General features: G+C 61.8%; 59 protein-coding genes and 5 pseudogenes (1 of these 64 running past the window's edge). 34 read left to right on the forward strand and 30 right to left on the reverse strand.

The window, feature by feature from the left end; all coding sequences use genetic code 11:
• From GA0061105_RS33080 to GA0061105_RS23460, 3 genes and pseudogenes are all read right to left on the reverse strand, one after another.
• Nucleotides 1-209 (reverse strand): annotated as a pseudogene (locus GA0061105_RS33080) (IS110 family transposase); the annotation flags it as partial.
• Nucleotides 210-791: 582 nt separating this feature from the next.
• Nucleotides 792-1031 carry a hypothetical protein gene (locus tag GA0061105_RS23455; protein WP_245304404.1) on the reverse strand — a complete coding sequence of 80 codons (240 nt, stop codon included), beginning with the start codon at nt 1029-1031 and terminating at the stop codon, nt 792-794.
• A gap of 586 nt (nt 1032-1617) precedes the next feature.
• Complete coding sequence (locus GA0061105_RS23460) at nt 1618-1923, reverse strand: hypothetical protein (protein ID WP_092753209.1); 306 nt, start codon at nt 1921-1923, stop codon at nt 1618-1620.
• Nucleotides 1924-2086: 163 nt separating this feature from the next.
• Between GA0061105_RS23460 and GA0061105_RS32510 the strand changes: the two are divergent.
• Together GA0061105_RS32510 and GA0061105_RS23465 are read left to right on the forward strand one after the other, a co-directional pair.
• A pseudogene (locus GA0061105_RS32510) lies at nt 2087-2161 on the forward strand (oxidoreductase); the annotation flags it as partial.
• 319 nt (nt 2162-2480) lie between these two features.
• The gene (locus tag GA0061105_RS23465; protein WP_064692132.1) at nt 2481-2825 is read left to right on the forward strand and encodes an antibiotic biosynthesis monooxygenase family protein; all 345 of its coding nucleotides are present in this window, start codon (nt 2481-2483) and stop codon (nt 2823-2825) included.
• A gap of 55 nt (nt 2826-2880) precedes the next feature.
• Here GA0061105_RS23465 and GA0061105_RS23470 read toward each other — a convergent pair whose 3' ends face one another.
• The 5 genes from GA0061105_RS23470 to GA0061105_RS23490 all read right to left on the reverse strand — a co-directional run bounded on the left by GA0061105_RS23470 (nt 2881) and on the right by GA0061105_RS23490 (nt 6435).
• Entirely contained in the window at nt 2881-3693 is an 813-nt protein-coding gene (locus GA0061105_RS23470; protein ID WP_092753211.1) for an alpha/beta hydrolase, read from the reverse strand.
• Between the two features lie 335 nt (nt 3694-4028).
• The gene (locus tag GA0061105_RS23475; RefSeq protein ID WP_092753213.1) at nt 4029-4871 is read right to left on the reverse strand and encodes an isocitrate lyase/PEP mutase family protein; all 843 of its coding nucleotides are present in this window, start codon (nt 4869-4871) and stop codon (nt 4029-4031) included.
• 146 nt (nt 4872-5017) lie between these two features.
• Nucleotides 5018-5638: a glutathione S-transferase family protein gene (locus GA0061105_RS23480; RefSeq protein ID WP_208601696.1), complete on the reverse strand. Its 621-nt coding sequence runs from the start codon at nt 5636-5638 to the stop codon at nt 5018-5020.
• Nucleotides 5631-6110: an SRPBCC family protein gene (locus tag GA0061105_RS23485; RefSeq protein WP_092753214.1), complete on the reverse strand. Its 480-nt coding sequence runs from the start codon at nt 6108-6110 to the stop codon at nt 5631-5633. The genes GA0061105_RS23480 and GA0061105_RS23485 overlap by 8 nt, the downstream gene beginning before the upstream one ends.
• Nucleotides 6103-6435 (reverse strand): ArsR/SmtB family transcription factor, encoded by a 333-nt coding sequence (locus GA0061105_RS23490; protein WP_092753216.1) that lies wholly within the window; start codon nt 6433-6435, stop codon nt 6103-6105. The genes GA0061105_RS23485 and GA0061105_RS23490 overlap by 8 nt, the downstream gene beginning before the upstream one ends.
• 224 nt (nt 6436-6659) lie before the next feature.
• On the opposite strand from GA0061105_RS23490, the gene aac(3) reads away from it, so the two are divergent.
• From aac(3) to GA0061105_RS23505, 3 genes are all read left to right on the forward strand, one after another.
• Nucleotides 6660-7475 (forward strand): aminoglycoside 3-N-acetyltransferase, encoded by an 816-nt coding sequence (gene aac(3) / locus GA0061105_RS23495; RefSeq protein WP_092753218.1) that lies wholly within the window; start codon nt 6660-6662, stop codon nt 7473-7475.
• 107 nt (nt 7476-7582) lie between these two features.
• On the forward strand, nt 7583-7915 hold the full coding sequence (locus GA0061105_RS23500) for a hypothetical protein (RefSeq protein WP_064692136.1): 333 nt from the start codon (nt 7583-7585) through the stop codon (nt 7913-7915).
• A 140-nt stretch (nt 7916-8055) separates the two neighbouring features.
• Entirely contained in the window at nt 8056-8601 is a 546-nt protein-coding gene (locus GA0061105_RS23505) for a YidB family protein (protein WP_064692659.1), read from the forward strand.
• Nucleotides 8602-8889: 288 nt separating this feature from the next.
• On the opposite strand, the gene GA0061105_RS23510 is transcribed toward GA0061105_RS23505, so the two are convergent.
• On the reverse strand, nt 8890-9549 hold the full coding sequence (locus GA0061105_RS23510) for a dienelactone hydrolase family protein (protein ID WP_483434107.1): 660 nt from the start codon (nt 9547-9549) through the stop codon (nt 8890-8892).
• Between GA0061105_RS23510 and GA0061105_RS33445 the strand changes: the two genes are divergently transcribed.
• The 13 genes and pseudogenes from GA0061105_RS33445 to GA0061105_RS23565 all read left to right on the forward strand — a co-directional run bounded on the left by GA0061105_RS33445 (nt 9487) and on the right by GA0061105_RS23565 (nt 17950).
• Nucleotides 9487-9780 carry a hypothetical protein gene (locus tag GA0061105_RS33445; protein ID WP_245304414.1) on the forward strand — a complete coding sequence of 98 codons (294 nt, stop codon included), beginning with the start codon at nt 9487-9489 and terminating at the stop codon, nt 9778-9780. The two genes, GA0061105_RS23510 and GA0061105_RS33445, sit on opposite strands and share 63 nt — an antisense overlap.
• A gap of 1437 nt (nt 9781-11217) precedes the next feature.
• Complete coding sequence (locus tag GA0061105_RS23515) at nt 11218-11454, forward strand: spike base protein, RCAP_Rcc01079 family (RefSeq protein ID WP_092753222.1); 237 nt, start codon at nt 11218-11220, stop codon at nt 11452-11454.
• Between the two features lie 17 nt (nt 11455-11471).
• Nucleotides 11472-11942, forward strand: coding sequence for a terminase small subunit-like protein (locus GA0061105_RS23520; protein WP_092753224.1), 471 nt, complete (start codon nt 11472-11474; stop codon nt 11940-11942).
• A pseudogene (locus tag GA0061105_RS23525) lies at nt 11908-13260 on the forward strand (terminase); the annotation flags it as partial. The gene GA0061105_RS23520 and the pseudogene GA0061105_RS23525, both read left to right, overlap by 35 nt.
• Before the next feature lie 214 nt (nt 13261-13474).
• Nucleotides 13475-13663: a class I SAM-dependent methyltransferase gene (locus GA0061105_RS34185; protein WP_245304405.1), complete on the forward strand. Its 189-nt coding sequence runs from the start codon at nt 13475-13477 to the stop codon at nt 13661-13663.
• The gene (locus GA0061105_RS34190; RefSeq protein ID WP_245304407.1) at nt 13663-14073 is read left to right on the forward strand and encodes a hypothetical protein; all 411 of its coding nucleotides are present in this window, start codon (nt 13663-13665) and stop codon (nt 14071-14073) included. The genes GA0061105_RS34185 and GA0061105_RS34190 overlap by 1 nt, the downstream gene beginning before the upstream one ends.
• Before the next feature lie 115 nt (nt 14074-14188).
• Nucleotides 14189-14443, forward strand: coding sequence for a DUF7940 domain-containing protein (locus GA0061105_RS23535; protein WP_092753226.1), 255 nt, complete (start codon nt 14189-14191; stop codon nt 14441-14443).
• Nucleotides 14418-14881 (forward strand): annotated as a pseudogene (locus GA0061105_RS23540) (lysozyme). The gene GA0061105_RS23535 and the pseudogene GA0061105_RS23540 overlap by 26 nt, the downstream one beginning before the upstream one ends.
• Complete coding sequence (locus GA0061105_RS23545) at nt 14881-15243, forward strand: hypothetical protein (RefSeq protein WP_092753228.1); 363 nt, start codon at nt 14881-14883, stop codon at nt 15241-15243. The pseudogene GA0061105_RS23540 and the gene GA0061105_RS23545 overlap by 1 nt, the downstream one beginning before the upstream one ends.
• 4 nt (nt 15244-15247) lie before the next feature.
• On the forward strand, nt 15248-15475 hold the full coding sequence (locus GA0061105_RS23550) for a hypothetical protein (RefSeq protein ID WP_092753416.1): 228 nt from the start codon (nt 15248-15250) through the stop codon (nt 15473-15475).
• On the forward strand, nt 15472-17151 hold the full coding sequence (locus GA0061105_RS23555; protein WP_141130227.1) for a right-handed parallel beta-helix repeat-containing protein: 1680 nt from the start codon (nt 15472-15474) through the stop codon (nt 17149-17151). The genes GA0061105_RS23550 and GA0061105_RS23555 overlap by 4 nt, the downstream gene beginning before the upstream one ends.
• Before the next feature lie 4 nt (nt 17152-17155).
• Nucleotides 17156-17584 (forward strand): DUF1515 domain-containing protein, encoded by a 429-nt coding sequence (locus tag GA0061105_RS23560; RefSeq protein ID WP_092753232.1) that lies wholly within the window; start codon nt 17156-17158, stop codon nt 17582-17584.
• A gap of 180 nt (nt 17585-17764) precedes the next feature.
• Nucleotides 17765-17950 (forward strand): hypothetical protein, encoded by a 186-nt coding sequence (locus GA0061105_RS23565; protein WP_064692163.1) that lies wholly within the window; start codon nt 17765-17767, stop codon nt 17948-17950.
• A 157-nt stretch (nt 17951-18107) separates the two neighbouring features.
• Here the strand turns inward: GA0061105_RS23565 and GA0061105_RS23570 are convergent, their stop codons facing one another.
• Both GA0061105_RS23570 and GA0061105_RS23575 read right to left on the reverse strand, forming a co-directional pair.
• Complete coding sequence (locus GA0061105_RS23570) at nt 18108-18308, reverse strand: hypothetical protein (protein ID WP_064692164.1); 201 nt, start codon at nt 18306-18308, stop codon at nt 18108-18110.
• A gap of 558 nt (nt 18309-18866) precedes the next feature.
• Nucleotides 18867-20369, reverse strand: a complete 1503-nt coding sequence (locus GA0061105_RS23575) for a DegQ family serine endoprotease (RefSeq protein ID WP_092753234.1) — start codon at nt 20367-20369, stop codon at nt 18867-18869.
• A gap of 425 nt (nt 20370-20794) precedes the next feature.
• Here GA0061105_RS23575 and GA0061105_RS23580 point away from each other — a divergent pair, with 425 nt between their 5' ends.
• Both GA0061105_RS23580 and GA0061105_RS23585 read left to right on the forward strand, forming a co-directional pair.
• Nucleotides 20795-21832: a LacI family DNA-binding transcriptional regulator gene (locus GA0061105_RS23580; protein WP_064692167.1), complete on the forward strand. Its 1038-nt coding sequence runs from the start codon at nt 20795-20797 to the stop codon at nt 21830-21832.
• 95 nt (nt 21833-21927) lie between these two features.
• Nucleotides 21928-22848 carry a LysR family transcriptional regulator gene (locus tag GA0061105_RS23585; RefSeq protein WP_092753236.1) on the forward strand — a complete coding sequence of 307 codons (921 nt, stop codon included), beginning with the start codon at nt 21928-21930 and terminating at the stop codon, nt 22846-22848.
• Between the two features lie 412 nt (nt 22849-23260).
• Here GA0061105_RS23585 and GA0061105_RS23600 read toward each other — a convergent pair whose 3' ends face one another.
• The 5 genes from GA0061105_RS23600 to GA0061105_RS23620 form a co-directional block, all read right to left on the reverse strand.
• Nucleotides 23261-24214 (reverse strand): NmrA/HSCARG family protein, encoded by a 954-nt coding sequence (locus tag GA0061105_RS23600; RefSeq protein ID WP_092753238.1) that lies wholly within the window; start codon nt 24212-24214, stop codon nt 23261-23263.
• Between the two features lie 255 nt (nt 24215-24469).
• Nucleotides 24470-26350, reverse strand: coding sequence for a PBP1A family penicillin-binding protein (locus tag GA0061105_RS23605; protein WP_245304409.1), 1881 nt, complete (start codon nt 26348-26350; stop codon nt 24470-24472).
• Between the two features lie 670 nt (nt 26351-27020).
• The gene (gene cysN, locus GA0061105_RS23610) at nt 27021-28517 is read right to left on the reverse strand and encodes a sulfate adenylyltransferase subunit CysN (RefSeq protein ID WP_064692171.1); all 1497 of its coding nucleotides are present in this window, start codon (nt 28515-28517) and stop codon (nt 27021-27023) included.
• Nucleotide 28518: 1 nt separating this feature from the next.
• Nucleotides 28519-29472, reverse strand: a complete 954-nt coding sequence (cysD, locus tag GA0061105_RS23615; RefSeq protein ID WP_092753242.1) for a sulfate adenylyltransferase subunit CysD — start codon at nt 29470-29472, stop codon at nt 28519-28521.
• 132 nt (nt 29473-29604) lie between these two features.
• Nucleotides 29605-30345 carry a phosphoadenylyl-sulfate reductase gene (locus tag GA0061105_RS23620; RefSeq protein ID WP_092753244.1) on the reverse strand — a complete coding sequence of 247 codons (741 nt, stop codon included), beginning with the start codon at nt 30343-30345 and terminating at the stop codon, nt 29605-29607.
• Nucleotides 30346-30765: 420 nt separating this feature from the next.
• Between GA0061105_RS23620 and GA0061105_RS23625 the strand changes: the two genes are divergently transcribed.
• From GA0061105_RS23625 to GA0061105_RS23645, 5 genes are all read left to right on the forward strand, one after another.
• Nucleotides 30766-31212, forward strand: coding sequence for an RrF2 family transcriptional regulator (locus tag GA0061105_RS23625; RefSeq protein ID WP_092753246.1), 447 nt, complete (start codon nt 30766-30768; stop codon nt 31210-31212).
• A 113-nt stretch (nt 31213-31325) separates the two neighbouring features.
• On the forward strand, nt 31326-31712 hold the full coding sequence (locus GA0061105_RS23630; protein WP_092753248.1) for a DUF6152 family protein: 387 nt from the start codon (nt 31326-31328) through the stop codon (nt 31710-31712).
• A gap of 9 nt (nt 31713-31721) precedes the next feature.
• A complete protein-coding gene (locus GA0061105_RS23635) occupies nt 31722-32192 on the forward strand; it encodes a DUF6644 family protein (RefSeq protein ID WP_092753250.1) in 471 nt (156 codons plus the stop codon).
• 116 nt (nt 32193-32308) lie between these two features.
• A complete protein-coding gene (locus tag GA0061105_RS23640; RefSeq protein WP_092753252.1) occupies nt 32309-32590 on the forward strand; it encodes a YlcI/YnfO family protein in 282 nt (93 codons plus the stop codon).
• Nucleotides 32587-32886, forward strand: a complete 300-nt coding sequence (locus GA0061105_RS23645) for a type II toxin-antitoxin system RelE/ParE family toxin (protein WP_092753254.1) — start codon at nt 32587-32589, stop codon at nt 32884-32886. The genes GA0061105_RS23640 and GA0061105_RS23645 overlap by 4 nt, the downstream gene beginning before the upstream one ends.
• Here the strand turns inward: GA0061105_RS23645 and betA are convergent, their stop codons facing one another.
• The 3 genes from betA to betI all read right to left on the reverse strand — a co-directional run bounded on the left by betA (nt 32887) and on the right by betI (nt 36847).
• A complete protein-coding gene (betA, locus tag GA0061105_RS23650) occupies nt 32887-34536 on the reverse strand; it encodes a choline dehydrogenase (RefSeq protein ID WP_092753256.1) in 1650 nt (549 codons plus the stop codon).
• A gap of 210 nt (nt 34537-34746) precedes the next feature.
• Nucleotides 34747-36210 carry a betaine-aldehyde dehydrogenase gene (betB, locus tag GA0061105_RS23655; RefSeq protein ID WP_092753258.1) on the reverse strand — a complete coding sequence of 488 codons (1464 nt, stop codon included), beginning with the start codon at nt 36208-36210 and terminating at the stop codon, nt 34747-34749.
• A 1-nt stretch (nt 36211) separates the two neighbouring features.
• On the reverse strand, nt 36212-36847 hold the full coding sequence (betI, locus tag GA0061105_RS23660) for a transcriptional regulator BetI (protein ID WP_245294303.1): 636 nt from the start codon (nt 36845-36847) through the stop codon (nt 36212-36214).
• A gap of 173 nt (nt 36848-37020) precedes the next feature.
• Here betI and GA0061105_RS23665 point away from each other — a divergent pair, with 173 nt between their 5' ends.
• From GA0061105_RS23665 to GA0061105_RS23680, 4 genes and pseudogenes are all read left to right on the forward strand, one after another.
• The gene (locus tag GA0061105_RS23665; protein WP_064692180.1) at nt 37021-37569 is read left to right on the forward strand and encodes an HdeD family acid-resistance protein; all 549 of its coding nucleotides are present in this window, start codon (nt 37021-37023) and stop codon (nt 37567-37569) included.
• Between the two features lie 179 nt (nt 37570-37748).
• Complete coding sequence (locus GA0061105_RS23670) at nt 37749-37991, forward strand: ribbon-helix-helix domain-containing protein (RefSeq protein WP_064692181.1); 243 nt, start codon at nt 37749-37751, stop codon at nt 37989-37991.
• A 158-nt stretch (nt 37992-38149) separates the two neighbouring features.
• Nucleotides 38150-39968: pseudogene (locus tag GA0061105_RS23675) on the forward strand (GGDEF domain-containing protein).
• Between the two features lie 77 nt (nt 39969-40045).
• Nucleotides 40046-41044, forward strand: a complete 999-nt coding sequence (locus GA0061105_RS23680) for an NAD(P)H-quinone oxidoreductase (RefSeq protein ID WP_092753260.1) — start codon at nt 40046-40048, stop codon at nt 41042-41044.
• Nucleotides 41045-41126: 82 nt separating this feature from the next.
• Here the strand turns inward: GA0061105_RS23680 and GA0061105_RS23685 are convergent, their stop codons facing one another.
• Both GA0061105_RS23685 and GA0061105_RS32950 read right to left on the reverse strand, forming a co-directional pair.
• Nucleotides 41127-42380, reverse strand: coding sequence for an MFS transporter (locus GA0061105_RS23685; RefSeq protein WP_342587654.1), 1254 nt, complete (start codon nt 42378-42380; stop codon nt 41127-41129).
• A gap of 663 nt (nt 42381-43043) precedes the next feature.
• Nucleotides 43044-43352, reverse strand: coding sequence for a hypothetical protein (locus tag GA0061105_RS32950; protein WP_167358577.1), 309 nt, complete (start codon nt 43350-43352; stop codon nt 43044-43046).
• A 328-nt stretch (nt 43353-43680) separates the two neighbouring features.
• On the opposite strand from GA0061105_RS32950, the gene GA0061105_RS23700 reads away from it, so the two are divergent.
• Nucleotides 43681-44685: an asparaginase gene (locus GA0061105_RS23700; RefSeq protein ID WP_092753264.1), complete on the forward strand. Its 1005-nt coding sequence runs from the start codon at nt 43681-43683 to the stop codon at nt 44683-44685.
• Nucleotides 44686-44731: 46 nt separating this feature from the next.
• Here GA0061105_RS23700 and GA0061105_RS23705 read toward each other — a convergent pair whose 3' ends face one another.
• Nucleotides 44732-45487, reverse strand: a complete 756-nt coding sequence (locus GA0061105_RS23705) for a DeoR/GlpR family DNA-binding transcription regulator (protein WP_092753266.1) — start codon at nt 45485-45487, stop codon at nt 44732-44734.
• Between the two features lie 140 nt (nt 45488-45627).
• Here GA0061105_RS23705 and GA0061105_RS23710 point away from each other — a divergent pair, with 140 nt between their 5' ends.
• Nucleotides 45628-45984, forward strand: a complete 357-nt coding sequence (locus tag GA0061105_RS23710; protein ID WP_064692660.1) for a hypothetical protein — start codon at nt 45628-45630, stop codon at nt 45982-45984.
• 281 nt (nt 45985-46265) lie between these two features.
• A complete protein-coding gene (locus tag GA0061105_RS23715) occupies nt 46266-46886 on the forward strand; it encodes a glutathione S-transferase family protein (protein ID WP_092753268.1) in 621 nt (206 codons plus the stop codon).
• 198 nt (nt 46887-47084) lie between these two features.
• On the opposite strand, the gene GA0061105_RS23720 is transcribed toward GA0061105_RS23715, so the two are convergent.
• The 5 genes from GA0061105_RS23720 to GA0061105_RS23740 all read right to left on the reverse strand — a co-directional run bounded on the left by GA0061105_RS23720 (nt 47085) and on the right by GA0061105_RS23740 (nt 51478).
• Nucleotides 47085-47888, reverse strand: a complete 804-nt coding sequence (locus GA0061105_RS23720) for an ABC transporter permease (RefSeq protein WP_092753270.1) — start codon at nt 47886-47888, stop codon at nt 47085-47087.
• A gap of 2 nt (nt 47889-47890) precedes the next feature.
• Nucleotides 47891-48691 carry an ABC transporter permease gene (locus GA0061105_RS23725; protein WP_064692189.1) on the reverse strand — a complete coding sequence of 267 codons (801 nt, stop codon included), beginning with the start codon at nt 48689-48691 and terminating at the stop codon, nt 47891-47893.
• Nucleotides 48692-48734: 43 nt separating this feature from the next.
• Nucleotides 48735-49736, reverse strand: a complete 1002-nt coding sequence (locus GA0061105_RS23730; protein WP_092753272.1) for an ABC transporter ATP-binding protein — start codon at nt 49734-49736, stop codon at nt 48735-48737.
• Between the two features lie 106 nt (nt 49737-49842).
• Nucleotides 49843-50424 carry a DUF2087 domain-containing protein gene (locus GA0061105_RS23735; protein WP_092753274.1) on the reverse strand — a complete coding sequence of 194 codons (582 nt, stop codon included), beginning with the start codon at nt 50422-50424 and terminating at the stop codon, nt 49843-49845.
• A gap of 175 nt (nt 50425-50599) precedes the next feature.
• Nucleotides 50600-51478: an SDR family NAD(P)-dependent oxidoreductase gene (locus GA0061105_RS23740; protein WP_092753276.1), complete on the reverse strand. Its 879-nt coding sequence runs from the start codon at nt 51476-51478 to the stop codon at nt 50600-50602.
• A gap of 383 nt (nt 51479-51861) precedes the next feature.
• On the opposite strand from GA0061105_RS23740, the gene GA0061105_RS23745 reads away from it, so the two are divergent.
• Nucleotides 51862-52323, forward strand: coding sequence for a DUF2231 domain-containing protein (locus GA0061105_RS23745; RefSeq protein WP_064692661.1), 462 nt, complete (start codon nt 51862-51864; stop codon nt 52321-52323).
• 66 nt (nt 52324-52389) lie between these two features.
• Here GA0061105_RS23745 and soxR read toward each other — a convergent pair whose 3' ends face one another.
• The 3 genes from soxR to GA0061105_RS23760 form a co-directional block, all read right to left on the reverse strand.
• Nucleotides 52390-52848: a redox-sensitive transcriptional activator SoxR gene (soxR, locus tag GA0061105_RS23750; protein WP_092753278.1), complete on the reverse strand. Its 459-nt coding sequence runs from the start codon at nt 52846-52848 to the stop codon at nt 52390-52392.
• A gap of 165 nt (nt 52849-53013) precedes the next feature.
• Nucleotides 53014-53379 carry an MmcQ/YjbR family DNA-binding protein gene (locus GA0061105_RS23755; protein WP_064692662.1) on the reverse strand — a complete coding sequence of 122 codons (366 nt, stop codon included), beginning with the start codon at nt 53377-53379 and terminating at the stop codon, nt 53014-53016.
• Between the two features lie 105 nt (nt 53380-53484).
• A complete protein-coding gene (locus GA0061105_RS23760) occupies nt 53485-53685 on the reverse strand; it encodes a hypothetical protein (RefSeq protein ID WP_092753280.1) in 201 nt (66 codons plus the stop codon).
• A 182-nt stretch (nt 53686-53867) separates the two neighbouring features.
• Between GA0061105_RS23760 and GA0061105_RS23765 the strand changes: the two genes are divergently transcribed.
• Nucleotides 53868-54143: the 5' end (the start) of a LysR substrate-binding domain-containing protein gene (locus GA0061105_RS23765; protein ID WP_064692196.1), read on the forward strand. Its footprint extends 621 nt past the window's final position; the window shows 276 of its 897 coding nt (coding positions 1-276); the start codon lies at nt 53868-53870; its stop codon lies off the right edge, out of view.

Here is a 54143-nt window from a genome sequence, read left to right on the forward strand (position 1 = left end):
TGGCCGAGAGCGCGGATCTCGCGTGCCCAGTGATGGGACGAGGCGCATGCCTCCATTCCGACAACACAAGGCGGCAATTTGGCGAAGAAGCTGAGCACTTCCTCGCGGCGTAGCTTCTTTTGAAGGACAGGGCGGCCCTTTGCATCCGCCCCATGAACCTGAAAAACTCGTTTAGCCAGATCGAGCCCAATCGTCGTCACTGCGTTCATGGATGACATCTCCGAGTTGAAGCGATCATCGTGACCGCTCCTTCACTATGGCGCCGGAAGAGGGAGCCATCCACCTCATCAAGCCCAATTCCGTCGATCCGTTTGAGCAGCGCGGCTTATCTCAGCGCGACCTCATTTCCCTTCTATCGAGCGTTCTGCGGTAACCAGTCACGAGCGAGCTTGGAACCTCAAAGTTGGACAGCGATTTGATGTTGCAACTACTACACCTACTCCACGGATCAAGGCGAGGCGGGATACCGGCACGTGGATGTCGATCTGATGTTTAACGCGGCAAAAAGCAAAGTGTTAATCACGTTCTTTGGACAATTTTAAAGAACAACCTCACATTCGCTTTGCGATCTTCACTCGTGCGATCCACCGACGAATAGCCGCTCTGGGCCGACAGCGGACTTCAGTCGTGTGTTCGCACCGGGTGCTTCCACGGCATTGCCCGTCGATCCGCTCTGATTATCGCCGCCGCGATCAGCATCACCGTTAAGGCAGCAATATCGTCGGGAAGATTGGCGGCATCCAATGTGGCCGAAGTCTAGCAAAGCCACACCGAATGGAACTAATTGGGCTTCACTCGCCGTGGATACCAATTCCAACGGTGGCAGTGACGACGTAGACGCAGAAACCAACGGCTACTCCAGCAAAAACTCCAGCAGCCAAGCTTGCCCTCTTGGTGATGACGATGGCGGCAATAAGTGGTCCAAGCAACAATCCGAGAGCTTGCACAATACCGATCGCTCCATAGTTCATATTGTCGACTGACTGCTGGATAAGATGAATCCAGATAAATACGCCGCCGAAGACGATCAAGCCGGCACAGGCTCCCAAAATCCAGCCATGTCGTCTCCACACGTTCCGCAATTCCCAAAGAGCGGGAGGCAGCGCAGATGCCCACGGTATAAGGTCAGTGATTGTCCACATTGACGAAACTTCACATGAAGATGTTTCCAGTCTGTGAACCAGCGTTCGAAGACGTGGCCTGAGAACACTGTTCACCAATCTGCAATCCGCGTGATGTTTGTCGCTGAAATGCTCTCCCGTCCGCCTGCTGGATGTTTGCCTGCTGCTCGGCGCCTTCCCAATAGCGTGATCGCCATCGCCGAAGCGACATTCCGATGCCGACATCGTCTTGCTCGCATCGGACGCCCTTTCGTCGGCAGGCCGAGGCACTGATTTCCGCACGCTCGCTTGTGATCATCGGCCTAGAACGGTCCGCACTTCACACGCTCGATCGGCTGCGGCCGTGGATTCCAGGCTCAAGGCCTGGAATGACGGAGAGTGGGGGTGCGTCTCGACCGAACTCACCGCGCACACGGCGTGTGGCGCGTTGGGTGCGCGCAAGTCCTGGTTGGCGGAGGTCCGACGTGTAATGACGCTGGCGAGCTCAAGGCTAGCTTCATGAGCTTGCCCGATTGGCCTGCACGTAGGCCGAGATCGCCTCGGCCGTATGCAGGGAAGCGCGATGAACAGCGTCCTCAACAGGCCCGAGTGCCAAATCACTGGAAATTATTCCATCAAGATAGGCTGCAACGGTATCGAGAGCCGCGCCGTGGAGGATCATATTGGCGGCATGAAGAAGGTAACTATCATATTCATCGGCAGCGCCACTTCGCCAGGCTGAATTTCCAAGTTGACGGATGCCGATAGGATCCCAGCGATCCCATCCAATCTGACGCAGGGCGTGAATGTCGATCTTGTTCATGTCGCCACTTTTCCCGATAAATGACCCCGACACAAGCATGGGCGGGAAGCGTCTCCGATCTTTCGCTCCGCTCGAAACACCTCCATCCGTTTTGGCGCATCGTGGCGCTGCCCACCTCTGCAGGCCGCATTGAGGAAGACGAAAAAAATTCGCACGGTCGCTGACACCGCTCGGCCGAATCGGCCAGCCAAGAGATATCGCTGGCGTCGCGGACTTCCTCGCTTCCGATAACGCCCGCGGGACGTATCGGCAGAGATTCACCCCACCCTCCGTCATCCTCGGGCTCGACCCGAGGACCTACGCCGTCTCCTCGGCCGGTGGCCATGGATTCCAGGCTCAAGGCCTGGAATGACGGAGAGGGGGTGCGTCTCGGCCGAACTCCGGCGCCCCTGCACCCAATGGCGCCTTAGTTCTTGATCATATTGGTGTTGACGGTGACGTCCTTCACGGTTCCCGGGACGGCGGAGCGGCTGTACTCTGTGCCGGTATCGGGTTGCGGATTGACCGCACTGCGGATGGTTGCAAAGATCTCTGTATGTCCGCAACAAGGGTTTAGCATGTCTATCGCGACCTTGCCTGCACCACCCTATTACGTCGTCTGCTTCTCATCGCAACGAACGGAGATCGAGGACGGCTACGGTGACGTCGGCGCTGCGATGGTGGAACTGGCAAAGCAGCAGCCCGGATTTTTGGGTTTCGAAAGCGCTCGACGTGCTGACGGCTTCGGCATAATCAACTCTTATTGGAGGGACGAGGAAAGCATCCGGGCATGGAAAGCGGTCGTCGATCACCTCGAAGCGCAACGCCGGGGCAGGGCGGACTGGTATACGCGTTATGAGATCCGCGTTGCGCTCGTTGAAAGAGCTTATGGGTTCGAAGCCGAACCCGCCAAACCGCGATGATCTTTCGCCTGCAAATCGGGTTTCGTCGGGAAACCGCTTCCATCCATGACAGGATTCAAGGCCGATTTCCTTTCAGCGCTTCCACGAAACGGATCACGTCGCCCACCATGTCATCGGTGAAGATATCGTTGTGACCCGCGCGGTCATAGATCACCATCCGCTTGGGCTCGGGTGCGATCTCGTACAGCGCCTGCCCTGATGAAAGTGGGATACTGTCATCAAGCCGGCCGTGGAGGAACAACTTCGGTTGTGTGACCTTGCCTATGTTGAGGTCGGAGCGAAAGGGATCCTTGAGCAGAATTTCAGCCGGGAGGAACGGATAGCGCGCCTGCGCAACCGACAGAACCGACAGGTAGGGAGACACGAGGATGACGCCCGCGGCCGGCCTGTTCGCGGCCGTGTTCACGGCAACGCCGGTGCCAAGTGAGCGGCCGAGCACGACGATCTCGGTTCCGGCGTGTGCCGAAAGCCAGTCGTAGGCGGCGATGCCGTCCGTCAGCAGGCCCTGCTCGCTGGGTGAGCCGGTCGATCCGGGATAGCCGCGATAGGAAATCGCCAGCAATCCGATCCCGCGCGCGGCCAGCGCCTGTGCGAGAAACGGATAATTGTCGACCCGGTCACCATTTCCGAAAAAGAGAAGCACGCAGGGCTTGTCGCTGTCGCCCTGGCTGTAAAGTCCCCGAAGCACCTCGCCGTCGGGTGTCTTGACGTCGACCGACTCGCCCCAAGCTGCGTGCTGAGCAGCAGGTGTGGCGCCGGCTCCGGGATAAAGCAGGCTCCGCTGCGAAAAATAGACCAGCGCCACGATCGCCATGTAGGCCATGACCGCCATCAGCGGCAAGATCAGCAAGTACTTTGTGGTGCTCACAACAGAATATACCCGCAGGTTTGGCAATACCAAGAACGCTTTGCAGCAACCTCGGCCCTTTGCGGCGTGGCGTGCTCGGCACGGCGGCAGTATAGGCACAAAGTGTTGCTGTAGAGAAGAGGTCGAGAGACGACGATGTCGTCAGGAAAACTTCGGTGTTCCCACCATGCGAGCTGATGCCGTCCTGTTGATCGTCGATATGGCCTGTTCGCCGCATCTGAACCGGTCCGAGGGCGGTACGGTGACGAACCGCTCGCATGCGGCGGCGTGCTCACCGCCTATGTCACCTTTCCGCATTGGCGATCGGCGCATGCCTGAAGCGGTCATGCATCTGCTCATTGTCTGTCCTGGCGCTTTTCCTGTGACATCAACTGGCTGATCGCGGCAGCAGGGAGCGCATCGATGGCGTAACCGAAGGTGCCGGTCGATTTCACCTCTTCGGCTGCCCGTATCAGCGCCCCGAGGGCGGCCCGCGCAAACGATCCGCCGACACTCACCCTGCGCACGCCGGCGGCCGAGAGTTCTGCAACGGAGTAATAGGGTGGCCGCAGGCCCATGACGACGTTGACGGGCTTGTCGACGGCGCCGCACACCGTCCGGATCGCTTCGATATCGGGCAGGCCCGGTGCGTAAAGCACATCGGCTCCGGCAGCCGAAAATGCCTGCAATCGTCTAATGGTGTCGTCGAGATCGGGCCGGCCCCAGAGAAAGTTCTCCGCCCGCGCGGTCAAGAGGAAAGGCAGGCTCCGTGCAGCCTCCGCTGCGGCCTGGACGCGCTCTGCGGCATGAGACAGATCGTAGATCGGCCTGGCGCCATCTCCTGTCGCGTCCTCGATCGATCCGCCGACAAGCCCGACCTCACACGCCAGGCGGATCGTCTCGGCGCAGGTCTTCGGTTCAGCGCCAAAACCATCCTCCAGATCGGCAGAGACGGGCAGATCGGTCGCCTCCACGATTTCAGCGGCGTTGTCGAGAATTCCGCGGCGTCCGAGGCTGGCGGAGGAGTCGAGTTTGCCCTTGGAAAAGGCGTATCCCGCGCTGGTCGTTGCCAGGGCCTCAAATCCGAGGCTGGCCAGAAGACGCGCCGAACCGGCGTCCCAGGGGTTGGGGATGACGAAAGCGCTGTCCCGCTGATGCAGTGCCTTCAAATGCTCGAATTTTTCCTGTTGATCCGGCATCGCTCGTCTCCGCTCATGATAACGGAACTGAGATTAGCAGCCGGAAGCGACGCCGGCCATGCGCTCAGGATATCGGCCGCGGCGCTTTTTCTCTGAGATCTGATAAACGGCTTTCAAACCGAAAAAGGTTCTTCGCGCGTGCCCTCTCAGGCTGGGAAAGGGTTTCGCCACGCATCCAGTTCCTCAAGCCGTCCGTACCATTGTTGGATATGCCGGAACTCGGCGAGTGGTATGTCGGCAGCGGCGGCATAAGGAAGCGCAGCAGCCAAAGCGAAATCCGCGACGGTCAGTGTCTTCCCCACGGCGACGCTATTGGCGGCCAGATGGGCGTCGAGCACGCGGCCATGGAGCCGAAAGTTCGCCTTCGCATCTTCGATCACGCCCACATCAGGCTCTCCGCCGAACAACGGCTTGATCAACATTTCAAACCACAGCGTTGCCCCATGCCGGGTGAAATGGTTGGCATCCCAGCTCAACCAGCGCAGCACGTCGATCTGCCGGTGATCATGCGGCCAGAAATCCGATGCGACGGCGTCGGAGAGCCTGCACATGATGGCGTTCGCTTCCCATAAGGTTCCGGCATCATCCTGCAGCACCGGGACTTTGCCGTTCGGGTTCAGCGCCAGGAATTCTGCAGTGCGCTGCTCTCCGCTGGCGAGATCAACCCTGACGAACTCGACGTCTGCTTGAAGAAAACGAGCGGCGGCGCAGGCCTTCCGGGGATTGAGCGTCTCGCAATAATAGAGCTTCATCGCTGCCTTACGCATGGTTCCGCCCTTCGGATTCAGTCCCCAGAAAAAAGCCCAATCGCTCGAAACTTTGCGACCAACCGGTCTCATGACCCTCAAGTGAAGATGCGCTTGCAAATCCGCTCTGCCGGAATGTCATTTCCGTGCCTCCGTCGCTTTCCCTGAAGGTGATGGCGACGACCGTTTCAGGGCTGGTTTCGCCGCTTCCGCGCTCCCAGGCATGTGTGAAGACGAGCCTGTGCGGCGGCTCCACTTCCAGATATTTTCCGCCGACCCAATGCTCTTCTCCATCCGGTGCGATCAGGCAGGCCCGGTGTCTGCCGCCGGGCCAGGCTTCCAGTCTGTCGCCCACTGCCTTGAAACCGTGAGGACCACACCATTGCACCAAGGCTTCCGGGTCGGTCCATGCCCTGAAAACCAGATCGCATGGGGCTTCGAACCTTCGCACAAGCACCAGGTCGTGGCTGTTGTCGGTGTCTGGATTAGTCATTTTCATATCCTTGTACCTTGGTGAGATAGTCATCGAGACGATCGAAGCTTTCGTCCCAGAAGCGTCGGTAATCGGCGATCCAATCAGCAATTGTCTTCAACGCGGCCGGCTCGATGACGCGGGGGCGCGAATTCGCTTCACGGCCAGAGCGGATCAATCCGGCCTGTTCCAGGACCTTGAGATGCTTTGAGATGGCGGGCTGAGACAGTTCGAAGGGATCGGCGAGTTCGGCCACGGTCGCCTTACCGTTCGCAAGCCGCGCCAGAATTGCTCTCCGTGTGGGATCGGAGAGTGCCGAGAAAATCGCATCAAGCCTGTCGTCCATGAATCACCACCTAGCTATATAGCCGAATGGATATATTCTTTGCGGCGGAATGTCAAAGGCAATTTGCGCTGGAGCCCGCGGTTATGGATTTCCAGGCTCAAGGCCTGGAATGACGGAGAGGTGGGAGGGCGCCTGGGCGGTAAGCAGGGCAGCGCGATCAATGATGTCTTGAAAGTCCGAACGGGGAGATTGACTCCCGCCCACGACCCGATGATCGTTGGTCCATGACCGCTTTGCACTTTCACACCCGCCTCTCGCTCAGCAAGGATTTGGAGAAGCTCGGCCTTCGCGCCGGCGACATGGTCATGGTGCATGCCGCGATGAGCAGGGTGGGGCGGCTGCTCAACGGTCCCGACATGTTCATCGATGCGCTGGGCGATGCCGTGGGGCTTTCAGGCACCATCGTCGCCTATACGGACTGGAACGGCGCCTATGACGAGTTGCTCGACGAGGACGGACGCGTTCCTGGCGAATGGCGCGGCCATATCGCGCCCTTCGACCCTGCGACCTCCCGGGCCATCCGCGACAATGGCATATTCCCTGAATTCCTTCGAACGAGCCCAGGGGCGCGACGCAGCGGCAATCCGGGCGCCTCCGTCGCGGCAATCGGCGCAAGGGCCGACTGGCTGACGGCTGACCATCCGCTCGACTATGGCTATGGCAAGGGCTCTCCCCTCGCCAAACTCGTGGAGGCCGGCGGCAAGGTGCTGATGGCGGGTGCGCCGCTCGACACGATGACCCTTCTCCACCATGCCGAGCATCTCGCTGATATCCCGAGCAAACGGCTGCGCCGCTATGAGGCGCCCTTCGCGACGCCGGCCGGGGTGGTATGGCGCATGATCGAGGAATTCGACACCGGCGATCCGATCGTGCCCGGCCTCGCAAGCGACTATTTCGACGAGATCGTCCGCGCATTTCTCGCGAGCGGCGCGGGAGCGCAGGGCCTGGTCGGAGAAGCGGCGTCGGTCCTGGTTGATGCGGCTTCCATCTGCAGCTTCGCTGTCGCCTGGTTGGAGCATCATGTTCGGCACGAGCGTTAAAGCCACGGCGCCTTGACTCCCACGCGCCCGGCTTCTCCTGCTCCACGGAACAAAAACCCCATGGCGATGTTGATATGGCGATAAGCAGAAGACCTTGGGAGGAATTCATGCAGAAAACGCTTCAGTTCGTCTTGGTCGGCCTGGCCGCAATGAGCGGCTTGACGATCGCGCCGACCATCGCCGCCACGCAGGACATGGAATTGCGCATCGGCCCCGGCGGCGTCGGTATTTACGACCGCGATCGCGATTTCGACCGCTATGACCGCCGCGCGCGGCGCGGCTGCGATCCCGACGATGCGCTCGACATCGCCCGCAGCGAAGGGCTTCGCCGGGCTCAGATCGTCCGCATGTCGCCCCGCAGCATCGTCGTCCAGGGGATGACGCGCCGCGGCCCTGAACGGATGGTCTTTGCCAACCGGCGCGGTTGCCCGGAAATCTGACCTGCCTTGCGACAGTCGAATAATCCGCCGGCGTGGGCTCTCGGGCCCACCGGCGGCTAACCTTCCAGCACTGTGAACCTTGCGTCCATTCAGCGCTCCGGGTGGCTTAAAGCCATGGAGCACCATAGGAGGATTTCATCATGATGAGCGGTCAAATGAAGGCGCTTCTCGCCGTTCTTGCCGTTGCCGGTTACCAGAACAGGGACAAGATCAAGGAGCTCCTGCGGGGCCTCCAGAACCCGCAACAAGCCGGGGCGGGAGGCCAGCAGACGGGCGGTCTCGGCGGCATCCTCGGCGGGCTGGCCGGCTCCGGCGGTGGTTTAGGCGGCTTGGGCGGCCTTCTCGGCGGGCTAAGCTCCGGCAGCATCGTCAGCGGCGGCCTCGGCGATCTGCTGAAGACGTTCCAGCAGAACGGCCAGGGAGACAAGATGGAATCCTGGGTGCGCCGCGGGCCGAATGCCGACATCAATGACGGGGAACTGACCACAGCCCTCGGCCCTGACGTCCTGGACGAGATCGCCCGCAATACAGGCCTTTCGCATCAGGAGATCCTTGGCCGGCTGAGCCGCGATCTTCCCAAAGCGGTGGACGATCTGACCCCTGAGGGGAAGGTGCCGAGCGAGGAGGAGGCGTTCATGTCTTCGGCGAGCCAGGCGACAACCTCCGGGCGGCCGAGCGGCGTTTAGGCTGCGATGTCAAGGGGCGCTGGCCGGCAGACAGCCGGCGCGTGTTTGCTGCAACAAGGACGATCGGGAGGCCCCTGTCCTCATCCACAGACGTCGCTGGATTTGCCCCAGAACTCACCCCGCGCTCCGTCTTCCTCGGGCTTGTCCCGAGGATCCACCACGCGGACATCTACCGGCCGCGGGCGTGGATTCCAGGCTCAGGGCCTGGAATGACAGAGATTGGGGTGTGCGTTGGTGCCAAACGCGCGGTTGGCGGATGAGCAGGGCCAGACCGCCGATCGGCCTTCACTAGAGGTACTTGCCAAGAAAGGCATACACGCTGCGAATGGACTTTAACGCGGCGTCGGGGTCGTATTTTTCGATATGGCCCAGCACTCTCTTTCCCGCCGTGAACTCCGGAGCATCGAAATTGTGATAGATGCCCTTGTAAACGTCGAGTTCGACGGGCGGGGCATCATCGCGGAGACGGGAAAGGCTCTTCTGGCATCGTTCAGCCCGGCTCCAATTGTCTCGTTCGCCTATCAAGATCAAGGTCGGTACCGCCGGATCGCCCCGATTAACGTCGCAGGCGGGATAATAGGCGACCGCCGCCTTGAATTTGCGCTCCATAAGCTGCTCGTTCCCGCCGATTTTTGTTGCATCGAGTGTCGCGGTGCCGCCCGCCGAAAAGCCCATCAGCGCGACGCGCCCGATATCGACGAAGCTTGATTTCGACAAAAAGTCCAGAGCGCCGTAGGCGTCGAAGACGCGCTCGGGAAGATGGCTTCGGCACGTGTCCTTGAGGTTGCGGGTGGTGAAGCTGTCGACAACAAGCACGACATGCCCCCATCTGACCAGCCGTTTCGGCCAGAGGTCCTTGACACTTAAACGCAGGTGATCGCATCCATGCATGATGACGACCGCCGGGAAGGGGCCATCGCCCGGCGGGCGGGACAAATATCCGAGCAACGGCGTGCCCGGCGGTTGGGAAAGAACCTCTCCCTGTTCGAGAGCCTTGCGGATTCGAAAAGCGCTGAGCTTCACGGGCGCGCTTTCAAACCGCACCAATTCCTCGGCTTTGGCCGGGATTCCGGGAACAGTGACGCCGAGAAGAGCGACGAGGCAAAGAAGAAGTCCTGCAGTTTTCACCAACGCCTCCATCGTTTGACCGACAGCCTGTTATTTGTACGCCGAAGCTGACGCTTGGCAAAGCGGGTTGGGCGTGCTGCCACGATTGGATGGAGGAGGCCTCATTTCAAAAGAGGCCTGCGGGTGGCACAGCGCTCACCCGTTGCTCCGTCATCCTCGGGCTTGACCCGAGGATCCACGTCGGCCTCCACCAAGGGAGCTTGACCCGAGGATCCACGGCGGGTTTCCACCAGCAGCGGCCATGGATCCCAGGCTCAAGGCCTGGGATGACGGAGGGTGGGGCGGGCGATTTGCCAAGTTCGGCGTCGAAGAGGGGTGGAGGAATTTGGCATGAGCCGATTTTGATCTGGTGGGAGAGCCATAATCAGTTCTCACCTCCCGGCACATCACCTATCACTGCCGTAAATCCAAGCTGCGAAATTTGAATCCGGAGCTGATGTCGGCGGTCAAGTGGGCGCGGCTCTTCGAACTTGTGCGCTGTTCTCAGCGCCTTGCGAACCAGTCAGCGCGTCAGCGGCCGCTCATTTGCCAAGGAGCCTACCCCACCCTCCGTCATCCCAGGGCTTGACCCGAGGATCCACTCCGGCTTCCACCAGCAGCGGGCATGGTTCCCAGGCTCAAGGCCTGGGATGACGGAGATTGGGGGGCGCGGATTGCCAAATCCGGCGTCGGCGCGGGGTGGAGGAATCTGACACGAGCAGGATCGATTTCGAACTGGCGGGAGAGGCTTAATCAGTTCTTGATCACCCCCCGGTGCATCAGTTATCACTACCGCAAATCCAAGCTGCGAAATTTGAATCCGGAGCTGATGTCGGCGGTCAAGTCGGCGCGGCCCTTCGAGCTTGTGCGCTGTTCGCGGCGCCTTGCGAACCAGTCAGCGTGTCAGCGCCCGCTCATTTGCCAAGGAGCGAGCCCCTTGCGCCGTCATCCTCGGGCTTGACCCGAGGATCCACGGCCGGTCTCCACCAGCAGCGGGCATGGATCCCAGGCTCAAGGCCTGGGATGACGGAGGGTGGAGGGATGTTTTCGCCAAATCCTGCGTCGGCGCGGGGTGGAGGAATCCGGCACGAGCAGGCCGATTTTGATCTGGTGGGAGAGCCGTAATCAGTTCTTGATCACCTCCCGGCGCATCAGTTATCACTACCGTAAATCCAAGCTGCGAAAGTTGAATCGGGAGCTGATGTCGGCGGTCAAGTCGGCGCGGCTCTTCGAACTTGTGCGCTGTTCGCAGCGTCTTGCGAACGAGTCAGCGTGTCAGCGCCCGCTCATTTGCCAAGGAGCCTACCCCTTGCTCCGTCATCCCAGGGTTTGACCCGAGGATCACGGCTAGTCTCAGCCAGCTGCGGCATGGATCCCAGGCTCAAGGCCTGGGATGACGGAGAGTGGGGCGGGCGATTTGCCAATCGGAATTTGCGCATTGGCCAACGCCGCTGAGCCGCCCGACGCGGCCGCGTCGCCAGGACATCCACCTCTCATAAGGAGAATTGCATGGACCCCTCGATTGCTCCGGCCTCGCGGGCCGCTGTGGTGACGCCGAACGATAGCGCGATTGTCGGCGCCCGCGCGCTCTATATCGGAACGGCCGGCGATGTGGCGATTGCGCCGCGGCGGGATATGGATCCCGTCATCTTCAAGAGCGTGCCGGCCGGGACGATCCTGCCGGTTCATGCGGCGATCGTGGCGCTGACCGGGACCACGGCCGCCAACATCATTGCCTTGTTCTGAGCCTCAGACGCGGACCGATGGGCAGGCCGACCAAGTTCAGCCAGGCGCTGGCGGAGAAGATCTGCGCGCGTATCGCCGACCGGGAAAGCCTGCGGTCGATCTGCCGGGACGAGGACATGCCGGCGAAATCGACGGTGCTCTCGTGGCTGGCGGACGAGGACAAGGCGGCGTTCCGGGCGCGATATGCGCTGGCCCGCGAGATCATGGCCGACAGCTTCGTCGACGAGATCGTCGAGATCGCCGACAACAGCAGCGATGACTGGATCGAAAAGAAGAATGCGGCCGGCGAAACCACCGGCTGGCAGGAGAATGGCGAGGCGATCCGCCGTTCGCAGCTGCGCATCGCCACCCGCCAATGGGTGGCCGAGAAGCTCAGGCCGAAGAAATACAGCGCCAAGGTCGAGGCCGGCGAGGCCGTGACCGGCGAAGTCTCGCAATTGCTGGAGGCGGTCAATGGCAGGACGCGCGGACTTCCAAGCGGCGGTTGACCAGTTTTCCGACTGGCGCTGGCGGCTGAACAATCTCTACTGGATCACCGACAAGGCGGGCAGGCGCGTCAGGTTCGAGATGAACATGATGCAGATGAGCCTTTTCGACGAGATGCATTATCTCAACGTGCTCTTGAAGGCCCGCCAGCTGGGGCTCACCACCTTCATCCAGATCTTCATGCTCGATGCCTGCGTCTTCAACCGGGATATCAGGGCCGGCACCATCGCCCATACGCTCGGCGACGTGCAGACGATCTTCCGCGACAAGATCAAATACCCCTATGACAATCTGCCCGAAGGCATCCGCAACGCCGTGCCTGTTGTCAGGACCAACCAAAGCGAATTGCTGCTTGCCAATAATTCGAGCATCCGCGTCGGTACATCGTTGCGCTCGGGCACGCTGCAATATCTGCACATCTCCGAATATGGAAAGCTCTGCGCCAAATATCCCGACAAGGCGCGGGAAGTCAGGACCGGCGCCTTGAACACGGTGCAGGCCGGCCAGCTGGTCTTCGTCGAAAGCACCGCGGAAGGCCAGGAGGGGCATTTCTATGCGCTCTGCGAGGATGCCCAGGTCAAGCAGCGCCAGGCGCTCGAGCTGACCGAGCTCGATTTCAAGTTCCACTTTTTCCCCTGGTGGAAGGAGCCGCACTATTCGATCGCCCCCGAGGGCGTCATCATCAGCGACGCCTTCGTCAAATATTTCCGCCAGCTTGCCGAGCAGGGGATCACGCTGACGGCGGGGCAGAAGGCCTGGTATGTCAAGAAGGTCGAGATCCAGCTCGGCGACATGAAGCGCGAATATCCCTCGACCCCGGCCGAAGCTTTCGAGGCGAGCGTCGAAGGCGCCTATTATGCCGACCAGATGGCGATCGCCGACGCCGAGGAGCGTATCGGTGTCTTCCCGCATGTCGAAGGTTATCCGGTCCACACCATCTCCGACATCGGCATGGACGACACCAACAGCGTCTGGCTGTTCCAGGTGCTGCCCGGCCCCGTCAGGATGATCGGCTATTTCGAGCATACCGGCACCGGCATGGACGGCGTGCTCGACGAGCTGGAGCGGCGGGCGGGTGAACATGGCTATGTCTACGGCGTCCACAACATGCCGCATGACATCAGGGTGCGGGAATGGACGCGCGGCGGCATGACCCGCATCGAAATCATGCTGAAGGAGGTCAAGGCGCGCGGCCTCGGCACCGTCCGCAAGGTCGAGCGCGCCTATGTCCACGACCGCATCAACGGCACTCGGCGCATCCTGGCAAAGGTCGAGTTCGACCAGGCCGGCTGTGGCGAGGGCAATCGAGTTTATCGGTCGCTCACTCGATTTCGGCTGCGGCGACGGCCTGTTCTCATTCATCAGGGCTGGCGGCGAGTTTGATCCCCGCTTTGATGCGTTTCAAAAGACGGTGAACCTTGACCGTTTTTACGAGAAGGTCGACGTGTTCGATGCCTATGACGATAGCTACGCGCCACTAGTGGCAAAGAGACCGGATTATCAGATTACCGTCGGCTTCGACCACTAGCCAAATTTGCTGAAGAAAGCGGCTGGATTCGGTCTTTATGCTGAGACCGTTGTCGGCGACGGAAACGAGCCTCTTCCGTTTGAAGATGATAGTTTCGATACGATCTTCTCGAACATAGTTTATTGGCTGAATGATCCTGCAAGTGCGATGGCAGAGCTTTGCCGAATACTGCGGCCGGCGGGCAATTGTGCCTGATGCTGCCGAACGTGACTCTTCCGGACTACAGCTTTTTCAATCGTCTATTCGTGCAAACCAAAGATCCCGCGTGGAGCTGGCTCGACGAGCTTGACCGAGGCCGTTTGAGCGACAACATCAAACAGGCAGCGAGCGACGAACAATGGCGGGAAATCTTTGGGTCGGCCGGACTGAAGGTCCGTCGTCACTCGAACCATTTATCGAAACACATTATTCAGGCTTGGGATATTGGGTTCAGGCCGATGTTTCCGGCATTCTTGAAAGCGGTGGAGGCCATTCCGGTCGACAAGCTAGCTGATGTGAAATCAGAGTGGGTGGAATCGCTGAAGCGGTTCGCAGTGCCATTCGCGGCGACTGAGATGCATAACAATCCGACGAATGCGTTCCACTGCTACGTCCTCAGCAAGTAAGCTATGGTCCCTGCGGCTCAGAAAGGGTCGTACAGGCACAAGTCACGGATCTTCAAGGCGGTTCTTCGGAGCCGCCTTTTTCTGTGCGTAATCCACACAACCCGGAGCCCACCCCATGCTCGTCCATAACTGGCGCGCGGTGATGAAGCACGCCTGGTCCGTCCGTCTGATGGCGCTGGCGCTGCTCCTCATCGTCCTCGAGCCTGTCACCAATGTCGTCGCCGCAACCTGGGTGTCGCGCAACATCTACATCCAGATCGCCATGTCCATGGCATCGGGGCTCTTCGCCGCCGCGGCGATCGTCGCCCGCATCTTCGTCCAGCAGAAAATCTCAGGAGAACTGAATGGCAAACCGCCTGCAGAAAGGTAGCGCTGCGGCCGCCATGGCCGTGGCGCTGGTCGGGAGTTTCAAAGGGCTGCGGCAGCACGCCTATCCTGACCCGGCCACTCAAGGCCAGCCGTGGACGATCTGCTACGGCAGCACCAACGGGGTGAAGCCGGGCGATTATAGGACGGTGGGAGAGTGCAAGGCGCTGCTTTCGCTCGAGCTGCAGCAGTATGCCAATGGCATAGGGCGGTGCGTCACGGCCCCGCTTCCGGATGCGCGGTTCGTGGCGCTGACCTCGTTCGCCTACAATGTGGCGTCAGGGCTGCATGCGGTTCCAGTGTCGTCAAACTGATCAACCAGGGCCAGACGGCCGAGGGCTGCGAGGCGCTCCTCAAATGGAACCGCGCCGCCGGCATCACCTTTCCCGGCCTGACGCGCCGCCGGCAGAAGGAGCGCGCCTTATGCCTGGAGGGCATCTGATGTTCTCCCTTCTCGACACGCTGAAGATGGGCGCCGGCATCGCCGCCGGCCTCGTCATCTACCACCTCTACGCGGTCTCAATCGGCTACCCCTCGGCGGCGCGCCAGGCGCGCGCCGGCTATGTCCTGCTTTCCGAAAAGACGGCGGCCGAAGCCAGGGCGGCCGAGATGGAGCGCCAGCGCGATGCGGCAGCCGGCGCCGGCGAGGAGCATCGCAAGCGTCTGAAGGCCGCCAAGGCGACCGAACAGGCCGCCAGAGAGACATTGGAAAACGAGATCCGATCCTATGAACTCGAGCTTTCGCAAAAGAACCGCGCTTGCGCTGTCACTGCTGCTGATCGTCAGTGGCTGCTCCGCCACTGAGCGCCTGAACAGGGCGGCAGTCGCCAGAGGGCAGGCCGCAGCCGGCATCGTGCTGCCGCCGCTGCCCGAAGATCTCAGAATGCAGGAAGCACATGCGCCCGTCCGTGAAGGCGAGCCGCTGATCGCGATCCTTGCCCGCGAGCGCCAGGCGCTCGACCGCGCCAACGCCGGCCAGGGGCGCAGCATCAAATTCTACGACGACCTCAGGACAAAACTTGGAGCGCGCCCATGAGAATAAGTTTGGATTTCGCCATCGGCATCCCGATGAGAAGCGCCGCGCTGGCGCCTGCTATTATCTACTACGTTGACCCGGCAGGTTCCGACTCCAGCGACGGGCTTAGTCCGACGGCCTGGCAAACTTTGGCCAAGGTCAACGCGGCCACCATTCCTGCCGGCTCGCAGGTCCTGTTCAAGGGTGGCGTGACCTTCAGCGGCAGCCTGACGCTGCGGGAAGGCCAGCATTTCGGTGCGCCGGGACAGACGACCATATTCGGCTCCTATGGCACCGGCACCGCCACCATCCAGGCCAGCCTCAACTCGAACAAGGGGCTTGACGCCGTCAACCCGCACGATGTCACCGTCCAAGACCTCATCTTCGTCGGTACCGGGCAGACGGTGAGCACGGCAACAGGCTGCCACCTCGTCAACGACCTGCTGGGGAACGCCAAGCTCGGCGGCGTCTCGCTGCTGCGTCTGGACGTCTCTGGCTATGGCGTTGATGGCATCGCCGTCTACACAGGCGACAATGCCTATGCGACGAGCTCGGCTTCAGGCTTCGATGGACTGCTGATCGACGGTTGCTTCGTCCACGACTGCACCGGCAACGCCACGGATTACACCGGCAATGGCATCACCATCCAGGGTCTTTACGGCCTGGGCGCCAATCCGGTCAGCCACACCAGCCCGATCATTCGCAACTGCAAGGTCTACAACAATACCGGCACGGCCGGCATCACCGTCTCCCATTCCGGCAGCGGCATCCTTCTCGGACAGTGCTCCGGAGCCCTGGTGGAATATTGCGAAGCTTACAATAACGGGGCGAACAACACATACGCCTCGGAACCGGTCGGCATCTGGTTCTATGAATGCCTGAATTCGACCATCCAGTTTTGCGAGAGCCACCACAACAAGACTGGCGTTGGGACCTCCGATGGCGGTGGATTCGACATCGACGGCGGCTGCCAGGGCTGCATCGTCCAGTATTGCTACAGCCACGACAATTATGGCTCCGGCTATCAGATTTACCAGTTTGCCGATGCCACCATCAAGGCGCTCAGCGGCAACACCATCCGCTTCAACATCAGTGAGAACGACGGCACCCAGGGGCCGGCATCGAAAGGCGGCGTCCTTGTCGGCACTGCCGAAACTGGCCGCGCCGCGCCGAACAACAACATCCACAACAACACGATCTATAACAGCCTGGCCTCAGCAAACGGGTTCTATCTCTTCAGCAACCCCAATCAATTCTCCGCCAGCTATTTTGCCAACAATATCGTCTATATGGCGGGCACCGGCTCGAAGGTCATCAACTCCTCGACCAGCTTGACGCCTGCCTACCTTTGTATCGGCAACTGCTATTCCTCACCCTCGACCTCGCTCAAGTGGGGCTCGGCCACCTACACGACGTTCTCCAACTGGCGCACGGCATTCCCCACTCAGGAAACCGTTGCCGGATCGGCAACCTTCAAAGCCGCCAACCCATCGATGGTCGGGCCTGTGCCTGTCGGAAACATCGGCGGTTTCGATCCTCTCGACCTCGGAGCTTACAAGACCCAGGGCGCATCGGTTTGCCGTAACGGCGGTCAGAACATCAATAGCCTCTTCGGCATCGACCCCGGACCCCGAGATCTGTTCGGAAACGCGGTGCCGCAAGGGGTCAATGATATCGGCTGTTTTGAAAGTGCATGATGCCATGACATCCAACGACGATATCCTGCGTGCCCTCGGGCGCGTGGAGGGAAGGCTGACCGGGATCGAGGAAAATGTCGCGCTGCTGCGCCAGGAGATGGGCGACGAAAAGGTCAGCGCGCATGACGCCCGTGCGGTGATCCACAAACGGCTCGACGAACAGGCAAGGCAGATCGCCCATCTTGATACCGGGGTGGCGATCAGCGGCGGAGCGGATGAGCAGATCCGCGCCGAAATCAGGACGCTCAAGGGAACCGTTGAGAAGAACCAGGAGACGGTGGGCCCGGCTCTTGAAGAGTGGAAACGAATGAAGTCGATCGGCTATGGCATATCGGGCCTGATCGCCTTCGCCGGCCTGACGACCGGCGGGGTCATCGCCTATGCCAGCGATGAGGCGGTGGCGGCGTTGCGGCATTGGCTGAAGATCAGTTGATGGGTGCGCCACCTTTGCCCTGTTCGGCAGTCCGGCGGCTGACGGCCGGCAAGTGAAACGCAGCAAATCGGCGCCCGCTCGGCTGATATATTGCCGTCATCCAAGCCTTGTTTAAAATTAGATTTTGCTAACGAACAAAACCGCTCCCTGTCTGTTATCCCTTTCAAGGAGGAAACAGACATGAAGAGCATGAGCAATCGCCAAGTTCGTATTCCCGGGCCCCGGGAGCATGACGTTGCCGAGCATTGCCGCAAGTTTGGGATTGGCCCGGCGGAGGAGAAGAAGCTGAAGAAGCTGCTCGGGTCTCACGCGCCGCTGCATGAGATCCGGGCCAATTCGCCGCCGCCCCAGCCGAAATGGCGATAGCGCCGGAGCCGGAACTTCCGGCACTATCCGGCGTTTGGATCGCCGGGCCGCGCGGCCGGTCTCGTCTCCTGTACCCCTGCTACCCCGGCAGGTGCTGCGCGGTCCACTGATCTCCTTATTTCCGGCTTAATGGCGTGCGGATCCGCGCACGCCGCCATCAATGCCGCAGCTGGCGCGAGAGCATCAGGATATAGTCGTCCGCGATGTCGGCGACCACCATGGCCGCTTCGGCGGGCGGATAGCCCCTGCCGACGGCCTCGGCGATGATCTTCATCACCTGCGGTTCGAGCGCCTCCCGGCAGTCGGCCAGGCTTTTGTCATCCGGGCATTTGGCACGAAATTCCACAATGTTATTCATGGCATACCCCTCCATTTGATGTTGCGGCGCTCCTCGATGCATGAAGCCGGTCCCTCTCGGGAAAGGCGGGTCACCGTTCCGGGAGGCCGTGCCGGAACAATTAGCGATCATGAAAATACGATGTCACAGGACGGGATGTATTCAAGTTGATGCTGATATTAAGGTAAGGCAGTAGGGTTAATTCGTCCAGCGGCAGTTGACGACGGATCGGCGGGCCTGTCAGGCAATGGCGCAACTCTTTGTTTCTGTGTCAGTTTCCGGCACGAAAAATCGTCGGCCCCGCCAGCTTTTGACCGGAAATGCCGGCATTTACCATAGGCTGCGGCGCAGATGGCAGCGCAGGCCGCAGCCTTGTGCCGGAGCCGGACAGCCACTAATCGCGACGTCATCCCCGATCTTGTGCCGAGGATCTGCGACGTCAGACTAAGCATTTGAACATAAATGATTTTACGTCGGATCATTTGAAGTGGTCAGATGCTCGGCACAAGGCCGAGCATGACGGAAGACACTTTGTCAGCAAACTGAGCCCGCTTTTCCGAGCTTTTTCCCGGGATTGCTTCAGGCCGCGGCAAAGGGCACGGCGACGAAGGTTTTATTCCCGTCGCGTTCGACGAGCAGCAGCACCGATTTGCGGCCGGCCTTGCCGGCTTCGGCGATCGCCGCCTTGACGTCGCGGGCATTGTGCACCGGCCGGTCGTTGACCGCGACAATGACGTCGCCCGACTGGATGCCGGCGGCAGCCGCCGATTTGTCCGGGTTGATGCTGGCGACCACCGCGCCGCTGACGGAGCGCGGCAGGTTGAGCTGCTGGCGCACATCGGGCGTCAGGTCGGCGAGGCCGATGCCGAGGCTCGGCTGGCCGGAGGCATGGCCTTGCGCTTCCGGGCTTGCCGCCGCGGCCTGCTTTTGGCCGTCCGCATTGGCGCCGACGGTGACGTTGAGATCGATCGATTTGCCGTCGCGCCAGACGCCGAGCGATTCCCGCGCTCCCGGGGAAAGATCGGCAACCAGGCGCGACAGGTCCCTCGGCGTCTTGACGGTTTCGCCGCCGACCGATGTGATGATATCGCCGGGCTTCAGGCCGGCCTGGGCGGCCGGCGTATCGGCGGAAATGGCGGCCACCAGCGCACCGCCCGTCTTGTCGAGGCCGACGGCATCGGCGACATCCTTCGTGACCGGCTGGATCTGCACGCCGAGATAGCCGTGATCGATCGCGCCGTTCTTCACGAGCTTGGCGACGATCGCCTTGGCCTCGTCGGAGGGAATGGCGAAGCCGACGCCGACGCTGCCCCCGTTCGGCGAATAGATGGCGGTGTTGATGCCGACGACCTTGCCTTCGCGGTCGACCAGCGGGCCACCTGAGTTGCCGTGGTTGATCGGCGCGTCGATCTGGATGAAATCGTCATAGGGCCCGCTATGCAGGTCGCGGCCGCGCGCCGAGACGATGCCGGCCGTCACCGTGGTGCCGATGCCGAACGGGTTGCCGATCGCGAGAATCTGGTCGCCGAGCTTCAGCCTGTCGGAATCGCCCCAGCCGATGGTCTGGAGCGGCTTGCCCGCCTCGATCTTCAGTACGGCGACATCGGATTTCGGGTCGGTGCCGATCAGCTTGGCCGGCAGTTCGGTGCCGTCGTCGAGCGTCACCTTGATATCAAGCGCATTGTCGATGACGTGGTTATTGGTGACGATCACCCCAGCCGGACTGATGATGAAGCCGGAGCCGAGCGCCACCGCATGCTCCGAACTCCGGTGCTGCGGCGCCGGGCGCGGCAGCGGGATGCCCTGATCCTCGAAGAACTGGCGGAACTGCTCGTCCATCGGCGAGTCCTGGTCGGCGCTGGCATTGCTTGCCTTCATCGTCGTGGTGATGGTGACGACGGCGGGTTTGTCGGCGTCGACGATCGACGCGAAGGAGCCGCTCGCGGCGAGAACGCCGCCGGTATCGGAAGGCGCGGCAAAGGCACTGGACGAATTGACGGTGAAGGGCAGGCTGGCGGCGCCGGCGATGACGGCGGCCCCGACAAGCGCTGCGGCGTAATGTTTGCGGAGGATGCGTGACATGGGATGGTCCCTTGCGAGAGCGTTGGCTTGCGATGGCGTCGTGGTTCCGTGTCTCGGACCTGGCGTCGATGAGGTGGCGCCAATTCCTCCGTTCGCATGCGCGGATCGGCGAGGCGACGATCGGGGAGGGGAAGAAGAATTCGCGCTCGACATTCATATGATTGCCGCCGGCGGATTTACAAATTAAATATTGATCATGTTTATATTGCCGATTTTTAAGGAATTACTGGAGGCTAATCTTCTCGGCCTCGGCTTTGCTCCGGCTCCGGCACGCCGGCAAATTCCTTGAGGTTTCGCCGGGAAGTCGCCTCTCAGGAACCTGGTGCGAATAGAAAAGTTAGTGGACTCTAAATTATTTCTTGGTCAGGAAGTAATGACCGGGGAATCGGCCGCAGGCGGGTCTCGCCCGCGGCATATGAGGGGCGATGAAGAATTCGGTTGAGCGGGGGCGGAAAGCCAAGCGCGGGATGCAGGTGAAGCTGAGCGATGTGGCGAAGAAGGTGGGCGTCAGCCCGATTACCATTTCGCGTGCGTTGCGCAACCCGAAGATCGTCTCGGAGGACCTGCGCGAGGAGATCCTGCGCACGGTCGACGAAATGGGCTATATCCCCAATCTTGCCGCCCGGGCGCTGGCAGGCCGCCACAACGGCATGATCGGCGTCATTACGCCCGCCCTGCAGCAGTACGGCTTTGCCGGCCTGATGATCGGCATCGAGGGTCGCTTCCGCGGCACCGAGTTCACCGTGCAATATTCCAGTACGCTGCACCATGCCGAGGGGGAGGCCGGCCTGCTGAAATCCATCCTGACGCAGAAGCCGGCCGGCGTCATCATCGCCGGCGCCGAATCCTATCGCGACCTTCTGCCGCTGATGGCACACGCTCCCTGTCCCATCGCCCATGTCACCGATCTCAGCCAGGAACCGCAGTCGCTGGTCGTCGGCCTCGATCATCATGCGGCGGGCGCAGAGCCCACCCGCTTCCTGTTGTCGAGGGGTTATACCAGGATCGCCTTCATCGGCCGCGGCGCCGATGTGCGCTCGCGCCGGCGCATCGAAGGTTATGAAGCTGTGCTGCGGGAAGCCGGTCTTTTCCAAGAGGATCTCATCATCGGCGGCGATGCGCCGAGCCGCATCGGCCTCGGCAGAGAACTTTTTTCACGCCTGCTCGAGCGCGTGCCCGATGTCGATGCCGTCTTTGCCCAGAGCGACGAACTGGCCTTCGGCGTGCTGATCGAATGCAAGGCGCGCGGCATTCGCGTGCCGGAAGATGTCGGCATCTGCGGCTTCAACGATCTGGAATTTTCGCCCTTCATCGAGCCGCCGCTGACGACGGTGTACATCCCGCGTCAGGACATCGGCCACCGTGTCGCCGACATGCTGCTGCGCGCCATCCGGGACGAGCCACCCGACGAAGACAGGGTCAATTGCGGCTTCTCGATCGTGCCGCGCGGGTCGACGCGGTAGTCGGGCATGGAAGTGGGTTGAGCCTTGCTGAGCCCGGACCGGGCACGGTAGGATTGTTCCGTATACGAACCGGATGGCAACCACTGTGCTGAAAAATGGATAAGGCGGGACTATCTCTTGACAGGATGCGCACCTTTGTCCGCGTCGCCGAGCGCGGCAACCTGTCGATGGTCGCAAAGGAGCTGGGCGTCGGCCAATCCAGCGTGACGCGGCACCTCAACGAACTTGAGGAGGCTGTCGGCGTGCCGCTTCTCAGCCGCACGACGCGTCGCGTCACCCTCACGGACGAAGGTAGTCGCTATTATACCAACTGCCTTCAGATATTGCGCCTGGTCGAACAGGCTGCTGACGAAGCCAGAGACGCCCGTGACGCCCCAGCCGGCGCTGTTCGGCTCTCCTGCACGGCAGCGCTTGGCGTGATGCATATCACGCGGATGATCTTCGACTTCCAGGACAAGCATCCCGACATCCGCGTCGACCTCAACCTGACTGACCAGCGCATCGACCTCGTCCGCGAGGGCGTCGACGTGGCGCTCCGTCTCGGGCCTCTGGCCGACAGCGCAATGAAACTTCACGCGCTTGGAGAAAGCCAGCGGCTGCTGGTCGGCGCTCCGGCTTACTTGTCCGCCCGGGGACGGCCGGAGCGGCCGGCCGATCTGTCGCGATACGAAACTGTCGTGATGTCCAATGTGGCAGGCAGCGACAAGCTCCTTGTTTCCTCTCCCGACGGCACAAGCCTGATGATCCCTGTCCGTGGCCGGCTGCGCGTCGACCACGGGCTTGCGGCGCGCGAAGCTCTTGCCGCCGGGCGCGGCATTGGTCCTACCCATCTCTGGCTGGTTCACGATCTTCTGGACGATGGCCGGCTCGAGGTGGTGCTTGGAGATTACCGGCCTTCGCCGGTGCCGCTGAGCTTGTTGATCGCTCCGGAGCGGGCAGCCATTGCCCGCGTTCGGCTGCTCGTCGACTTTCTTGCCGCTGAGGTTGCCAGGCTGCCGGGGATCCGGCGATCGTAGGTCTTAGAGCCTTTCCGGGTTAGATTGAAGCATTCTGCCGGAGCAGGTTTTCGTCAGGGCAAAGGCGATTGGCGAAGGGCATACCCCAAGGTACGCGCGAGCCGATCGCCTTTGATCCTGGCGGAAACATCCCCGGCCCTCCGGCCGCACCGCTTCGCCGTGGCGAAGCGATAAGTGCGTCCGGCGATTCCATGGTCTTGCAGATTTGCCTGGCAAATCTGCGGGAGGGTTGGCTGAAACGGGCCGGCTGATCGACCGGCCGGCTTGGCCGTAGAGCTGGGCTACGACGCGCGCCGGCCGGTCGACCATCCGACTCCGTTTGAGCCAACAGAATGCTTCAATCTAACCCGGAAAGGCTCTAGGGCAAGCATTCGGTCGTCGAAGACCGGCGCCATACCTTGCGAGACATGCTTCAGCCTCCGAAAGACCGCTTGTCGCCGCGCCATCCCGTCGTCCGCAGAAACTGCTCCCAGTTGAGCGCCTCGGGATTCAGTCGGCGGCTCCACTGGAGATCGTGCTCCTTGCCGAAATAGCCATACTCGACCGCATATTCGACCATGCCGAGAATCTCTCGAACGAGAAACTCGTTGGCGGCAAACTCCGGAAAATAATGCAGCAGCCCATCCCTGGTGAATGCATCTCGATACTCGGCCTTGAGGCCGGTCACGCGCTGGAAGGTTTCGACCATCTCCCGCGGGGAAATGATATCGCCGACGATCGGCAGCGTTTTGCCGTTATAACGCTCGGGATTTGAGAAGATCTCGAGGACAACGGGCCCGGTCGCCGTCAGCGGATCGACAAAAGGCGCTCGGAAATCTTCAGGAAGATAAATCGGCAGGAGCAGGGTGTCGCCTTCCATGCGCGGCACATAATATTCGAGAAGGTTGGTGTAGAAGAATGCCAGCATGACGAAGGAATGAGAAATCGGCAGGCTGCGAATGTGGTCTGCAACGAGCGCCTTGTCGGTAAAATGCGGCGCATATTTCGTCCCACCGGCGATCCTGTCGACATTCTCCAGCGTGCTGAAAACGATATGACCGACGCCGGCCTCGACGGCCGCATCCGCCAGCTGTCGGCCAAGGGGAGCCTCGATCGTCGCCGGCGGGGCGATCGGCGGCGTCATCAGAAATGCGCCATCCGCGCCCTTGAATGCAGCGACGAGTTCTTTCCCAAGGCCCAGTTCGAGCGGAACGATGGCAATTTCAGCGCCGAGTTTCTCGAGACGCAAAGCTTCAGGCGAATCCTTTCTCCGAGTGAAGGCACGGACGCGGAAACGTTGGCTCTCAAGAAGTGTCGCAACGACGCTGCGCCCCTGTTTGCTCGTTGCACCTGTTACCGCGATCAGTGGCTTGGTGTCTGCAGACATAGCTTCTTCCTTTCCCTGTCGTTCGCCGCCGGATAGGCGGGCTCTTTACAAGGTGGGTGCGGTCAGTTCCGCGCCGTAAGCCCGCCTTGGTGGTAGGGACTGTAGCGACAGGGCTTCTACTGATGTAGATCGCTGCAATGCATAAGATAATGCCGTTTTATGGATAGATGGAAGGAGCGTCAGCAGATCCCGAGCGGCCGATCGGGGAACGCCAGGCGTGAAGAATGGATCGCCGGCTCGATCTGCCGAACCGCATCACTTTTCGCAAAGCCGCCGGCCGCCGGAAAATGGCTGATAGGTACAATCCGACGGCCGGAAGGAGCGGTAGCTGCGCGAGCAGGCGGTGATGTTGCAGGACTGCGGTGCGCCTTGGCCATCGCTCGCCGCTTCGCTCGATCGCACTCCGTTCAGTGTCGGTTCCGTCGTCGCCGCCCGCATGAAATCTCGCCAGATATGCGCTGGCAGGTCGCCGCCCGTCACCCCCTTCATCGGCGTGTCGTCATCATTGCCAACCCAAACACCGACGACGAGCGATTCCGTGAAGCCAACGAACCAGGCATCACGATTGTCCTGGCTGGTGCCGGTCTTGCCGGCCGCAAATGTGCCGGGGTCGGCTCCACGTCCCGTGCCGCGTTCGACCACCAGCTGCAGGAGCCCGAGGAGATCGGACTGGTAGGGCGAAAGATCGACATCCGGCCTTGATTGTGCGCCAACTCGAAAGGCCTTGGGCTGCCCGGCCGCCTGGAAGTCGATGATGCCCCAGGGCTTGACAGGTGCCCTGCCGAGTTGGACGGACGCATAGGCGCTGGTGAGGTCAAGCAGATTCACTTCCGACGTGCCGAGCGCCAAAGACGGCGTATCGGCCAGCGGCGCATCGATGCCGAGTTCGCGCGCTGCGGCAATCACATTGTCCAGGCCGACCTCTTCGGCAAGCGCCACCGACGCGGCATTGAGCGATCGCGCGAACGCCTCGGCAAGCGTTACCCAGCCGCGATAGCTGCCACCGGAATTTTCCGGTGACCAACCATTGATGTCGATTGGCGCGTCCAGAACCTGGTCAGACAGAGTGAGCCCCGCCTTCAACGCTGCGTAGTAGACGAATAGCTTGAAGGTGGAGCCCGGCTGGCGCATCGCCGTCACGGCGCGGTTGAACTGGCTTGCCTTGTAGTCGCGCCCGCCGACCATCGCAACGACGGCGCCGTCCGGCGTCATCGCAACCAAGGCCGCCTGCGACGCTCCGACCGCCTTTCCCTCACTGTCCAGGGCTCTTTTTACGACCCGTTCGGCGATCTGCTGCAACTGCGGCACCAGCGTGGTGCGCACGGCGGTCGAACCCGGCGAGGAGCCGGCGATTTCGCTTGCCTGCGGCGAAATCCAGTCGGCAAACCAGCTTCCGGAGCGCGGCGTCGGCGTCGTCGGGTGCAGCTTGGCAAAGCTCGTCTTGGCCTCCGCCGCCTGTGGCGCGGTGATCTTGCCATTGGCCGCCATCGCGTTGAGAACGACCATAGTGCGCTGCCGGGCGCCTTCGAAATTGTCGATCGGATTCCATTGGCTCGGCGCGCGCAGCAATCCTGCCAGCATCGCCGACTCCGGCAGGTTGAGGGCGCCGATGTCCTTGTTGAAATAGATGCGCGCGGCGGCAGGCATGCCGGTCGCGCCGGCGCCAAGATAGACGCTATTGAGATAACGCGTCAGGATTTCCGCCTTGCCGAGCTTCCACTCCAGCCAGAACGCGATCACCACTTCCTGTATCTTGCGTTTTATGGTTCGGTCGCTGTCGAGGTATTGCAGCTTAATGAGTTGCTGGGTGATCGTGCTGCCACCCTCCACCACGGAGCCAGCCTCCAAGTTCCGCAGAAGCGCCCTCGCGATGCCCCTGGGGTCGACGCCGAAATGATCCATGAACCGGCGATCCTCGATCGAAAGCACGGCATCGATCAGCTGGGGTGGAAACTGGTCGTATCGGGCATATGGCCCTTGATAAGGTCCCTGCCTCACCAGCGGCGCACCGTCGGCGGTTTCCAGCACGACGACCGGCTTCAACGTTCCATCGCGGATTTCGCTCCAGGGCACGTCTTTCAGTGCCCATACCAGCACGCTTCCTGCGAAGAGGCAGACAAGCAGGGCCAACCCCATAGCGAATTTTCGCCAGCCTGCCAGAAGTGACCGGCGCTGGCTAGTTTCACCCGCATTTGTACGCCGATCGGCAATTCCGCGGACTAGAGCAGTGGTTATCCACCTGGTTGGAGTCGATGTGGCTACCCGCCGCGTCGACCTCCTTAGCTTCCGCCTCAAACCCGAAGCGGCCGTCCTGCTCTTCGCCAAGGCAGAACTTGCCTGCAAATCGTGATGCAGCGCACGGAAGAGGTTGCTTACGGCCCGGCGAGTTTGGCCGAAGGACCCGTGGGGCGGTTGCGGGTCGTCGACTTGGCTGCTTCCTGGCGAATCCGAGGCCGCCGCCGGCGCTGCTGAATCGAATGTCTGATTTCGACCCGAGCTCGAGCTGCTAACGCTTTCACCTGAGGATTCGGGAGAGTTGGGCATCGGTTACCGCTATAAAGGCCAACGCAGCATGACCTTTATAGCCGGGTGGTGCCGCGTGTTCTACCGCAAAAGGCCGAACGGTTTCGAGGAGTTTCCGTCCGGCCATAATAGGCGGACAGGGAGCTTTTATCGCACCGTCCAGGTCTCGCCGGTTTCGTCACTGAATTTCGCGCGCCGCCGTTCGGCAGCCAGTCCGCCGGCCCGGAGCGGGCGGATTTGGCGCCGGTAAAAGGGCCAGGCTAGCTGGTCCCTTCCTTGCTAATCAGATATCGCTTGCCGCGCTCGACCAGAGATCGGCCGCTTCGGCCGCCGTCATCCGGCGCACCTCGGCCTCGTGGCTGCGGCTGGCGAAGAGTTCGCTTGCCATGATCTGTTCGGCCAGATCGGCCGGCAGCGAGAGGATGACGCGGGCGTCGCCATTGTGCAGCCCGCCGAGCTCGGCGCGTTTGCCCGTCACCATGCCGCCGGCGACCGTGTTGTTGGTCTCCGGATCGATCAGGATGAAGGAGCCGGACTGCCGGTTCTGCTCATAGGGGTCGAAGATTGCCGCTTCGTCGAAGACGAGGCGCACCTTGCCGATCGCATTCATGTAGAGCCGCTGGGCGGGGTTCCAGATGCCGGTCTTCAGTTCGAGCTGGCTGAGCGGCTGCACCTGGACGCGCTGACGGCGGCTGCCGCTCTTCAGCCAGTAGCGCTTGCCGGGCTCGATGCCCTCGGGCTGCAGCGCGACGATCTGCGCGTCGAAGGCCAGGCCGACCTGCGGCTGGGCGTCGATCGAGACGATCATGTCGCCGCGCGCCACGTCGACCTGCCGGTCGAGCACCAGCGTGATCGCGTCGCCGGCAACCGCGGCGTTGCGCACGAGATCGAAGGTGACGATCTTGGAGACATTGGCGACCATGCCCGATGGCAGGATCATGACACTGTCGCCCGGCTTGACCGAGCCGCCAGCGACCGTGCCCTGATAGCCGCGGAAGCTTTCGCCCGGACGCGACACGCGCTGCACCGACAGACGGAAGCCGACCGTCTGCGACGAGCGGACGGTTGCAAGCTCCAGCGTCTCCACCAGCGTGGGCCCGGTATACCAGGGCATGGCGCCCTGGCCGGAATAGACGACGTTTTCGCCCTTCAGCGCCGACATCGGAATGGCGGTGATCTGCTTGACACCGAGCGACAGCGCGAACTCGCGGAATTCGTGGCTGATCTTGTCGAAGCCGGCGCGGTCGTAGCCCGTCAGGTCGATCTTGTTGACGGCGAGCACGAACTGCTTGATCCCCAGCAGCGAGGCGATCGTCGCGTGGCGGCGTGTCTGCTCGAGAATGCCGAGACGCGCATCGACCAGCAGGATGGCGAGATCGGCCGTCGAGGCGCCGGTCGCCATGTTGCGGGTATATTGCTCGTGACCGGGCGTGTCGGCGACGATGAAGGAGCGCTTGTCGGTCGAGAAATAGCGATAGGCGACATCGATGGTGATGCCCTGTTCGCGCTCGGCCTGCAGGCCGTCGAGCAGCAGTGCGAAGTCGGGCAGGCCGAGATCGTTCTGCTTGCCGGTGGAATCGCGCTGCAGCGTGGCGGCCTGATCTTCCTTGACCGCCTTGGTGTCCCAGAGCAGGCGGCCGATCAGCGTCGACTTGCCGTCATCGACGCTGCCGCAGGTGATCAGGCGCAACGGGCGCGAGTCGCGCTGAGCCTTCTGCGGCTCGGCGGCGGGCAGGCTGACGGCGGTTGCGGCCGAGACGGCGGTTTGGACTGCGGTCATCTCAGAAATATCCTTCACGCTTCTTCTTTTCCATGGAGCCGGACTGGTCGCGGTCGATGGCGCGGCCCTGGCGTTCGGACACCGTTGCAATTTCGAGTTCGGCGATCACCTCTTGGAGCGTGCTCGCCTCTGAGCGGATGGCGCCGGTCAGCGGGAAATCGCCGAGGGTGCGGAAGCGGATCATGCCTTCCTGGCGCACTTCGCCGGGCAGCAGTTCGAGACGCGGATCTTCGGCGAGGATGATCATGCCGTCGCGTTCCACGAACTTGCGCTTGCGGGCGTAGTAGAGCGGCACGAGCGGAATGTCCTCGGCCTGGATGTAGCGCCAGATATCCACCTCGGTCCAGTTCGACAGCGGGAAGGCGCGCACGCTTTCGCCCTTGCGGATCATGCCATTATAGATGTTCCAGAGCTCCGGCCGCTGGTTGCGCGGATCCCAGCGGTGATCCGGCGTGCGGAACGAATAGATGCGTTCCTTGGCGCGGCTTGCCTCCTCGTCGCGCCGGGCGCCGCCGAAAGCGGCGTCGAACTGGCCGGCATCGAGCGCTTGGCGCAGGCTTTCGGTCTTCATGATGTCGGTGAAGGCCGCCGAGCCATGGGTGAAGGGCGTGATGTTCTCAGCCGCGCCGCGCGGATTGATATGCTCGATCAGATCGAGATCGTACTTCTTCGCGGTCTCGTCGCGAAAGGCGATCATCTCGCGGAACTTCCAGCCGGTGTTCACGTGCAGCAGCGGGAAGGGCACGCGGCCGGGATAGAAGGCCTTGCGCGCCAGGTGCAGCAGCACCGAGGAATCCTTGCCGATCGAATAGAGCATGACGGGACGCTCGAATTCGGCCGCGACTTCACGGAAAATGTGGATGGATTCGTTTTCCAGCGCCTTCAGATGCGGGTCGAGCGGCGCCTTGGCGCTCTGGGGATTGCTGAGTTCCGTATCCGGACGGCTATCGGGCATGTCTTACTCCAGACTGTCGATCCTTACGGCTGCCCGCAAGGCAATTTCTCGGGTGTTGGCTTCCCAGGGGATGCTAGCTTCCCCAAAGCTGCGGCGATCGCCGCGCCCTGATCCGGTAAGCCGTGAAGGTGATTATTGTGGGGCGATTGCTGAGGCCTCTTCGGCGACATGCAGGCCGCATTCGCGCTTCTCGTCCTGCTCCCACCACCAGCGGCCGGCGCGTTCCGGCTCGCCCGGCTTGATCGCCCGGGTGCACGGCTCGCAGCCGATCGAGGGATAGCCGCGCGCATGCAGCGGATTGACCGGCACGCCGTTGGCCGAAACAAAGGCCTTGATCGCCTCGAGATCCCAATCGGCGAGCGGATTGACCTTCAACAGGTGCCGCTCGGCGTCATATTCGGCGAAGGGCGTTTCGGCGCGGTTGGCCGATTGGCCGCGGCGCAGGCCGGTGATCCATATCGTGGCGCCGGTTAGCGCCCGCGCAAGCGGCTTCAGCTTGCGCACCCCGCAACAGGCATGCCTTGCTTCGACGCTCTCGTAGAAGCCGTTGAGACCGTATTGCGCCGCATAGGCGTCGATATCGGCCTTTTCGGGTGCGAAGCGCTGGATCTGGATGTCGTACTGGGCTTCGGTCTCTTCAATCAGCGCCAGCGTCTCGGCAAACAACCGGCCGGTCTCGAGCGTCGCGATCTCGATCGGGAGGCGATGCGTGCCGATCTCGGCGGTGATCACCTGGTCCTCGATGCCGAGCGAGGTGGTGAACACCACGCGGCCGCCAAGGCCTGCCACCAGCGACAGACGTCCGGCCAGGTCGAGACCCGCCAGCTTGTCGTTCAGCGCCTCGGCTTCTGCATTCGGATTGATAACAGTCATGAGAATCCTGTCCTTAGTTGACCGGAGTATCGCAGTTCAAGCCTGGATCGGACAGAAAAACGGATTTCGAAAGCTGCGGCCACTGGAGCAAATATCTCTCCGAAGCTGCCGCGATGCAGAAAAGCAGCCGCTTCGCGGTAAAATTCCGCGTCGGCAGCTTGAATGTCTATAAAATTAGTAGGGTTACACGCAGCCTGTCAATCCGAAATCTGAAGTGATGCCGGAAAGGGTGCGCAGTGCCTGGTTTAGGCGTAGATTACAGGAGGTTGGCCGAGGGCAGAAAACAACGCCAAAATGCTTGTTCCTCAAGGCTTTCTCCGGCGCGTTCAAATTCCGTTCATGCTGGTTGTGCCATAGAGGCGAAAGTACTTCCGTAGCGGCGCCGGCATTCGCGCCGCGTGTGTGTGTCGATGGTCTGAGATGATTACGCAAAAGGCGAAATACGCGCTCCGGGCGCTCACGGTTCTGGCGGATGCCGATGCCGACGAACCGGTGATGATTTCCGATATTGCTGCGCAGCAGAAGATCCCGAAGAAGTTCCTCGAACAGATCCTGCTCGACCTGAAACATCACGGTATCGTCGTCAGTCGCCGGGGCAAGCAGGGCGGTTATCTCCTTCTCAAGCCTGCCCATACCATTACTTTCGGCGAGATCCTGCGCATCATCGATGGCCCGATCGCGCCGCTGCCCTGCCTGTCGATCACCGCCTACCGCAGGTGCGACGATTGCGACGGCGAACAGAACTGCGAAATCCGCCACGTCTTCGCCAAGGTGGCCGACGCCACCCGCAAGGTGCTGTTCTCGACGACCATCGCCGATGCCGTCGGCCCTAGGCACGGCGCCGAAGTCACCCGCCTGCTCGCCTGAGCATCGCAGCTTAAGAAACCCGGCGGGATGTCTTTCTTCAAGATTTGGTGAAATGCCTTTCCTCGCGGTCGCGACGCTCCACCTGCCTGTTCATTCGGGTAGGGAGAATATCCATGTTTGCACTTTCGACAAAGCACGTGCTGGCTGCCGTCGGTCTGTCGGCTGCCCTTGCAACGAGCGCTGCCGCCCATCACGGCTGGTCGTGGGCCGAGGCGGACCAGATCGAGCTTCGCGGCTCCATCGAGAAAATTTCGATGGGCGGGCCGCATCCAACCCTCGATGTCGCCACTGCAGATGACGGCATCTGGCGCGTCGAACTTGGTAATCCGCGCCAGACCGAACGCTCCGGCTTCGTCGAAGGGGTCGCCAAGCCCGGCGACCAGGTAATTGCCCTTGGCAACCGATCGCAGGATCCGAAGGAAAAGCGGATGAAGGCCGTGCGCATCACCATCGGCGAGAAGCGCTACGATATCTATCCCGACCGCATCCGGACGAACTGACCCGTCGTCATGGATGTTCTCGAATGGCTGTCGGCTACGGCGCCGGCCGTGGCGCTGCGGCGCTCCGCGACGCTCTACATGGTCGTCAACGCCGCTCACATTCTGTCGATCGGCCTCCTCGTCGGCGCCATTCTGCCGCTCGATCTCAGGCTTGCCGGCTGCTTCCGCAAGGTGCCTGTTGCGGTCGTCGCGCCGTTTCTTTCCCGTTCGGCCGGAGTCGGCCTCGTTCTGGCGATTGCGACCGGCTTCTGCCTCTTCAGCGTGCGGGCGGTCGAATATGCTGGAAATCCGGCTTTCCTCACCAAGCTCGGGCTGATTGCCGTCGGTCTACTCAACGTGTTGGTGGTGCACGTTGGGCAGGGTTGGCGAACGGCAACCACGGTCGGTATCCTAAGCCCTGCCGTTAGAGTTTCGGCGGCCCTGTCGGCGGCGATATGGATCGCCGCACTTGTGGCAGGGCGCTGGATCGGATTTCTGTGATGGGATCGCTCTAAACTTTCTCAGCCGAGCCGCGTACGACTGCGTCAGTGGAGGGGAGTTGAAAAGAACACACTAATCCGTCATATTGCATTGCAATTGCAACGCATGAGGAAGTCATGAAAACGGCATCGCTCCCATCCCTTCGCGTGGATCCTGAATTGCGCGCTGCCGCCGAAAGCGTTCTGAAAGAAGGCGAGAGCTTGTCGTCGCTGATAGAGGACTCTCTTCGCCGCCAGATCGACTACAGAAGGACCCAAGCGGAGTTCATCGCCCGGGGACTGGCTGGCTTGGCGGAAGCGCAGCGAACCGGTGTGTTTTACACAACGGACGATATTCAGGCATTGATGCGTAGAAAGCTCGAAAAGGCGAAAGCGCGTAAGGCAACACAGCAGAAATGACCTTCGAGCTCAAGTACACGCAGACCTTCTATGAAGATCTGGACCGGCTTGCCGATTTTCTCATCGAATATGATCCGGATTTGGCGGCACGTGCCCTCCATGCCATCCAAAAAGCTCTGATGATACTTGAGGATTTCCCGCTGATCGCCCGACGCGCATCTCCGGACGATCCTTTGCTGCGCGAGCTCGTCGTACCATTCGGTTCAGCCGGATATGTCATTCTTTTCAAAGTGATCGACGAAACGAGTGTCATTGTCCTCGCCGTCCGTCACCAACGCGAAGAAGACTACCACTGACTACCGATCGCTCACGGCCCAGCGCGGGTTGACCCAGGGCTCCTGGTTCGAGCGCGCCAGCGGCTGTTTGGCGAGGATATGGTCGGCGGCCTTTTCGCCGGTCATGATCGATGGCGCGTTCAGGTTGCCGTAGGTGACGTGCGGAAAGATCGAGCTGTCGGCCACACGCAGGCCATCGACGCCGATCACCCGCGTCTGCGGATCGACCACCGCCATCGGATCATCCTTGGCGCCCATCTTGCAGGTGCCGCAGGGATGGTAGGCGCTTTCCAGATGTTCGCGCAGGAAGGCGTCGATCGCTTCGTCGCTCTGAACGCCTTCGCCCGGCTGGATCTCCGGGCCACGATAGGCGTCGAAGGCACTCTGCCCGAAGATCTCGCGGGTCAGGCGCACGCAGTGGCGGAACTTCTCCCAGTCTTCCGCATGGCTCATATAGTTGAAGCGTAGCACCGGATCGGCTTTCGGGTCGGGCGAGCGCAGCGTCACGCTGCCGCGCGATTTCGACAAGTTGTAGCCGACATGCACCTGGAAGCCGTGGCTTTTCGCCGCCGCCTTGCCGTCATAGCTGATGGCTACCGGCAGGAAATGATACTGGATGTCGGGCTGCTTTAGCCCGGGCGCCGAGCGCAGGAAGGCGCAGGCCTCGAACTGGTTGGAGGCGCCGAGCCCGCCCTTCGACAAGAGCCATTGCGCGCCCGCCACCCCCTGCCAGAACCAAGGCAGCCAGGAATACAGCGATACCGGCTTGGTGCTGACCTGCTGGAAATAGAATTCCATATGATCCTGCAGATTGGCGCCGACGCCCGGCCGATCGGCCTTCACCTTGATGCCCATCTCTTGGAGATGTGCCCCCGGACCGATGCCGGACAGCATCAGAAGCTTCGGCGAATTGAAGGAGGAGGCCGAGACGATCACCTCGCGGTTCGCCTTCACCACCTCTGTCCTGCCGCCGCGTTCGATCTCGACGCCTGTGGCACGGCCGTTCTCGATGACGATCCGGCGCGCCAGACCATAAATAATCCCGACATTGTCGCGCTTCAGCGCTGGCTTCAGATAGGCGTTGGCGGCAGACCAGCGGCGGCCGGCAAAGATGGTCTGCTCCATCAGGCCGAAGCCTTCCTGCTTGCTGCCGTTATAATCCTCCGTCGTCTCGAAGCCGGCCTGTTTGCCCGCCTCGACGAAGGCGGTGAACAGCGGATTGGTAAAGCCGCCGCGCTGCACATGCAGCGGCCCGTCGGTGCCGCGCCAGCCCTCTTCGCCGCCATGCGAATGTTCCATCCGCTTGAAATAGGGGAGGACGTCGGCATAGGCCCAGCCGCTGGCGCCGAGCTCTTCCCAACGGTTGAAGTCCTCGGCATGGCCGCGCACATAGACCATGCCGTTGATCGAGGAGGAGCCGCCGATCACCTTTCCCCGCGGCGCGGTGATGCGCCGGTTGTTGAGGTTCGGCTCCGGCTCGGAAAGATAGCCCCAATTATAGCGCTTCATGCTCATCGGCCAGGCAAGCGCTGCCGGCATCTGGATGAACGGCCCAAAATCGCTGCCGCCCGCCTCGATAACGATGACGCTGTTCTTGCCGTCCTCCGAGAGGCGATAGGCGAGCGCCGAGCCGGCCGAGCCCGAACCGATGATCACGAAATCTGCTTGCATGGTCTTGTCTTTCTCGATTTGCCCTTCGTCCGGCTGCTTGTTCGCCGGGCCTGCCCCTCATCCGGCTGCCGCCACCTTCTCCCCGTTCTGACGGGGAGAAGGGATATGCCGCGACCTCTCCGTCCCCCTACGCCGCTCGTATGGCACGTCCCCTCTCCCCGCGTGCGGGGAGAGGGTTAGGGTGAGGGGCGGACGCAGGCACGGATGTCTTCAATAAGGCGCCGCCACCGGCCCCATGCCGACGTAAACCGTCTTCAACTCGGAATAATGCTCGAGCGCGGCCAGCGAATTCTCCCGGCCGAAGCCCGATTGTTTTGAGCCACCGAAGGGGATTTCCACCGGGCAGAGATTATAGGTGTTAATCCAGAGCGTGCCGGCTTCCAGCCGGTCGACGACGCGGTGGGCGCGGGTGAGGTCGGCGGTGAAGACGCCGCCGGAGAGGCCGAATTCGCTGGCATTGGCGCGGCCGATCACCTCGTCCTCATCGTCGAAATCGAGCACCGACATGACAGGCCCGAAGATCTCTTCCCGCGCGATGGTCATGTCGTCGGTGACGTCGGCAAAGACGGTCGGCTGCACGTAGTAACCTTCACCCGAAACATTGTTCGGAATGCCGCCGCCGGCAACGAGTGTCGCACCCTCGGCCTTGCCCTTCTCGATATAGGCGATCACCTTCTCGCGCTGCGCCCAGGAGACCATCGGGCCGATCTGCGTCGCCTCATCAAGCGGATCACCGATCAGCATCGCCTCGGTGCGCGCCTTCAGCCGCTTCAGGAATTCGGCCTTGACGGTCTTCTGCACGAAGACGCGCGTGCCGTTCGAGCAGACCTGGCCGGTGGAATAGAAATTGCCGAGCATCGCCCCGCCGACGGCCGAATCGAGATCGGCGTCGTCGAAGACGATGAGCGGCGACTTGCCGCCGAGCTCCATCGTCACATGCTTGAGGCTGCCGGCCGCCGCCGCCGCGACCCTGCGGCCGGTGGGCACCGAGCCGGTCAGCGACACCTTGGCGACATCGGGATGGTTGACGAGCAGAGGGCCGGTGTCGCGGTCGCCCTGGATCACGTTGAAGAGCCCCTTCGGCAATCCCGCCTCGTGCAGGATCTCGGCGATCTTCAAGGCCCCGAGCGGCGTGTTTTCCGAGGGCTTGAACACCATGGCATTGCCTGCGATCAGCGCCGGCGCGCCCTTCCAGCAGGCGATCTGCTGCGGATAGTTCCAGGCGCCGATGCCGACGCAGACGCCGAGCGCCACGCGCTTGGTATAGGCAAAATCCTGGCCGAGCGGGATATGGGCGCCGTTGAGGCCGGCCGGTGCGACGCCGCCGAAAAACTCGAAGGCATCGGCACCCGAGGTCGGGTCGGCGACAACAGTCTCCTGGATCGGCTTGCCGGTATCGAGCGTCTCCAGTTCGGAAAGCGCGCGATTGCGCTCGCGCATGATCTCGGCGGCGCGCTTGAGGATGCGGCCACGCGCCATCGGGCTCATCGCTGCCCATTCCGGCTGGGCGCGCTTGGCGGCTGCAATCGCTTTCTCGACGATATCAGGCGTTGCCGCATGCAGCCGGGCGATCACCTCGCCGGTGGCCGGATAGAGGCTCTCGATGACGGTGCCGTCGGTATCCTCGACATATTCGCCGTCGATGAAGTGCGAGGCTTTCGGCTGGGCTTTCATGTCATTTGTCCTTGGGGTGCTCGATGTGGTCGTTTCTTCTCCCCTGGGCGGAAGGGGAGGTGGCGGCTAACAGGGCATTGACATAATCTTCCGTCAGCGCGATCGAGGCTTCCATGCCGATCGGCGCCGATTTCAGACTTTGCCTGATATAAAGCCCGTCGATCATCGCCGCAGCGCCCTCGGCGATGCGTTCTGCGGCGTCGCTCGGCAGCAGCGCTTTGAGATCGGCCAGCAGGTTAGAACGCAGCCGCCTGGCGTAGATCACCAGGAAGCGCCGCGTCTCCTCGGAGCGCTGCGCTTCGGCATAAAAGGCAAGCCAGGCGGCAATCGTCTCCGGCGCAAACTGGTCGGCATGGAAGCTGACGCGGATGACGGCTGAAAGCCGTTCTCGCGGGGTCTTGGCCTGCTTCAGCGCCGCCACTGTATCGCGGCGCAGCTGCCTGAGAAGCGAGCGGATCGTCTCGATCAGCAGTTGCTCCTTGCTGCCGAAATAATGGTGCGCAAGGGCAGGCGACACGCCGGCCTGGCGGGCGATATCGGACATAGTAACGGCAAGGGAGCCGTGATCGCCGATCACCCGCAGCGCCGCGTCGACAAGCGCCTTGCGGCGCACCGGCTCCATTCCGACCTTCGGCAAACCCGCAACTCCCTGAAAACGGCGCGATATGTTACTTTTGAGTATGTTACTTTTGTCCATATTATTTTTGATTGACTGATCAATCAATAAAAATCTTTCTCGATATCATCCGCCGTCGCATCTTTCCCCGGGCCATTGCTGCAACATATTCACCCCTAAGGGGAGGTGCGTTCATGGCGGATGTCTTCGACGAAACGCCGACATCGCAGCTGCAGTCGAAATGGGTCTGGTTCGTCGGGCTCGGAGTGCTGCTCTTCGTCTGCGGCCTGATCGCACTCGGCAACCTGATGCTCGCCACCGTCGTTTCCGTCTATTACGTCGGCATGCTCATGCTGTTCGGCGGCGTGATCTATCTCGTCCACGCCTTCCAGGTGCGCGGCTGGGATCACGTGCTCTTCTGGGCGCTGAGCGGCCTGCTCTATGTGCTTGCCGGCATCTCAGCCTTCGTCAATCCGATCCTGACATCGGCGGCGCTGACGCTGTTTCTGTCGCTCGCCCTCGTCATCGCCGGCGTCTTCCGCACCTGGGTCGGAAGGAAGATGAAGCCGGCCAAAGGCTGGGGCTGGATCGTCGCAAGCGGCGTCATCACCGTGCTCGCCGGTTTCGTCATAGCGCTCGGCTGGCCGCTGAACAGCCTTTGGGTCCTCGGCCTGTTCCTCGCCGTTGATCTCATCCTTCAGGGCTGGACGATGATCGCCTTCGGCCTTGGCATCCGCAGCTGAAACGGTGGAAAGCCGTTTCTTTTTTGACAAGAACACAGCGGGGGATTAGACTTTAGGGATTATGCGGACAGTTCCGGTGCGAATGCACCAAAGCATCGGCGCAACCGCCTGGAATGCCGAAAAGGTCATGCGTCCCCCAAAGGCAGGGTAACTGCCTGAAGAAAAAAGGGAGGAAGTTCATGCCGATGGTCACCGTTTCCATCTCTCCGCAGCAGGCAGCGGGCATCCGTGCCGCCGTCGACACCGGTGGTTATGCCTCGAGCAGTGAGGTCGTCCGCGAGGCGCTTCGCCTCTGGGATACTGCCCGCAAGCTCGGCGAAATCAAGGCCGATATCCTCGACGACGAGAGTGTCGCCTCCGGCGGCAGATGCGTCGCCGACATGTTCGCCGATCATGAGGCGCAGCGCCGTCGCTCCGCCTGAACAAGCGCCTGATTGTATTGGTAAATTCAAATAAACGCGTAACGCGTGGCGAGCGTTCGCGTCTTTCACAAAACTTTCATATTGGCGAAAGGGTTCGTTGATCCTTCTGCGGCAAGTTCCTGACCAAGAAGAACAAGTCGCAGTGGAGATCAGCCACAATGAAGACTGGAATATCTTCGGCTGCCGTCGTGGAGCCGGGCGTGCTGCGCCGTTACGCCAGCGATCAGATCGTAACGCTTGCCAAGCTCGTCGTTGAAAACGCCTTCCAGCCGATCGTCGAGGCCGGCACCGGTACGGTGTTCGGTTACGAGTCCCTCATGCGCGGCCAGGATCGCATCGGCTACGACACGCCGGCCGACATTCTCGACGAAGCGCATCGGGCCGGCCAGCTCGTGCAGCTCGAGCAGATGGTCGCCAGCCGCGCGCTCGCCAAATTCGCGACCCTGTCGAATTTCTCCACCTCGACGCTGTTCCTCAATCTCGATGTTCGGCTGATCCCCGATGGCGAGCGCCTGGTCGAGAGCCTGCTGCAACATTTGCGGACGGCGAATATTCCGCCGTCCTCCATCTGTTTCGAATTCTCCGAACGTTTCGATAATACCAGCGTGCCGGAGTTTTCGGCTCTTGTTTCGAAGCTGCGCAAGGCCGGGTTCAAGCTCGCCATCGACGATTTCGGCGTCGGCCACGGCGAAATGAAGCTGCTCTGCGATCATCCGGTCGATTACCTCAAGATCGACCGCCATTTCGTCGCCGATATCGATCGCAGCCCCCGCAAGCGCCACCTGCTGAAGAGCATCGTCAATATTGCCCATGTGCTCGGCACCCGTGTCATCGCCGAAGGCATCGAAACCGAAGCCGAATTCATTGCCTGCCGCGAATATGGCGTCGATCTCGTCCAGGGTTGGTTCATCTCCCGCCCGACGACGCATGTTTCCGAACTGGCGCCGTCCTTTCCGCATCTGCAGGAGCTCGACAAGAGCAAGCGCAACAACCAGTCTCTGGACGAAATCCTCATCCGCAAGCAGATCGAGCTGCTGCCGGCGGTTTACGAAAACGACAGCATCGACAGCGTCTTCGAGCTTTTTCGCCGCAACCCGCGCCAGGCCTTCTTTCCCGTTCTCAACGCCAATGACGAGCCGCGCGGCATCATTCACGAGCATCATCTCAAGGAATATATCTATCAGCCCTTTGGCCGTGATCTTCTGAAAAACAAGATGTATGAGCGCTCCATTTCGCATTTCGTCGAGATGGCGCCGATCGTCGGCCTCGACAGCGATGCCGAGCAGCTGATGGCGATCTTTGCCAATATGGAGGGCAGCAACTGCCTGATCCTGACCGACAATATGCGTTATGCCGGCGTCGTCTCCGCCGCTTCGCTGATCAAGGTCATCAATGAGAAACAGTTGAAGACCGCCCAGGACCAGAACCCGTTGACCGGCCTGCCGGGCAATCGCGCCATCCGCGATTTCATGCGCCAGTCGGGCCGTGACGGCGATCAGGTTCGCCATTTCTGCTATTGCGACTTCGACAACTTCAAGCCGTTCAACGATGCCTATGGGTTCCATCTCGGCGACCACGCGATCTCGCTGTTTGCCGCGCTGATGCGCCGCTATTTTTTCGCTGAGCGGCATTTCCTCGGCCATGTCGGCGGCGACGATTTCTTCATCGGCGTCGTCGGCTGGACCAAGGAAGAGCTGACCGAGATCCTCGACCGGCTGATCAGCGATTTCCACGACGATGTGCTCGATCTCTATTCCGACGAGCACCGTGCGGCCGGCCGCATCCTCGGCCACGATCGCACCGGCACTGAGGCCCTGTTCCCGCTGATGCGCTGCTCGATCGGCGTTCTGGAAGCTGCCGGATGGCCTTGTTATCGACGATATCAACCGCGTCAGTGCCGAAATCGCCGTCATCAAGTCGGCCGCCAAGGAGAGCGAGGAGGGCCTCGCCTTCCATTTCCTGGGCGAGGCGAATTGACGCCCTTGCTGCTTCCAGCCTTCCCAAGCCGGCTGGGCTGATCTATTCCGAACCTTCGGGATCAGGAGGGCCGCGCTATGCCACTGCCTCAGCAAATGCGTTTCGTCGATCTGCCGTCCTTCGGCGGGCCGGATGTGATGGTGATCGGCAAGCGTCCGCTGCCGGTGCCGGGCGAAGGCGAGATTCTCCTGCGTGCCGAGGCGATCGGCGTCAATCGTCCCGATATCGCCCAGCGCCAGGGCAGCTATCCCCCGCCCAAGGATGCGAGCCCGATTCTCGGGCTGGAACTCTCTGGTGAAATCGTCGGCGTGGGGCCTGGCGTCAGCGGTTATGCCTTGGGCGACAAGGTCTGCGGCCTCGCCAATGGCGGCGCCTATGCCGAATATTGCGTCCTGCCGGCCGGTCAGATCCTGCCCTTTCCCAAGGGATACGATGCTGTGAAAGCCGCGGCGCTTCCCGAGACCTTCTTCACCGTCTGGGCCAATCTCTTCCAGATGGCCGGACTGACCGAAGGCGAGAGCGTGCTGATCCATGGCGGCGCGAGCGGCATCGGCACCACCGCGATCCAGCTTGCCCGCGCCTTCGGCGCCGAGGTCTACGCCACGGCCGGCTCGAAGGAAAAATGTGAGGCCTGCGAAAGGCTCGGCGCCAAACGCGCCATCAACTACAGGAGCGAGGATTTCGCCGCGGTGATCAAGGCCGAGACCGGCCAGGGCGTCGATATCATCCTCGATATGATCGGTGCCGCCTATTTCGAGCGCAACATCGCCTCGCTGGCAAAGGACGGCTGCCTGTCGATCATCGCCTTTCTGGGCGGGGCCGTCGCCGAAAAGGCCAACCTCTCGCCGATCATGGTCAAGCGCCTGACGGTCACCGGCTCGACCATGCGCCCGCGCACGGCCGAGGAAAAACGTGCCATCCGCGACGATCTGCTCTCCGAGGTCTGGCCGCTGCTGGAGGCCGGAACCGTCGCACCGGTTATCCACAAGGTCTTCGCCTTCGAGGATGTTGTTGAGGCGCACCGCCTGCTGGAAGACGGCAGCCATGTCGGCAAGGTCATGTTGCGCATTAGCTGAGCGTCAGCGCGATGCCGACGGCGTGAATGCTGGGCAGCCATCAGCAGATAAAGCCTAGTGCGCCCGACACGCCGACCGCACCTCAGGCCGGCTGCCGCGCCTGGCGCCGTTCGCGTTCGAGATAGATCAGGGCTGCAATCGCCGCCACACCCGCGCCGGCGCCGACGAAGGCGGTGCCGGAATAATCGGTGATTTGAGTGCCGAGGGCGAAGAGCCCGGCGGCGATGCCGGTGCCGATGAAGGTGTTGAGCGAGATGAGCGAGGTTCCGAGCCCCGGCCGGTCGGCGATCAGGTCCTGCAGATAGGTGATTGGCACGCTGAGGATTGCCGCCGCGCCGCAGGCATTGAGGAGGAGCAGCGCATAGATGTGCCAGGGGGCGGAAGCAAATCCGAGCAGCAGCAGATAGGCGCAATAGATCAGCGCCCCGAAGGCGAGCACATGCGCGGTGCGCAAGCGCCGTTGCGCCATCCCCCACATCATCATGAACGGCATTTCGAGAAGCGCTGTCAGCCCGGCGATGAAACCGACGTCGACCACGCTTCCGCCGGCCGCATGAGTGATGATCAGCGGCAGCAGCATGGCGTTCAGCCGCTGCAGTCCGAACAGCATCGCCATGACGACGACGCGGATCAGCACGTTCGGCATGAAGATGCGTTTCAGCGAGGCAAGGAAGCCGACCGGATCGGGGGCAGGGCCGGCGGTGCCGTTGCCGGGGGCGAAGAAGAAATACAGGCAGAAGCAGACGCAGCTGGCGAGCGCCGCGATGCCATAGGCCGGCGTCATCGATGCTGAATTGGCAAGATAAAGGCCGATCAGCCCCGGCGCCAGCGCCCAGGAGCCGGAAAACAGCGCCCGCACCGTGGACGTCACCGCCGCGCCCTGGCCGCGCTCCATCTGGTTGGTCCTGGCGCGAAGGCTGGCGAAAAGCAGCGAATAGGTGGAATTGCTCATCGGCACCAGCAACAGCGTCGAGACGATGAAGACGGCAGGACTGTGGACGAGCGCGATCGATCCGAAGCCGAGCATGCCGGCGACCGAAAGCGCCAGCACCAGCGGCCGCCGCTCCTTAAGCCTGTCCGACCAGATGCCGAGCGTCAGACTGGTCGCGACGTTGACGATCGCCGAGAAGAACACCAGCGCCGAATAGGCGCCATTGCTCAAGCCCAGTTCGTTGATGCCGATGATCGACTGGTAAGGCGCGGTCGAAGCATAGGTGAAGGCGAGCGCGACGAGCGTCACGGCGGGAATGCGGATCCTGTTGTCGCGCAGGATGAGGGAAAAACTGGATGACATGGGAGCGGTTCCTGACGCACCACTCTTAGCTGCATCGGACACATGAGAGAAACGATAGTTTTCGATCGCTTCGGTCAATTTATGTGATGATCGTCTGCTTCAGATTTGCGCTGTTAAACTGGAGAGCCAGAACTCGATCTGCCCGAACGGGAGAACGTTTCCGAGGAAGCCGACCAGCGCTGAGGCAATGGACATCAAGGCCAATCCCAGGAGCGTTCCAAGGATGATGCCAACACTTGTCTTTTTGGGGCGGCGGGCCAACCAGCACGCCAGACTGAGAGAGACGAGTGCGAAAAATACCCACAATATCGACTCTGAAATGGATAGGCCTGATTGCAAGATGATTCCCTCGAATTCGGACTGGGTTGCAGGATAACCTCTCGACAGGTCCGATCTCAACGCCGGTCTTGGCGCGAGGCGGACAAAGCTGGCGCACCCCCAGCAGCCTCAAAATCTTGGATGGCGGGGTTGAGGTTCGACCGGCAGCAGGCGCAATTGTCTTCTATTCCGCCCCATTGCGGTTCGTGCTGCGGATGCCCACCCCACCCTCCGTCCTGCTCGGGCTTGACCCGAGCATCCACGCTGGCCCGATCAGTGGCGGCGATGGATAACCGGCTCAAGGCTTGGAATGATGGAATCATTGGGTCGCTTCGGCGTAATTACGCGCCGTGCTGTCACCGGGTTGACTCTACTGATCTTCTGCTCTTAGTGCTCGCCGTGGTTGATAAATTGGGTGGGACGATGAATATTCGCACTATTGGCGCTGTCGCGATTTCTTTCGCCGTTGCAGGTTGCACCCACGTTCCGGAGACGCCCTTTGAACGCCTCTTTCGTCGGGGTGCGAATGATTGTCATTTTCCCATTACGTTGGAATCGACGAGAAAAGTCATGGAAACTCTCGAGATAGATTATCCCACCAGAGCACAATTCTGGGAAGCTATATCCGAGGTTTGCAAAGCGGCGAAAGCTGGAAATAAGAGCAAAGCCATCCAAATCCGGGTTCGTGATAGCCACGGTGTCCTGCGAAAAATCGTTGTTGAAAGAGAATAGCAGCAGCGGTCAGATGCGCCAAGAGCAACGCCAAATGGGCTGGACGAGGGACCTTAATCATCATCAGGCTCGGCTCTAGGATTTGCGCTGGCCTCCTTCAGCAGCGGACATGGATCCTCGGCTCAAGGCCGAGGAGGACGGAATGTGCGGTGGCGCCTCCGTCAAACATCCCGCCGACGCGTCGGCGGCGCCGGGACCCCGCAGCCACGAAACAGGCCACGTGAACCCCGTTGGCTTTCGCCGCGTGACGCGTTATGCCTGCCGCATCCCGCCAGCATTCGGATGAGAGCCCATGACCAATCCCGTCACCGTTGAAGTCACCCGTGGCCTGCTTGTGGAGAGCCGTCATCGCGGTGCGGTGGCGGTCGTCGATGGCGACGGCAAGCTGGTCTTTTCGCTGGGCGACATCGACGCGGCCGTCTTCCCGCGCTCGGCCTGCAAGGCGATGCAGGCGCTGCCGCTCGTCGAGAGCGCGGCCGATGCCTATGGCTTCGGCGACAAGGAGCTGGCGCTCGCCTGCGCCTCGCATAATGGCGAGGAAGAACATGTGGCGCTTGCCGCCGCCATGCTGTCGCGCGCCGGCCGGAGCGCCGAAGCACTCGAATGCGGCGCCCACTGGTCGATGAACCAGAAGGTGCTGATCCAGCAGGCTCGCACGCTCGAGGCGCCGACGGCGCTGCACAACAATTGCTCGGGAAAACATGCCGGTTTCATCTGCGCCTGCTGCCACCGGGATATCGATCCGAAGGGTTATGTCGGCTACGAGCACCCGCTGCAGGTCGAGATCCGTGCGGCGATGGAAAGCCTGACCGGCGCCGTGCTCGGCGCCGAGAGCTGCGGCACCGACGGCTGCTCCATCCCGACCTACGCCGTGCCTTTGCGCAGCCTGGCGCACGGCTTTGCCAAAATGGCGACCGGCATCGGCCTGGAGCCCGTGCGAGCCAAGGCATCCCGCCGCCTGATCGAAGCCTGCATGGCAGAGCCCTTCTATGTCGCCGGCACCGGCCGCGCCTGCACGAAACTGATGCAGATCGCCCCCGGCCGCATCTTCGTCAAGACAGGCGCCGAAGGTGTCTTCTGCGCTGCGATCCCGGAAAAGGGCATCGCCATCGCGCTGAAATGCGAGGATGGCGCCGCCCGCGCCGCCGAGGCCATGGTGGCAGCAACGCTTGCCCGCTTCTTCGAGACGGAAGAAACGGTGCATGCTGCGCTGACGGCCTTTGCCGCAGCCGCGATGCGCAACTGGAACCGCATCCATGTCGGCGATATCAGAGCGACCTCTGTCTTCTCGGCATGATGCGCGGGTTTCCGACGACATCATGCTCGAGGTTTTCAAAGCGTGATCATGCCACGGCGATCGTGGCATTGAGATCGCGATAGGGCTTCAGCCGCTCGGCCGGCATCTCCGCCGGCACGATCAGTCCCGCCACCTCGGAAATGCCGACGACCGGGCAGGGCGAGACCAGATCGAACTTCTCCTCCGTCAGCAGCACATGCGTTTCGGCCGAGCAGCGGGCGATATGCCGCTTGATCGCCGCTTCTTCGAAATCGCCGGTGGAAAGCCCGTGCACGGGATGGGCGGCGGTGACGCCGAGGAAAAACAGGTCTGGGCGCAGCTGCGAAATCGCCGCCATCGCCGCCGCCCCCGTTGCCACCATCGAATGTTTGTAGAGCCGCCCGCCCGCAAGGATCACCTCGGCCGTCGGATGGTGCTCGAGCTCGGCGGCGATCGTCGGGCTGTGGGTCGCGACCGTCACTGCCATGTCGCGCGGCAGGTGCCGGGCGATCGCCGCGGTCGTCGTGCCGCCGTCGAGGAAGACCATCTGCCCCGGCTGGACCATCGCCGCCGCCGCGGCCCCGAGCCGCGCCTTGAGCTCGGACGAGACGCTGCGCCGCGCGGTAAAATCGGGCAGCTGGGGCGACAGCGGCATTGCCCCACCATGCACGCGTTTGAGCAGTCCCTCGGCCGCCATTTCCCGGAGGTCACGCCGGATCGTGTCTTCCGAAAGCGAAAAATCCTCGGCGATCCGTTTGGCGATCACCTGGCCGTCACGCCGCAGAATGTCGAGGATCAGGGCCTTGCGTTGCGTCGTCAGCATTGTCTCTCCGCACGAAATTTCACGAGGTGGGATGATCTTGCACAAACAGACTCGATTTTCAAGAAATTTCGTGCATTTTCGGGAAATCCCGTGCATAAAGCCGGGAGTGCTCACGCCGAAGCGGAGCGATGGAGTGGATCATGTTGATATTGATTGCCGGGCCTTACCGGTCTGGAACGGGCGACGACCCGGAAAAGATGGCCGCCAACCTGAAGCGGCTGGAGGAACCATCTTATGCTTTGTTCAAGGCCGGCCATGTGCCGATGATCGGTGAATGGGTGGCGCTGCCGATCTGGCACGCCGCCGGCGGCAGATCGGTCGGGGACGCGCTCTACGAGGAAATCTTCCATCCGGTCGCCGGCCGGCTGCTGCAGCTCTGCGAGGGCGTGCTGCGCCTGCCCGGCGATTCTAAAGGCGCTGACAACGACGTGCGCATCGCCAGGGAACGCGGCATCCCGGTCTGGCACCGGCTGGAGGATGTGCCGGGTTGTGGGTGAGTCAGGGGGTGTCCCTCGGGTTGCCCCTCACCCTAGCCCTCTCCCCGTTCTGACGGGGAGAGGGGACGTGCCAAACGCAACCTTGAGATAGAGGAAGCGTGTGTGCGGCATACCCCTTCTCCCCGTCAGAACGGGGAGAAGGTGGCGGCAGCCGGATGAGGGGCCGCCGCCCGGTACGCCGATCATTGTCCGGCTCGCGAAAGACTGAGCAACCGCCATCTGCCCGGTTCCGGCGCACGCATCCCTGCGCTATATCACTTCCCGAAAGGGAGTGGACAACCATGCTGACATTATATTACGCCACCGGAACCTGCGCGCTCGCAAGCTTGATTGCCCTGGAAGAATCCGGCCTTGCCTTCGAAACGAAGAAACTCAGCTTTGCCAATGCCGAGCAGCGTTCGCCGGACTATCTGAAGATCAATCCGAAGGGGAGGGTGCCGGCGCTGGTCACCGAGCGCGGCGTGCTGACGGAAACGCCGGCGATCCTCGGCTTCATCGCGGAAAGCGCCCCCGCCGCGAGGCTGGCGCCGTTCGGCGATGCCTTCGAAATGGCTGAGCTGCAATCGTTCAACAGCTATCTCTGCTCAACCGTGCATGTGAACCATGCCCATCGCCCGCGCGGCTCCCGCTGGGCCGACGAGCCGGCGGCACTCGAGGCGATGAAGGCCAAGGTACCGCAGAATATGGCCGATTGCTTCACGCTGATCGAAGAGAAGATGTTCAAAGGCCCATGGGTGATGGGGGAGGCCTATTCGCTCGCCGATCCCTACCTCTTCGTCATTGCCGACTGGCTGCCGTCCGACGGCGTCGATCCCGCCCGCTTCGCAAAAGTCAGCGACCACCACGCCCGCATGATGCTGCGCCCAGCAGTCCAGCGGGCTCTGGCCTACGACCGGGGCTGATATGCAGGGATGTTAAGCTCTCGGTCACGCTGGATCGGCTATTGCGTCTCCGCTCGGCCAAATAGATCAGAAGACTGGGCGGCTTGGATGCTTGGCCCGCGCTTCGGCCGCATGGGTGAGCCTGTTGTCCCAGACGGGCCGCCGACCAGATCGTCGCCCTCAGCAGCTACGCCCGAAGCGGCGCCGTCTCCAGCCCCATCAACCGCCGGCGCCCTGGTATTTGCGGGTGGCGTAGCGCCAGTGGGCGATGGCGAGCAGCACCCAGACCGGACCGGCGGCGAGCGTCACCGGCCCGGCCCAATCGCCGAGGATCGGGATCGGTTTGCCGAGCAGGGCGCCGACCGGGACCGAGCTGGTCAGCGCCAGTGGGACGGCGGTGATGAGGACGATCTGGATGCTGCCCGGGAAGATGTTGAGAGGGTAACGCGTCAGTTCCCAGAAGCCGAAGAAGATCGAGAACAGATGGTTCGACCGCACCCACATCAGCGCCGTCGCGCCGATCATGGTGATCATCGCGCCGGTGACAAGCGTCGCGCTGACGATCCCGGCAAGCAAAAATGCCGCGGATGAGGCCGACCAGGCAAAATCGACAGACAGAACGGCCCAGCAAAGCAGCGGCACCGCCAGGATGATATGGCCGGCATAGCCGATATTGAGGCCGGAAAAGACGAGATAGGCCCAGGGGCTGAACGGCTTGACCAGCAGCGTGTCGTAAGTGCCGAGCCGCACCAGTTCCTCGAGATCGCGCAATTGCACGAAGCTCATCGCCGCACCCAGCGAATAGGCGAGCAGCTGGAAGCTGAAGAGCAGCGCCAGCTCCGGCCAGCTCCAGCCGCCGAGGGTCTGGAAGCGGGCAAGCAGGATGCCTATCGTCGCAAAGACGCTGCCGTAGGAGAGGATCTGCGCAAGCCGGTCGAGCCAGAAGGCGCCGCGATATTCCATTTGCGAGCGCACATGCATGCGCACCAGGAGCGGAATGACGCGGAGGTGATGGATGAGCACGATCAGCCTCCCTGCACGGTGATGCGGCGCGACGCCATGCGCCACAGCCAGAGCACGCCCAAAAGGAACAAGCCGGCCCAGCCGAGGCCGAGGCCGAGATGCAGCCAGGTGTCGGCCACCGAGAGCCTGCCGAGATAGACCGCGTTGGGATAATAGACGACCCAGGCGAAGGGCAGGTGTCGGGCGATCGTCGCTAAGGGCTCGGGGAAGAACCAGAAGGGCACCAGCAGGCCGGAGAACAGATGCAGCAGGGCTCCGAGGATCCAGTCGAGCGAGAAGCTCGTCATCAGCCAGAAGGCGATCAGGCCGAAGAGCGCCGACATCAGGAAGATGAGCACGAAGGACAGCGCCCAGAAGACGAGAAACATCAGTCCGTGGAACAGGCTCGCCGGCGCCAGCATGCCGTAGAACAGGGCGGTGAAGGCGATGGTCGGGATGACCTGCGTCGCCAGGCGGTAGGAAAAGCTGCCGCATTCATTGGCGAAGAGATAGAGCGGATAGGAGAGCGGCTTCAGCAGCCAGACGGCGATATCGCCTGATTTAAGGGAGCGGCCGATCTCGCCGATGACCCGTTCCGGGCGGGTGGCGCCCATGACAGCGCCGCCGAGCAGGGCATAGGTCACCATCTGCTGCAGCGAGACGCCGTCGACCACGGTCGCCCCGATGCCGCCATAGACGGCGAGCCAGATGGCGACGCGGGCGACGACCTGCACCAGCTTGCCGAAAATATTGGCCCAGACCTCGTTGCGGTAGGCGAGCTGAGCGTGGAAGGCGCTGCGCGTGAAGGCAAGATACGCATTCATGGTTTCGGCGCCCGGGCGTTGCGTGTGAGGGCGATGTGGACGCTCATGAGGCCCGGGCTCTGGCGTTGCGGCCTTGGTAGAAGGTGCGGATGACCTCTTCGATGTCGGGCTCGTGCAGCGCCACATCCTTGAGATCGCGGTCGCTTCCGACCTCCGAAAGGATTTTGACCAGCGAGACGTCTTCGCGTTCGATCAGATATTCCTTGCGCAGCCCCTCGTCGCTGACGAGCGACGCGGTGCTGAGCCGCAAGGGCCCGGGGTCGCTGGCAAATTCCAGCGTCAGCCGCCGGGCCGAGCCCAATGCCGCACGCAGGCTCCGCAATTCACCGTCGAAGATCAGCCTGGCGTGATCGACCATGATCAGCCGCGGGCAGATCGTCTCGATGTCCTGCAGGTCATGAGTGGTGAGGATGATGGTGACGCCGCGTTCGCGGTTGATCTCGGCGAGGAAGCGGCGCACCGCATCCTTTGCGACCACGTCGAGACCGATCGTCGGCTCGTCGAGAAAGAGGATCTTCGGATCGTGCAGCAGCGACATGACGATCTCGGCGCGCATGCGCTGACCGAGGCTGAGCTGGCGTACCGCCCGGTCGAGGAAGGGCGAGAGGTCGAGCAGCTCGCTGAAGCGCCGCAGATTATCCTTATAGCGGGCGGGCGGGATGTCATAGATGCGCTGGTGCAGGGTGAAACTGTCGATCAGCGGCAGGTCCCACCACAGCTGGCTGCGCTGGCCGAAGACGACGCCGATCTCGCGCGCATTGTTCATGCGGGAGAGATGCGGCGTGCGGCCGAGCACCGAAAGCGTGCCGGCGCTCGGCACCAGGATGCCGGTCATCATCTTGATCATCGTCGATTTGCCGGCGCCGTTCGGCCCGAGATAGCCGACAGCCTCGCCGGCCGTGATATCGAAGTCGATATCGGAAACGGCCACGACCTCGGTGTATTCGTTCGTCACCAGCGTCTTGAAGGCGCCGATGAGACCGGGAAATCGCTTGTGTTGCCGGAAGCGTTTGCTGACGCCCCGTGCTTCGATCAAAGCCGGCATGTCTATTTCCTCGGATGTGAAGCGAGCCGACTCGGGCGGCAATGGGCTTGTGAATGCAGGCTAGCGCGAAGTGGGATTTGTTCAAGCTGAAGTTGCGTTCGACCGATCACTTCGGCCGCAGCTCGGTACCGCCTTTTACCGAACCTCGCGAATGCTGACGCAGAATCGTCGCTGCATGTATCGGCATGGGGCGTTCGACGCGCCTGTAAACGCTGCCGTCGCGCGTCCGGCGCATCAGGCCGAGATCGCAGAGCTCCCGCCGCAGCAAAGCGTGATCTCCAAACAGGTGTCTGTCGCGAAGAAGAGCGTTGACCTCTTTTTCGGACATTTCCCTTGCCGAGGGAATCTGCGACCAGAGAAGCCAAAGCGCGGTGATTTGATCCGTGCGCCGCGACGGCCAGCGCATCAGGCGAAACTCTCCGTCGAAGCTGCGTTGAACACGGTCGTTATGCTTCCGATCGATCTCGGGATCGGCGACGGGCACCGCCGTCGGCCGGATGGCCTCGCTGTCAGCGGGATCGGCTTTCGCACGCAGACTCTGGTAATTGCCGTGACCCGCAGCCTTTGCCAGCATGTTGAGGAACTGGAGGTGAGAGGGAAGACCCTCATGGGCGGAGAGCTGCAGGCGCAGCGATTTCGCAAATGCGGATGCGTCGCTCACTTCGAGCGGAATGAGTTTTCTGGACATGACCTATCCTTTGGTCGTGCCGTTCCGGATGGATTATCGGTGATCGCCCTTCCGACATGGCACGGGATCGGTGTCCATATCTCAATCATTGTCAGGTTTAGCGTGTTCAGGAGAACGGCGATGCCTGGGTGAACTGCAGACCCGGCGCAGCAATTATCATCGCGCCCTCGATATTTCAACTGTCTTGCAGTTCCGTGGGTCCGGCCGATGGCCCGGCATCGCGGATAAAGTCGGCAGCAGTCAGGGGAACCGGCCTATAGCCGTTGACGTCGGCGATGCCGTATTCCCGCGCCAATGCCGCGGCGATCAGCACGCGCCCGGATTTCGACATCAGCGCCGGGTCTCGCCACAGGCCACCGATGACATGGCCGATGAACTCCGGCGATTCCGAATTGCTCATATCGAAATATTCGGCATTCTCAAGCACCGCTTCGGTGCGGACCAGCCCCGGATAGAGCGCGACGGCGGCGACGTTGTGAGGCCGCAGCTCAAGCGCAAAGTCCGCCGCCATCTTGTCGGCGGCAGCCTTGGCGATGCCGTAGATCGCGTTGCCTTCGTAGAGCTGGGCCGCCCAGAAGGAGATGTTGACGATCAGGCCGCGTCGCGCCGAGATCATCATCGGAGCGACCGCGCGCGATATCACGAAGGCGCCTCTGAGGGCGGTGCCGATCATCGCCTCCCATCGCCAGGCCGGCTGCTCCCAGAACGGTTTGAGCCAGGTGAACTCCCCGTCTTCGACCATGTTTTCGTAACCCGGCCAGGCATTGTTCACCAGAATATCGAGCCTGCCGCCGGCCCGGATATCTTCCGCCACCTGCTCGGTGTCACCATCCCTGGCGTGATCGCAACGATGGACGATGAGGCGCCCCGGCAGTTTTGCCGCTTCACGCTCGAGCCCTTCGAGCGAGCCCCTCGAGCCGGCTTGCTCTGCCTCTGCCTCGAAGCGCGTCCTGCCGGTAACGTGCACCGTGAGGCCTTCGGCAAGCAAAGCCAGGGCAATGCCACGGCCTATGCCGCGGCTTCCGCCGGTGACCAAAGCGACGACGTCTCTCATATGGGGCCTCCTCTTTTGGGCTGTCTCGACGCGGATAAGCGCATATTGGCAGAGAGGCTTGTCCCGGGCGATCGCTTTTTGCGAGGGGCGCCATCACCTGACCGCAGCCAGGCATGCAGGTTTCTTCTCCACAGCCGCAGGTTTCAGCTGGTCGGCCATGACGGGAACAATCAGGGCGATTCGGATGTTAGATGTTGCTGGAATCTGGTGAGTTGTGCGGCATGGAGGCCGGGCAGGTCTCCGGCCAATCATTGCCATCCACACCCGGGATTTCGACGACAGGCCATCGCCATCGGGCCACCGAGGCGTCGCCGCAGTACGAGATCAAGAGCGATCATATCACCGCTGGGAAGACGCATTGCAAAAGGTCGGAGGACGATAAGATGAACCCGAAAAGCACCTTGAGCATTGCCGGTCATCCGATCCACCCGATGTTGATCCCGTTTCCGGTTGCCGCCTTCGTCGGCACGCTCGTCGTCGACATCGTCTACGCTCGATCGGGCGATCCGGCCTGGGCTGCTGCGACCAACTGGATGCTCGGCGCCGGCCTTGTCATGGCGGCGCTGGCGGCCGTTGCCGGATTGATCGACTTTTTCGGCGACAGCCGCATTCGCGACCTGCGCGATGCCTGGTTTCATATGATCGGGAATGTCGTCCTCGTCCTGATCGAGGCCGTCAACCTCTGGCGCCGATTGGCCGAAGGCGGCGATTTCATCGTGCCGGTGGGGTTGGTGCTGTCTTTGATCGCCACCGCCCTTCTTCTGTTCAACGGCTGGAAAGGCTGGGAAATGGTCTATCGCCACCGCGTCGGCGTCAGCGAAGAGCCTGGTAACCAAACGAAGTGATGGAGACGGCCGACGCGAATTGATCATCCCGGATCGCTGCTCAGGCAGGGCGATCTCCTGCAGTCATTATCGCTCTCGTGAGCCATGGTTCCTTGCGACCAGCCGCTGGGGCCCGGGACCCCTTGCTGCGAGTTTGTCCTCCCAGTTGACCAGCCCACATTTGTCGAGCGAGAGACAGCCGCAGCCGATGCAATCGGAAAGGCCGTCACGCAGTTTCTGCAACTGGCGGATCCTTGAATTCAGTTCGTCCCCCCATTGCCGGGACATCGCCTCCCAATCTGCTCTGGATGGCGTCTGCCCCTCCGGAAGGCAGCGCAGCGCCTCGCCGATCGCGGCGAGCGGAATGCCGAGGTTCTGGGCGACCTTGATGATGGCGACACGTCGCAACACATCGCTGGCATAACGCCGCTGATTTCCGGCCGTGCGGTAGCTTTCGATCAGCCCCTTCGTCTCGTAAAAGTGAAGCGCGGAAACCGCCAATCCCGAACGCTTCGCAACCTCGCCGACAGTCAGCTCGCGCACCATCCGAACACCTCTTGACCTGAAGTTTACTTGAGGTTGTAGGGCACGGATCGCGGCATGGCAAGGGCAGTTTCGCTTGGCGACGGGCTTTGCGAAATCCACACCGGGATTGCGCCCAGCCGTCAACGCGCCACGTTGGCATGCATCTGCCACGCAGCGGGCGCCGGACTATGAGCCGGGCAGTTGCCCAAACCGTGCGCTAAGCTTCTTCGGCGCCCGAAACAGCCAGGCGCCGATGAGCCGCAACCGCAATTCCTCGTCGCCGATCAACGCGGCGCGCACGGGCAAATACGGCCAGCCGATATAATGATCGGTCTGGAAGTAGATATCCGGCGCCATTTCCAGCAGGTGATCCTTGTCGTCGAGCGAAATCGAGATCACGATCGTCTCGGCATTCTTCACCGCGACGAAGCTTTTGCCGGCAACCTTCAGCGCCGGGTTGCCATAGGAGGTGCTCTCCTCGACATCGGCCAGGCCGGCTTCCGCGACCAGCCGTTTCAGCCGCTCCACGATCGCATTGACGTCGCCTGCCATCGGTCCGCCTTCCCATGCGTGGAAAACCTGCAGCGCCTCGCGACTTTCAGATTTGCCTGCCGCGAGACCGCTGCACATGTTTGTGCGACATGCCTTAGCATGTTTTCACGCGCATTTCGCCAGCGGCGGTTTGGCCTCGGCGGGAAAGGTGGTCTCCCTCCCAAGCGGAAGATCGGCGATTTCACGCAGCGACATGCGTTCGACCTCGGGATGCCGCATCGGATCATCCCGCCAGGCCGGGCGATCGGCAAGCCCAGCGCGGCCCATGGCACAGGCGGGCTTAAAGAAAAACTTCAGGAGTGACATGACGTGCCTCTCATCTCCAGTGGCGCGGCGGTCGGCAGCACCCGTCGCTGACTTAGTTTCACCGCATAGGCCCATCCTATCTCATTCAAGAAAGTCGAACGGGATTGCCGTTGCTGGCAATGTCGGCTCCTGTCGGCGGATTTTCAATTGAGATTATGATGGTGCTGCTATAGAAAAACTATATGAAGAATCTGAATTCCGTCCATCTCAACGGCCTGCGCGCGCTGGAGGCCGTCGGTCGTCTCGGCTCGCTGCAGGCGGCGGCCGATGAGCTCGGCGTCTCCGTCGGCGCCGTCAGCCAGCAGGTCATCAAGGCCGAAGCCCAGCTCGGCCAGGTGATGTTCGAGCGCACCGTCCGGGGGATGATCGCCACCGAAGCCGGTCGGCCGGTGCTCGCAGCGCTCGACGAGGGCTTCGCCCGGCTTTCGGCGGCGGTGTCGATCGCAAGCCGCAAGGAC

The sequence above is a fragment of the Rhizobium aethiopicum genome (genome assembly GCF_900094625.1).
GTDB lineage: Bacteria > Pseudomonadota > Alphaproteobacteria > Rhizobiales > Rhizobiaceae > Rhizobium > Rhizobium aethiopicum.

Bases quoted from the DNA above. Each gene is read 5' to 3' on its own strand.
- GA0061105_RS23460 (WP_092753209.1), bottom strand. From the start codon at position 1,923: ATGAACAAGATCGACATTCACGCCCTGCGTCAGATTGGATGGGATCGC.
- GA0061105_RS23465 (WP_064692132.1), top strand. From the start codon at position 2,481: ATGTCTATCGCGACCTTGCCTGCACCACCCTATTACGTCGTCTGCTTC.
- GA0061105_RS23475 (WP_092753213.1), bottom strand. From the start codon at position 4,871: ATGCCGGATCAACAGGAAAAATTCGAGCATTTGAAGGCACTGCATCAG.
- GA0061105_RS23480 (WP_208601696.1), bottom strand. From the start codon at position 5,638: ATGCGTAAGGCAGCGATGAAGCTCTATTATTGCGAGACGCTCAATCCC.
- GA0061105_RS23485 (WP_092753214.1), bottom strand. From the start codon at position 6,110: ATGACTAATCCAGACACCGACAACAGCCACGACCTGGTGCTTGTGCGA.
- GA0061105_RS23490 (WP_092753216.1), bottom strand. From the start codon at position 6,435: ATGGACGACAGGCTTGATGCGATTTTCTCGGCACTCTCCGATCCCACA.
- GA0061105_RS23500 (WP_064692136.1), top strand. From the start codon at position 7,583: ATGCAGAAAACGCTTCAGTTCGTCTTGGTCGGCCTGGCCGCAATGAGC.
- GA0061105_RS23505 (WP_064692659.1), top strand. From the start codon at position 8,056: ATGATGAGCGGTCAAATGAAGGCGCTTCTCGCCGTTCTTGCCGTTGCC.
- GA0061105_RS33445 (WP_245304414.1), top strand. From the start codon at position 9,487: ATGCATGATGACGACCGCCGGGAAGGGGCCATCGCCCGGCGGGCGGGA.
- GA0061105_RS23515 (WP_092753222.1), top strand. From the start codon at position 11,218: ATGGACCCCTCGATTGCTCCGGCCTCGCGGGCCGCTGTGGTGACGCCG.
- GA0061105_RS23520 (WP_092753224.1), top strand. From the start codon at position 11,472: ATGGGCAGGCCGACCAAGTTCAGCCAGGCGCTGGCGGAGAAGATCTGC.
- GA0061105_RS34190 (WP_245304407.1), top strand. From the start codon at position 13,663: ATGCTGCCGAACGTGACTCTTCCGGACTACAGCTTTTTCAATCGTCTA.
- GA0061105_RS23535 (WP_092753226.1), top strand. From the start codon at position 14,189: ATGCTCGTCCATAACTGGCGCGCGGTGATGAAGCACGCCTGGTCCGTC.
- GA0061105_RS23545 (WP_092753228.1), top strand. From the start codon at position 14,881: ATGTTCTCCCTTCTCGACACGCTGAAGATGGGCGCCGGCATCGCCGCC.
- GA0061105_RS23555 (WP_141130227.1), top strand. From the start codon at position 15,472: ATGAGAATAAGTTTGGATTTCGCCATCGGCATCCCGATGAGAAGCGCC.
- GA0061105_RS23560 (WP_092753232.1), top strand. From the start codon at position 17,156: ATGACATCCAACGACGATATCCTGCGTGCCCTCGGGCGCGTGGAGGGA.
- GA0061105_RS23565 (WP_064692163.1), top strand. From the start codon at position 17,765: ATGAAGAGCATGAGCAATCGCCAAGTTCGTATTCCCGGGCCCCGGGAG.
- GA0061105_RS23570 (WP_064692164.1), bottom strand. From the start codon at position 18,308: ATGAATAACATTGTGGAATTTCGTGCCAAATGCCCGGATGACAAAAGC.
- GA0061105_RS23575 (WP_092753234.1), bottom strand. From the start codon at position 20,369: ATGTCACGCATCCTCCGCAAACATTACGCCGCAGCGCTTGTCGGGGCC.
- GA0061105_RS23580 (WP_064692167.1), top strand. From the start codon at position 20,795: ATGAAGAATTCGGTTGAGCGGGGGCGGAAAGCCAAGCGCGGGATGCAG.
- GA0061105_RS23585 (WP_092753236.1), top strand. From the start codon at position 21,928: ATGGATAAGGCGGGACTATCTCTTGACAGGATGCGCACCTTTGTCCGC.
- GA0061105_RS23600 (WP_092753238.1), bottom strand. From the start codon at position 24,214: ATGTCTGCAGACACCAAGCCACTGATCGCGGTAACAGGTGCAACGAGC.
- GA0061105_RS23605 (WP_245304409.1), bottom strand. From the start codon at position 26,350: ATGGGGTTGGCCCTGCTTGTCTGCCTCTTCGCAGGAAGCGTGCTGGTA.
- cysN (WP_064692171.1), bottom strand. From the start codon at position 28,517: ATGACCGCAGTCCAAACCGCCGTCTCGGCCGCAACCGCCGTCAGCCTG.
- cysD (WP_092753242.1), bottom strand. From the start codon at position 29,472: ATGCCCGATAGCCGTCCGGATACGGAACTCAGCAATCCCCAGAGCGCC.
- GA0061105_RS23620 (WP_092753244.1), bottom strand. From the start codon at position 30,345: ATGACTGTTATCAATCCGAATGCAGAAGCCGAGGCGCTGAACGACAAG.
- GA0061105_RS23625 (WP_092753246.1), top strand. From the start codon at position 30,766: ATGATTACGCAAAAGGCGAAATACGCGCTCCGGGCGCTCACGGTTCTG.
- GA0061105_RS23630 (WP_092753248.1), top strand. From the start codon at position 31,326: ATGTTTGCACTTTCGACAAAGCACGTGCTGGCTGCCGTCGGTCTGTCG.
- GA0061105_RS23635 (WP_092753250.1), top strand. From the start codon at position 31,722: ATGGATGTTCTCGAATGGCTGTCGGCTACGGCGCCGGCCGTGGCGCTG.
- GA0061105_RS23640 (WP_092753252.1), top strand. From the start codon at position 32,309: ATGAAAACGGCATCGCTCCCATCCCTTCGCGTGGATCCTGAATTGCGC.
- GA0061105_RS23645 (WP_092753254.1), top strand. From the start codon at position 32,587: ATGACCTTCGAGCTCAAGTACACGCAGACCTTCTATGAAGATCTGGAC.
- betA (WP_092753256.1), bottom strand. From the start codon at position 34,536: ATGCAAGCAGATTTCGTGATCATCGGTTCGGGCTCGGCCGGCTCGGCG.
- betB (WP_092753258.1), bottom strand. From the start codon at position 36,210: ATGAAAGCCCAGCCGAAAGCCTCGCACTTCATCGACGGCGAATATGTC.
- GA0061105_RS23665 (WP_064692180.1), top strand. From the start codon at position 37,021: ATGGCGGATGTCTTCGACGAAACGCCGACATCGCAGCTGCAGTCGAAA.
- GA0061105_RS23670 (WP_064692181.1), top strand. From the start codon at position 37,749: ATGCCGATGGTCACCGTTTCCATCTCTCCGCAGCAGGCAGCGGGCATC.
- GA0061105_RS23680 (WP_092753260.1), top strand. From the start codon at position 40,046: ATGCCACTGCCTCAGCAAATGCGTTTCGTCGATCTGCCGTCCTTCGGC.
- GA0061105_RS23700 (WP_092753264.1), top strand. From the start codon at position 43,681: ATGACCAATCCCGTCACCGTTGAAGTCACCCGTGGCCTGCTTGTGGAG.
- GA0061105_RS23705 (WP_092753266.1), bottom strand. From the start codon at position 45,487: ATGCTGACGACGCAACGCAAGGCCCTGATCCTCGACATTCTGCGGCGT.
- GA0061105_RS23710 (WP_064692660.1), top strand. From the start codon at position 45,628: ATGTTGATATTGATTGCCGGGCCTTACCGGTCTGGAACGGGCGACGAC.
- GA0061105_RS23715 (WP_092753268.1), top strand. From the start codon at position 46,266: ATGCTGACATTATATTACGCCACCGGAACCTGCGCGCTCGCAAGCTTG.
- GA0061105_RS23725 (WP_064692189.1), bottom strand. From the start codon at position 48,691: ATGAATGCGTATCTTGCCTTCACGCGCAGCGCCTTCCACGCTCAGCTC.
- GA0061105_RS23730 (WP_092753272.1), bottom strand. From the start codon at position 49,736: ATGCCGGCTTTGATCGAAGCACGGGGCGTCAGCAAACGCTTCCGGCAA.
- GA0061105_RS23735 (WP_092753274.1), bottom strand. From the start codon at position 50,424: ATGTCCAGAAAACTCATTCCGCTCGAAGTGAGCGACGCATCCGCATTT.
- GA0061105_RS23740 (WP_092753276.1), bottom strand. From the start codon at position 51,478: ATGAGAGACGTCGTCGCTTTGGTCACCGGCGGAAGCCGCGGCATAGGC.
- GA0061105_RS23745 (WP_064692661.1), top strand. From the start codon at position 51,862: ATGAACCCGAAAAGCACCTTGAGCATTGCCGGTCATCCGATCCACCCG.
- soxR (WP_092753278.1), bottom strand. From the start codon at position 52,848: ATGGTGCGCGAGCTGACTGTCGGCGAGGTTGCGAAGCGTTCGGGATTG.
- GA0061105_RS23755 (WP_064692662.1), bottom strand. From the start codon at position 53,379: ATGGCAGGCGACGTCAATGCGATCGTGGAGCGGCTGAAACGGCTGGTC.
- GA0061105_RS23760 (WP_092753280.1), bottom strand. From the start codon at position 53,685: ATGTCACTCCTGAAGTTTTTCTTTAAGCCCGCCTGTGCCATGGGCCGC.